The sequence below is a fragment of the Streptomyces sp. NPDC005402 genome (genome assembly GCF_040606575.1).
GTDB lineage: Bacteria > Actinomycetota > Actinomycetes > Streptomycetales > Streptomycetaceae > Streptomyces.
The window spans coordinates 376,489-434,159 of record NZ_JBEXFB010000005.1; the positions used below are offsets into that span (position 1 = coordinate 376,489).

Below are 57,671 nucleotides of genomic sequence, written 5' to 3' on the forward strand. Positions count from 1 at the left end.
GGGTCGTGGGCAGCCAGGGCTTCAAGGACGCGCTCGATTTCGTCCACACCCTCTACAGCCAGGGGCTCGGCCCGGCCAAGGAGCAGGCGCTGGGCGCCAACTTCGGGACCACCGTGGGCACCGAGCTCATCCCCGAGGGCAAGCTGGCGATCGACATCGACGGCTCCTGGATGCCCAACAACTGGAGTTCGGCGGCGGCCAAGCCGTGGACCGAGTGGCAGTCGGTGATGGGCACGGCGGCGATGCCGACGCAGAACGGCCAGGCGCCGGGCCGTACGAGCATGTCGGGCGGCTGGGCCTGGTCGATCCCGGCGAAGGCCAAGAACCCCGACCTGGCCTGGAGGTTCCTGTCGACCACGCTCCAGACCAAGACCAACGCCGCCAAGTGGAACGCGACGAACGCGAACATCGCGGTGCGCACCGACGTCGCCTCGGACCCGACGTACCTGAACTCGGTGCCGACCAACAAGTTCTTCACCGAGCTGGTGGCCGACACCCATTACCGGCCCGGGCTGCCCGCCTACAACCAGGTCTCGACCGCGATCCAGAAGGCGATGGAGTCCGTGACGACCGGTCAGGCCTCCGTCGACAAGGCCGCCTCGACCTTCGATAACGATGTCAAGGCGGCGGTGGGCGACGACAAGACCGTGGAGGGCACTTCGTGACCGCCCTCGCCCCGGCGCCTCACGGGACCGGCGGTCACCACCGCCGGTCCCGCGGGGCGCCCGCTCCCGCCGTCCGCTCGCTCCTGCGCGGCCTGCCGACGGTCCCGGCCGTGGTTCTGCTGGTGGTGTTCCTGGCCGGTCCGATCGCGTACTGCGTGTACTACGCGTTCACCGACATGCAGCTCACCGGGGCCGCCGGCACCCACTTCGTCGGCGTCGACAACTTCACCAGGGCGTTCAAGGACACCGACTTCCTCAACGCGATGTGGCTGACCCTGGTGTTCGTGGTCGGCTCCGCGGTCGTCGGCCAGAACACCCTCGGGCTCGCGCTCGCGGTCCTGATGCAGAAGGCCACCCAGCCGGTACGGGCACTCGTCAACGGCGTGGTCATCGCCGCGTGGGTGCTGCCCGAGGTGGTCGCCGGCTATCTGATGTACGCCTTCTTCTACAACCAGGGCTCGCTCAACTCCCTTCTGGACGCGCTGCGGCTGCCGGACCAGAACTGGCTCTACACGATGCCGATCCTCGCCGTGTGCCTGGCCAACGTGTGGCGCGGCACCGCCTTCTCCCTGATGGTCTTCACCGCCGCCATCAACGACGTGCCCCAGGAACTGGTGGAGGCCGCCGAGATGGACGGAGCCGGACCCTGGCAGCGGCTGTGGCGGGTCGTCCTGCCGGTCATCAGGCCGTCGATCCTGACGAACCTGATGCTGATCACGCTCCAGACGCTCTCCGTCTTCGGTCTCGTCTACACCATGACCCGCGGCGGACCGGGCAACAAGAGCGAGACCCTGCCGATCTTCATGTACCAACAGGCCTTCCAGAACAGCCTGATCGGCTACGGCACCGCCATCGCCCTCGTCCTGCTGGTGGTCGGTGCCCTGTTCTCCGTCGTGTACATCCGGCTGCTCAAACTGGAGGACGACTGATGGCCGCCGTCGCCACGACTCCCCCCGGGACCGTCACCAAGGCCCCTCCGGTATCCGCTCGTCCGCGCGGGCGCCGCATCCGTCCGGCGCGCGTCACCGTCAACCTCGTCCTGCTGGCCGTGTCCGTGCTGTACGTCCTGCCACTGCTGTGGATGGTGCTCGCCTCGGTGAGCGACACCAACTCCTTCCGCCTGAACTGGCCTTCGGCGCTGACGCTCGACAACTTCGACGCCGTCCTCGACGTCGACACCACGTATCGTCCGATGCTCAACAGCCTGCTGCTGTGCGGCTTCGGCACGGCGGTGACCGTGGTGGCGTCGGTCCTCGCCGCCTACCCGCTGTCGCGCTACCGGTCCCGGGTGCGGCGGCCGTTCCTGTACACGATCCTGTTCTCCACCGGGCTGCCCATCACCGCCGTGATGATCCCGGTGTACAGCATGTTCGTGCAGGTCAACCTGATCGACTCGATGCCGGGCACGACCCTGTTCCTGGCCGCGTCCGCGCTGCCGTTCGGGATCTGGCTGATGAAGAACTTCATGGACGGCGTCCCGATCGTCCTGGAGGAGGCCGCCCGGATCGACGGCGCGAACACCATGCAGGTGCTGTGGCGGGTGGTGCTGCCCCTGATGCGGCCGGGTGTCGTCGTGGTCACCATCTTCACGTTCATCGGCATGTGGGGGAACTTCTTCGTCCCCTTCATCCTGCTGCTGTCCCCGGAGAAACTCCCCGCGTCCGTCAGCGTGTTCACCTTCCTCTCCGCCCACGACCAGACGCAGTACGGGCAGTTGTCGGCGTTCTCGCTCCTCTACTCGCTGCCCGTCGTGATGCTCTACCTGCTGCTGGCCCGCAAGCTCGGCGGCGGATTCGCGCTCGGCGGGGCCCTCAAGGGCTGACGCCCCCCACTTGCACGGAGAAAGACACCTGATGCACAACGACCGTGATGTCACCGAACAGCGGCTGGCCCGAGTCCTCGACGAACGGATACGGCCCGCCGTCCACGCCCGCTCCGTCCCGCTCGACGTGGCGGTCTGGAACGTTGCCGGTGAACCGGTGCCGGTCGTGCAGGGCCTCGCAGCCCCCTACCGGCCGACCCGGGTCGGCGAGTGGTGGGGTCCGGCCTGGTCGACGAGCTGGTTCAAGGTGAGCGGGACCATCCCGGCGGACTGGGCCGGTGAGCGGGTCGAGGCCGTGCTGGATCTCGGGTTCGCCACCCACTCCGCCGGCTTCTCCGCCGAGGGACTGGTCTACCGGCCGGACGGAACCGCGGTGAAGGCGCTCAACCCGCGCAACACCTGGCTGCCGGTGTCCGAACAGGCCGAGGGCGGCGAGGAGTTCGTCGCCTTCGTCGAGGCCGCCGCCAACCCGGTCGTGATGCACACCGCGCCCGGCGAGCTCACCTTCGGCCCCACGTCGGTGGGCGGCCGGGCGCCGTGGCTGGGCGACCCGGCCGCGGATCCCGGTGCACCTCTCTACCGGCTACGGCGTCTGGACCTCGCCGTGTTCGATCGGGAGATCCACGAACTCGTCCAGGATCTGGAGGTGCTGGCGCAGCTGATGCCGGAGCTGTCCCCCGACTCCCCGCGCCGCTGGCAGATCCTGCGGGCGGTCGAACGCGCCCTGGACGCGGTCGATCTGCAGGACATCAGCGGCAGCGCGACCACCGCACGGGCCGCTCTCGCACCCGTCCTGGCATCTCCCGCGCACGCGAGCGCACACCGCGTCTCGGCGGTCGGCCACGCGCACATCGACACCGCCTGGCTGTGGCCGCTGCGCGAGACCGTGCGCAAGGTGGCCCGGACGGTCTCCAACGTCACCCACCTCATGGACGAGCATCCGGAGTTCAGGTTCGTCATGTCCCAGGCGCAGCAACTGGCCTGGCTGAAGGAGCACCGGCCCGAGGTGTACGCGCGAGCCCAGGAGAAGGCGAGGACGGGGCAGTTCCTGCCGACCGGCAGCCTCTGGGTGGAGCCGGACACCAACATCAGTGGCGGCGAGGCCCTGGTGCGCCAGTTCGTCCATGGAAAGCGGTTCTTCCTGGAGGAGTTCGGCGTCGAGACCGAGGAGATGTGGCTGCCGGACACCTTCGGCTACAACGCGGCCCTCCCGCAGCTGATGAAGCTGGCCGGGGTGAAGTGGTTCCTGACACAGAAGATGTCCTGGAACACCACCAACAAGTTCCCGCACCACACCTTCTGGTGGGAGGGCATCGACGGCACCCGGATCTTCAGCCACTTCCCGCCGGTCGACAGCTACAACGGCGAGCTCTCCGGCGCCGAAGTCGCCCACAGCGTAAGGAACTTCCAGGACAAGGCGGGCGCCACCCACTCACTGATCCCCTTCGGTTACGGCGACGGCGGTGGCGGCCCCACCCGCGAGATGCTTGCGCGCGCCGACCGGCTCAGGAACCTGGAGGGATCGGCACGCGTCGAGATGGAGGGGCCCGCGGACTTCTTCCGGCGCGCGCACGACGAGTACGAGGCGAACGGCGGCGCGCCGGTGTGGACAGGAGAGCTCTACCTGGAGTTCCACCGCGGCACGCTGACCAGCCAGCTCGCCACCAAGCAGGGCAACCGGCGCAGCGAACACCTGTTGCGCGAGGCAGAGTTGTGGGCGGCGACCGCTGCCGTACGGCACGGGCACCCGTATCCGTACGACGTTCTGGACCGGCTGTGGAAGACGGTGCTGCTGCACCAGTTCCACGACATCCTGCCCGGGACGTCGATCGCCTGGGTGCACCGGGAGGCGGAGGAGACGTACGCGGCGGTGGCCCGGGAGCTGGAGGAGCTGATCGGCGCGGCCCAGGGGGCGCTGGCCGGGGAGCCCGAGGGCCTGGTCGTCTTCAACTCCGCGCCGCACGCCCGGGGCGGTGTCGCGGCGTTCGGGGCGGCCCCGCGCACCGAGACCGTCGACCCGCCGGTCACACCCGTACCGGACGGGGACGGGTTCGTCCTCGACAACGGCCAGGTCCGGGTCGTGGTGGACGCGCGCGGTCTGGTCACCTCCGCCTACGACCACACCGCGGCACGAGAGGCGCTGGCTCCCGGGACGGTCGGCAACCTGCTCCAGCTCCACCAGGACTTCCCCAACCAGTGGGACGCCTGGGACGTCGACGTCTTCTACCGCAACACCGTGCGCGACCTCACCACCGCCGAATCGGTCACGGCGACCGCCGACGGCATCCGGGTGGTCCGGGTGTTCGGCGCGTCCAGGATCGAGCAGACGCTGACACTGCCGGCCGGGTCACGCGCGCTGGTGATCGACACGCTTGTCGACTGGCACGAACGGGAGAAGTTCCTGAAGGCGGCCTTCCCGCTGGACGTGCGGGCCGCCCACTCGACCGCCGAGATCCCCTTCGGGCACGTCGAGCGGCCCACGCACACCAACACCAGCTGGGACGCGGCCAAGTTCGAGACCTGCGCCCACCGCTTCGTGCACGTCGGCGAGCCCGACTGGGGAGCCGCCCTGGTCAACGACTCCTCCTACGGCCACGACGTCACCCGTGACATCCGCCCCGACGGCGGTACGACCACCACGGTCCGCCTCTCCCTGCTGCGCGCCGCCCGCTTCCCCGACCCCGACCAGGACCAGGGCACCCACCGGCTCGGGTACGCACTGGTGATCGGCGCAGATGTCACCGACGCGAGGCGCGAGGGGTACCGCTTCAACCTGCCCGAGCGCGCGGTGCCGGGCACCGCGACGGTCGCCCCTCTGGTGTCGGTGGACCACGAGGGTGTGATCATGGAGGCGGTCAAGCTCGCCGACGACCGCAGCGGGGACGTCGTCGTACGGCTCTACGAGTCCCGGGGCTCGCGGGCCGCGGCCACCCTCACCACCGGCTTCCCACTGGCGTCTGCCCTGGTGACCGACCTGCTGGAGCGCCCCTTGGACGACCCTTCGAGCCACCAACTACGGGACGACGGTGTCTGGTTGGCGCTGCGGCCGTTCCAGATCCTCACCCTGCGCTTGCGGCCGGCATCGGGCGGCTGACCCGACGACGGAGTACGTGACACGGCGTTCATGGAAACCGACTCGCCCCTGACGCTCGTCCTCCCCACGGACCACACCACGCGGGGCCGACACACGCCCCGCGCCAAGCAGTTCAGGGGGAACCGCCATGCCGATCCGCGCTGCCAGAAACACCCGTCCCGGAACACGTACGGCCGCCGTCGTCACCACCGCCGTGCTCGCCGCGGCCGCGCTCTGGTCCACCGCCGCTCCCGCCTCCGCGATCAAGGGCGGCGGCCCGGCCACCACGAAGGCCCGGCCGTATGCCATGTTGATCGAGTTCGAGGGCAGGCAGTTCTGCGGTGGGACGCTCGTCGCGCCCACGAAGGTGCTCACGGCCGGCCACTGCGTGGAGAGCGCCGGTGATGTGTCCTCGCTGACGGTCGTCGGCGGCCGCACCCAGGTGGACGGCACCGACGGCACGGAGCGGGCGGTCACCTCGGCCAGGATGGACTCGCGTTACGGCGCGCCCGGTTACGCCCACGACGCCGCGGTCCTCACCCTGGACCGGCCGATGCCGTACCGGACGATCCGGGTGGCCGGCCCCCGGGACGGCAAGCTGGTGGCCGACGGCCGGAAGGCCACCGTGCTGGGCTGGGGACGCACCGGGCCCGGCATCGACGGAACCAGGCTCAAGCAGACCGAGCTCGTCATCTCGCCCGTCGCCGACTGCCGGCCGTACACCGATCCCGACACCGATCCCACCAAGATGCTGTGCGGCATGCCCCGCCCGGGTACCACCGACAGCATCTGCCCCGGAGACTCCGGCGGGCCACTGATCAGCGGCGGCAAGGTCGTGGGAATCGTGTCGTCCGGCAACAAGTACTGCGACGAGCAGTTCCCGGTGTCCGTCTTCGTGCGCGCGGACTCGGTCGCCGCGGATCTGGGCATCCCCACGCGCTGAGGTCACAGGAGCTCCGGCCGCCTCCACTCCTCACCGAGAACATGGTGGTCGAGGAAGTTCAGGGCCGTGTCGTACACGAGCCGCAGGTGGTTCGGGGCTTCGATGCCGTGACCCTCGTCCGGGAAGTACAGGAACGTGGCGGGTACGCCCTGGCGTTGGAGGTCGTGATGGAGGGCCAGGGACTGGCCCACCGGAACCCGGTAGTCCTTGCCGCCGTGCACGATGAGCATCGGTGTCGTCAGGTTCGCCGCGTCGAAGTGGGGCGAGTCCGCCTCGTACCGTTCGCGCCGGGTGCGCGGGTCGCCGAAGATCTCGCGGAAGTACGTGTGCATGTCGGTGTCACCCTGGAAGGCCTCCAGGTTCCACAACCCGGCGTGTGAGACGAGTGCCTTGAAGCGGTCGGTGACGGTCGCGGCGCGGCCCGCGAGGTAGCCGCCGAAGGACCAGCCGGCGAGGGCCGTCCGGCTCGCGTCGAGGTCGGCGCGGGCCAGTGCGGCGTCGGTCAGGGCGATGACGTCGCTGTAGGGCCGGCCGCCGAACCGGCCGCGGCCGCGTTCCTGCATGCGCTGCCCGTATCCGGAGGACAGGGCCGGGTCGGGCAGGAGTACGGCGTAGCCGCGGGCCGCGAAGGGCCAGGGGTTCCACTGCCCGGGCCAGTCGCTCCAGGATCCCTGCGGTCCACCGTGTGCCTCCACCAGGAGTGGTGACGGGTCGTCGGGGCCCGCCCCCTCGGGCAGGACCAGCCAGGCGCGCAGTGCGAAGCCGTCGTCTGCGGTCGTGTGCACCTCGGTCAGTGTGCCGGGGAGGGGGCCGAGGTCACCCGGGGTCTTCAGGAAGGCGGGGTGCTGGTCGGGCTTGGCCGCGTCCAGGCGAACGGCCCGGGGCGGGCTGTCGAGCGCGCTGCGCAGGGCGTACAGCGTGGCGCCGTCCGGCGTCACGCACAGGGAGGTGTAGGCGCCGGACGCGGTGAGGCGGGTGACCGAGCCGTCCGGGTCGCGGCGGAAGACGGGGCAGTGGCCGCGCTCGTCGCCGGTGAACCACAGTGTGGCGTCCCCGGGAACCGGTGAGGGCAGCGCCCGCCCCGGCCAGGGCCAGTTGTCGAAGTCGGGAAGGAGATCCGTCTCGTCGCCGGACACGGGGTCGAGGGCGACGAGGGTGACCTGCCACTCGGTGTCGTACGTCTCCTCCTGCCGGCGTTCGCAGATCAGACGCGTGCCGTCGGCGGTGAAGACCGGGCCGTAGTACTGGTGGCCCGGGCGGGAGAAGGTGCGGAGCTCCGCACCGGTCGAGGCGTCGGCGATCACCACGACGTTCGTGTCCGGGGCGCTGCTCGTCGGGGCCCGCGTATAGGCGACCACCGACCCGTCCGGTGAGAGGGCCGTCTCCCCGGCTCCCGCGAGGCCTTGGCCGCCCGCGTCGATCGGCGGGCCATCACCACGGAGGACGAAGGTGTGCGGTTCCGCGGGGCCGAGGTCCACGCCGTCGGCGCGGGTGGGGGTCGCTTCGTACAGGACCGCGGTGACGCGTGCCCGATCACGCTCCTGGAGCAGGACGGCGTGGCTGTCGGCATCCTTGGCGCCCGGCAGGAGAGCGGCCGTGCAAGCGAGCGTGTGCGAACGAGAGGCGGCGGTGAACGTGGCCATCCCGCCCGGATGGTGGGCGATCCGCTCGGCGTCACCGGCCGTGGTCAGCGCCCACAGCGCCGCCCCCGGCGGCTCCTGCGGGTCACGGTCGGACAGGAACAGCAGGCTGCCGTCGGCGGCGAAGGCGGGGGCGAAGTCGCCCTGGCGGGATCCGGTCACGAGCCGTGGGTCGCGCTCGCCCGCCGGGTCCACCTCCCAGAGCTCCGACACGTACCGGGTCGCATCGCCGTCGAGGGCCTGCATCCACAGGATCAGACGTGTGCCGTCGGGCGCGAGGGCCAGGCCGGTCGGGCGCGGTTGTCCGACGAGGCGATGGTGGAAGGTACGCGGGTCGTTGACCATGGTGGTCATTCTGCCCACGCGGTGCGTCAGGCCGCGAACCCAATTGCGGTGACGAACGCTTACTCTCCCCGCTGGCTGCCCAGATCCACCACGACGTCGTTGACCCACGCCTGGTTGAGCGCGGCGTCGTCGCCCGCGGCCCACGCCCGTACGATGCGGTCCCGGTGACGGGCGTTCAGGGTGCGGTACCTGACGGCCTGTTGGACACAGGGCCGCGGCTCGGACACCACGTCGAGGTCGTCCAGGCCCGCCTCCGCCTCGGCGTCCACCACCATCCTCGCGGAGGGCGCGCCGATCCTCGACGGGCGGCAACGGAACCTCCTGCCTCGCCTCGGCGAGCGGCGCGTCGATCGAGTCGAAGTCGGTCATCGGGCTCCCTCGTCCGGAGCGGCCGCAGGGCGCCCGACACGGCCCGGGAGGCGGCGCCGCCGGGCGGGCAGTGTCTCGGTCGCCCGGGTGGGGCCGGCCAGGAGGTCCAGCGGGTCGATGCCGTAGTGCGCGGCGACCGCGTCGCAGTCGGCGAGGCTCCAGGCGGCGGTACCGGACTGACGGCGGCTCACCTGCGCCTGGCTCACGCCCAGCGCGCCGGCCAGTTCCGTCTGCGACTCACCGGTCGCGTGGAGGAGGGCGGCCACCGCCGACCGCACCCGCTCGTCGAGCGTCATCCGCATGGCGTGGAACCTACCACTCCGGGCGCACTCCCTATGCGTGTCACGCATAGGGAGTGGATCCTCCTTGCATCCTTCTGTGTACGTACACAATCGAATCACCTCACAGAACATCGCTCTTACCTCACAGAAATGCTGCAGACACACGTATTTACAGCTCTGAAGGCACCTCTTACTGTGAGCGTTCACGGAATCCATCCACATGGTCATGTCAGACAAGGAGGTCGGGATGACCGTCATAGGTCCGCGCCGCCTCGTGAGGGCCGCCATGCTCCTGGCGGCCCTCGCCCTGCCCGCATCCCTGCTCACCACGCCCACGAGCGCCGCTGCCGCCGGAACGCTCACCATGCGCGGTGCCGATGTGTCGACCGCGCAGCGCGCCCTCGACCTCGGTGCCAAGTACTACGACGCGAGCGGCACCGCCAGGGACCCGCTGGACATCCTCAAGGGCCTCGGCGTCAACTACGTCCGCCTGCGGGTCTGGAACAACCCCGCCAGCGGCTACAACAACAAGGCCAAGGTGCTGTCGTACGCGAAGCAGGTGAAGGCCAAGGGGCTGAAGCTGCTGGTCGACTTCCACTACTCGGACACCTGGGCCGACCCGGGCAACCAGAACAAGCCCGCGGCATGGGCCGGTCACACCATCAGCCAGCTGCAGACCGACGTCTACAACTACACGTACGACGTCTGCAACAGCCTCAAGTCGCAGGGCACCACCCCGGACAGCGTCCAGATCGGCAACGAGATCAACGTCGGCATGCTGTGGAACGAGGGCAAGGTCGTCAACAACGACTTCACCAACCTCAGCCTGCTGCTCAAGTCGGGCTACAACGCGACCAAGGCGTGCAACAGCGGTACCCAGGTGATCATCCACACCGCCGACGCCGACAGTGACGCCAACGCCCGCTGGTTCTACGACGGCATCAAGGCCAAGGGCGTCAACTGGGACATCACCGGGCTGTCCTACTACTGCCCGTGGCACGGCACGATCGCCAACATGGGCAGTGTCGTGGCCGACATGAAGTCCCGCTACGGCAAGGACGTCATCATCGCCGAGACGGCCTACCCGTTCACCTCGGCCAACGCGGACAGCACCGCCAACTCCATCACGAGCGGCTGCTCGGGCTACCCGCTCTCGTGGCAGGGCCAGGCCGACAACTTCACCGCCGTGCAGAACGCGGCCCGCAGCAACGGCGCGATCGGGGTCTTCTACTGGGAGCCCACCTGGTACGCGGTGACCGGCAACGGCTGGGACCCGGCCGACATCAACAACAGCGGCAACGGCTGGGACAACATGGCGGTCTTCAACTGGACCGGCAATGTGAACCCGAACATCAAGTGGACCCCGTAGGGGACCACTTCGCACAGGATCGGCACCGTCCTCGGGCGGTGCCGTTCGTCGTTGCCCCGGCTTCCCGTAGCGCCGGGTCGGTAATCACCCCCCGCCATGGAGGCAGTGCAGGGGGTCACATTACTCTGGCGTAGCGCCTGAGCGAAGGAAGGAAGCCATGGGGGTCCAACTGGACAGCGGATCGGCGGCCGGTCACGAGTCGCTGGAGTCGATGAGCCTCGAACCGCTCATGACCCGCGACTACGAACGGGATCCGGCGATCGTGTACGAGCGTCTGCGCCGGGCGCACGGCCCGGTCGCGCCGGTCGACCTGCTGGGGGTGCCCGTCTGGCTCGTGCTGGGGTACGAGGAGGCGTACGAGGTCCTCCGCGACGACCACGCCTGGCCCAAGGGGCTCGAGAACTGGCGGGCGCGGCGGGAAGGGCGGCTGCCCGAGGACTGGCCGCTCGCGCCGTCACTGGACGTCAACCATGTGCTGATCCAGGGCGGTGAGGGCTACCGCGGGCTGAAGGTCGCCTGGGACACCGCGCTACGGCCCTTCCAGGACCCCCGGCACCCGGTGGCCAAGCGGCTGAAGGCCCAGATCACCCGTGACGCCGACGAACTGATCTCGCTGTTCACCCAGGGCGGCCGCACCGGTTGGGCGGATCTGTCCGCGCAGTTCGCACGGCCGCTGCCGCTGATGGTCGCCAGCCACCTGCTCGGCTTCCCGGGCTCGCAGCACGACGACGCACTGATGGACATGTGGCGGGTCCTGGACGCCGGCCCGGACGCGGGGCCCGCGCTGGAACGGCTGCTGGCCACCCTGTCGGAGCTCGGCGCGTGGAAGATGAGGGAGCCCGGTGACGACTTCCCCTCCTACCTGCTCGCCTCCCATCCCGGCCTGAGTGTCGAGGAGTTGTCGCGCGAGCTGATGATGCTGCTCGGGATGACCTCGGACCATGTCGGCATCCTGATCTCCAACACGGTCGTCGAGGTCATCACCGGGAACCTCCCCGCGAGCGCCAGCCTGTCGGCGGGGCTGATCAGGGAGACCATGAACCGGGTGGTGATGCAGAAGCCGCCGCTGATCAACTTCGTGCCGCGGTTCCCGCTGAAAGACATGAAGCTCGGCGACTACATCATCGCGGCGGGCGATCCGGTGTGGGTGTCGGTCGGTGCCGCGCACGCGGATCCGGCGTTCGCGGGGAAGGTCTGCCCCGAGTCGACCATCAGCACGCGGGCCCATCTGTCCTGGGGGGCCGGCCCACGGCAGTGCCCGGCCCGGGAACTGGCCGGGGGCGCGGCGGCGATCGGTGTGAGCAGGCTCTTCGAGCGGCTGTCCGGGCTGGAGTTGTCGCTGCCGGTCGACCAGCTGCCGTGGCGTTCCTCGCCGTTCATGCGGGGTCTGCGGTCGCTCCCGGTGCGTTACACACTGTCGGGCACGCCTGCCCTGCCGGTGCCCCCGCTCCCGCCCCTGCCTGCCACGGCGGACTCCGCCTCGGCCGACGAGGCCGCCGTACGGCCGCGTTCGTCGTTGTGGCGCTATCTGGCCGGGCTGGTGCGCGGGCGCTGACGGCTCCTGGAACACCGGAACGGGCCACGGACTCGGACGAGTTCGTGGCCCGTTCTGTGTGCCGGTTCCGGGTCAGCCGGCCGGAGGCGTGCGGATCGCGGCGATGTCGAACTGCAGGCGCACTTTCTCACTGACCATGGCACCGCCCTCGGCGAGCCTGGTGCTGTAGGTCAGGCCCCACTCGGAGCGGTTGATGGTGGTGGTGCCGTCGAAGCCGGCCCGCTGGTAGCCGAACGGGTCGGTGACATGGCCTATGTAGGTGAGTTCCAGGACCACGGGGCGGGTGGTCGCCTTGATGGTGAGGTCGCCGGTCATCCGGTACACGTCGGGGCCGACGACTTCCACGCCGGTGCTGAGGAACCGCATGCGCGGGTAGGTCGCGGCGTCCAGGAAGTCCCGCCCGACGAGGTGGCCGTCGCGCTGTTCCACGCCGGTGTCGACACTGCCGGTGGAGATGATGATCTCCGCCTTCGAGCGGGACGCGTCTCGGCCGTCGAAGTAGAGGCGGCTCTGGTACTCCAGGAACGCCCCGCGCACGGTGGTCACCATGGCGTGGCGTACGGAGAAGCCGATCCTGCTGTGTGCGGGGTCGATGGCCCATTCCCCGGTCAGGGCCGCCAGTCCGGGGTCGGAAAGGACGGCTGTGGCGGTGGCCGACGACCCGGTGGGGGGCTGGGAGACGTCGGCGGTTTCCGTGCGGTCCGTGCGACGGAACATGGTGCCACGGTTGAACAAGTTCATACATCACCTAATTACTGCACGCGAGTTGTTGCCGCAAGCCGTGCTCCGCTGTCGACGAAATATCCACGTGTTCGCCACACGGTTTACGGAAAAGTGGGAGGAAATCGGCTAGTCGACTCCGACAAGGGCGCGCACTTCGAAGTCCTCGTATGTCTCTTCTGCTTCGGGACGGCTGAGTACCGAACCCAGCCAGCCGAGGAGGAAGCCGGCCGGTATGGAGACGATTCCGGGATTCTGCAAGGGAAACCAGGCGAAATCGGCGTCCGGGTAGAGCGAGGCGGGGGCCGAGGAGACGACCGGGGAGAAGACGACGAGAAGGACCGAGGTGAGCAGCCCTCCGCAGAGGCTGAGGAGCGCGCCCTGCGCAGTGAACCGGCGCCAGAAGAGGCTGTAGACGAGGGTCGGGAGGATGGCGGACGCCGCGATGGCGAAGGCGAGGAAGGCGAGGGTCGCGGAGTTGGCGCCCCAGGAGACCAGGGCGAGCAGCATGCCGAGAACGCCGATGACGGCGGCCGCGAGCCGGGCCACGGCCAATTCTTCCGTCTCCGTCGCGCCGCCCTTGCGGATCACCTCGCCGTAGAGGTCGTGGGCGAGAGAGGAGGCGGCGGCCAGGGTGAGGCCCGCGGCGACGGCGAGGAGGGTGACGAAGGCGAGGCAGGACAGCAGGGCGGTCAGGACGGCGCCGCCCAGTTCGTGCGCCAGCAGCAGGACGGCCGCGTTGCCCGTGCGGTCGTTCTCCGCGATGGTGTCGCTGCCCAGGACGGCGGTGGCGCCGAGACCGAGGATGCCGGCCGCCAGGCAGACGAGGCTGACCAGGCCCATGGCCCACACCACCGAGGTGCGCAGGACGTCGACCGACTTCGGGGCGAGCAGGCGCATCATCACGTGCGGGAGGGCGGCGAGGCCGAGCACGATGGCCAACTGGAGGCTGAAGAAGTCGAGTTTGCTGGTGGCGCTGGCTCCGTACCGCAGTCCGGGTTCCAGGAACCGCGCGCCCTGCCCGCTGTTGTCGGCGGCCGCGGCGAGCAGGTTCTCGAAGTTCCAGTCGAAGCGGTGCAGCACCATCACGCCGGCCACGGTGACGCCGCAGATGAGCATGACCGCCTTGACGACCTGGATGAAGGTGGCGCCGGGCATGCCTCCGATGGCGGCGTAGACGATGACGATGGTGCCGATGACGATGACGCACAGGGTGCGGGTGGCGGTGCTGGGTTCGCCGGTGAACTGGGTCAACAGCGCGACGCTGCCGACGAGTTGGGCCACCAGGTAGAGGACGGTGATGGCCAGCGTGCACAGCGCCAGGGCGAGCCGTACCGGCCGCTGCAGGCGCGTCAGGCGTATCGCCAGGGTGTCGCCGAGGGTGAACCTGCCGGTGTTGCGCAGGGGTTCGGCGATCAGCAGCAGGACCATCATCCAGGCGACCGCGGTGCCGCACAGGTAGAGCAGGCCGTCGTAGCCGGTCAGGGCGACCAGTCCGGTGCTGCCCAGGAGGGTCGCGGCCGACAGGTAGTCGCCGCACATCGCCAGCCCGTTGCGCAGCGGGGACATGACGCGGTTGCCGAGGTAGAACTCTCCGATCTCGTCGCGCTGGGGCGCGGTCAGCAATGCGGTGAACAGGGTCACGACGACCACGGACAGGAAGAGCACCAGCGTCAGCTGGAGGCTGAGGCGGTCCACGACGGAGGCGCCGAGCGTCACCATGGGCGGAGCTCCTCGTCGCGGGGGGCCGTGCGCGCCTCGAAGGCCGCGCGTTCGCGTTCCGCGCTCTCATGGTGGCGGACCAGGCCGCGCAGGCCGCGGACCACCGGGGTGACCTGGGTGCGCATGTGCACGAGGTAGCGCCACACGATCACGCCCATCAGCACGAACTGCCCAAGGCCCAGGGCCAGTCCGATCGTGAGATGGCCTCTCACGGCGGTGTTCATCAGGCCGGGCGCGAAGCCGGACAGCAGGACGTACAGCAGGAACCCGCCAACGGCGACGGCCGTGGCCCGGACACCGAAGCGCCGGTGGCCGCGGCGCAGCGACTGGTACGCGGGCCGGCGGGACACCGACTGCCGGTCCGCCGGTTCGGGCCCCGCTTCGTAGGGGCTCGGCGGCCCGCCGAGCCCCATGGAGTGCCGTGACACATGCACCTTCTTTACTGCCGCGCCGGTCGCCGCAACAAAGGCACGCCGGAGTCATGCTCTGTGCGGACGTGTGGGGGATTGGTGAATCTGGAATTCGCGTGATTCGAATTTCGCGCTGGACGACAAGCCTTGTAAGGCGGTCGGCCGGAAGGTCCGGAGTGGGCGACGAGGCCAGGACCGGGATTGTTGCAGCGCCTCCGTTGAACTATCAACCGGCGGGTCGAACCCCATCGCAGAACTGACTGATTCACGTGCTTCGATTCAGGTCCGGGCATCCCCCAGCCTGCGAAGAGGCCGGACTCCGGCATAGGTCTGCACCATCTCTCCGGCCAGGTTGTCTCAAATGCAGCGCGCAGGGTCCGCGCCCGTCGCGCACAGGCCCTTGTCACGCACGGACTAAGGCCGGCCTCCCGAGACTCACCTCGCGCAAACAGAACGGCGTAGGCCTCGGCCCGCGCCGGAGGCGCTGCCATATTCGAAGGCCACTTCGGAGGTGGCTGTGACACTAGAGGTGACGACGACACGTCTGCCCGACCGCACCGCCGACCGCGTCCTCGCGCTCGAAGCCCGCCGAGCGCAGGCCGTGGCCGGGAACAGGCCGAGGAGACGCGGCAAGTTCGGCGCCCGGGAGCGGATCGACCTGCTGCTGGACTCCGGCTCGTTCACCGAGACCGGTCTGTTCGTACGGGCCCGGCCGGCCGGGGACAACGCCCAACGCCCCTACGGGGACGGCGTGATCACCGGGTACGGCACGATCGACGGGCGTCCCGTCTGCGTCTTCTCCCAGGACTCCACGGTCTTCGGGGGCAGCATGGGCGAGGCCTTCGGCGAGAAGACCGTGGCCCTCATGGACCTCGCCCTGAGAACCGGGTGCCCCGTCATCGGGCTCAACGACGGCGGCGGCGCCCGCATCCAGGAGGGCGTCGTCTCGCTCGCCCTCTACGCCGAGCTGGTGCGCCGCAACGTCCAGGCGTCCGGCGTCATCCCGCAGATCTCCGTCGTCCTCGGCCCGTGTGCCGGCGGGGCCGCCTACTCCCCCGCCATCACCGACTTCACCGTGATGGTGGACGGTGCCTCGCACATGTTCGTCACCGGACCCGACGTCATCGAGGCGGTCACCGGGGAGCGCACCAGCGCCGAGGAGCTGGGCGGTGCCCGCACCAGCAACTCCCTCAACGGCAACGCCCACTTCCTGGCCGCCGACGAGACGGAGGCCCTGGACACCGTACGGGAGCTGCTGTCGTACCTGCCCGTCAACAACCTGGAGCGGCCGCCGAGTTACGCTCCCCTACCGCCGCCCGCCGACGTGCCGCTCGACGAGATCGTGCCGGACCGGCTCGGGCAGGCCTACGACATGCGGGACATCCTGCGGGCGGTCGTCGACGACGGTGAACTCCTGGAGGTCCAGGAGCTGTTCGCGCCGAACATCATCTGCGCGCTGGCCCTCGTCGAGGGCACGTCCGTGGGCGTCGTCGCCAACCAGCCGCTGCACGCGGCCGGGGTGCTGGACATCGACGCCTCCGAGAAGGCCGCGCGGTTCGTACGGTTCTGCGACGCGTTCGGCATTCCCCTGCTGACCTTCGCCGATGTGCCCGGCTATCTCTCCGGGGTCCGCCAGGAGCAGGCCGGGATCATCCGGCGCGGCGCCAAGCTGCTGTACGCGTACGCCGAGGCGACCGTGCCGAAGGTGACAGTCGTGGTGCGCAAGGCGTACGGCGGCGGGTACGCGGTGATGGGCTCCAAGCACCTGGGCGCCGACATCAACCTCGCCTGGCCCACCGCGCGGATCGCGGTGATGGGCGCCGAGGGCGCGGTGGGCGTCCTGCACCGGCGTGAACTCGCCGCCTCCGACGACCCCGAGGCGCTGCGGGCCAAGCTCGTGGACGCGTACGAGAGCACCCACGGCACGCCCTATCTCGCCGCCGAGCGCGGCTACGTCGACGCCGTCATCGCCCCGCGCGACACCCGTGCCCACGTCTGCCGTGCCCTGCGTGCGCTGCGCGGCAAGCGTGCCCCGATGCCGGAACGCCGGCACGGCAACATCCCGCTCTGACCTGCCTCGCGAGGAGACCTGCCCGATGGACATCCGCCGTCCCCCGCTCGCCCCCGCGTTCCGGAGTCTGCCGGAGTACGTACGTCACTGGGCCGGGGCCACCCCGGACCGCCGGGCGTTCACCTTCGTCGACCATCCCGCCCCCCACTCACGCGGTGTCCACCGCACCCTGACCTGGCGCCGGCTGGACGTGCGGGTACGGGCGGTGGCCGCCCGGCTCGCCGAGGAGGCCGAGCCCGGGGCGCGGGTCGCGGTGCTCTGCCCCCAGGGGCTGGAATACGTCACCGGGTTCCTCGGAGCCCTCGCGGCCGGAATGGTCGCCGTACCCATGTATCCGCCCGGTCTGCCCGGACACGGCGACCGGCTGGCGGCCGTCCTGGCCGACGCGCGACCGGCGGTGGTCGTGACGACCAGTCAGACCATCGACCAGGTACGGGACTTGTGCGGCGGCACCTCCGCGCGGATCGTCGCCGTGGACCAGGTTCCCGACGCCGCCGCGAGGGAACTGCCGCCGCCCGACGGCGAGATCGCCTACCTCCAGTACACCTCCGGCTCGACGCGCACCCCGGCCGGTGTGGAGATCGGGCACGCCAACGTCGTCGCCAACGCCCGGCAGGCGCTGGGCGCCTACGGCGCCGACGTCCATCCGGTGACCTGTGTGGGCTGGCTGCCGCTCTACCACGACATGGGGCTCGTCCTCAGTGTCGCCGCCCCAGTCGTGCGCGGGGTGCTGTCGGTGCTCATGGACCCGGTGGCCTTCCTGCACGAACCCGCGCGCTGGCTACGGCTGTTGTCCGCGCATCCGCGGGCGCTGAGCGCGGCGCCCAACTTCGCCTATGACTACTGCGCCGCCACGGTGACCGAGGACCAGAAGGCGGATCTGCGGCTGGACGGGATCGTCGCGCTGATCAACGGCAGCGAGCCGGTCCGTCCCACCACGGCCGACCGGTTCCAGGCCGCCTTCGCCGGTCAGGGACTCGTCGCCGAGACCCACTGCCCGTCGTACGGGCTCGCCGAGGCGACCGTCTTCGTCAGCGCCGCCCGGCCCGGGGAGCCGGTGCGCCGGTTCGCCCTGGACCGGGACGCGCTCGCCGAGGGCAAGGCGCTGCCCGCGCGGCCCGACGACCCCAGGGCCGTGCTGCTGGCGGGCTGCGGGACTCCGGTGGGCCAGGAGGTCCGCATCGTCGACCCGGTCTCCGGCGCCCACCTGTCCGAGGGCGAGGTCGGTGAGATCACGGTGCGGGGCCCCAACGTGGGCCGCGGCTACTGGAACCGGGACGAGCAGACCCGCCGCGTCTTCGGCACGGACGGCCGGCTGCGCACCGGTGACCTGGGGACGGTCCTGGAGGGTCAGTTGATCGTCACCGGCCGGCTCAAGGACCTCATTGTCATCGACGGACGCAACCACTATCCGCAGGACCTGGAGGCCACCGTCCAGGACGCGCATCCGGCGGTGCGGCGCGACCGGCTCGCCGCGTTCGGGGTGGCGGGCGGCTCCGGTGAGCGCGTGGTCGTGGTGGCCGAGCACGCGCGGACCACGAGCCTCGCCGAGATCGACGTACCGGCGCTGGTAGGGGCCGTGCGTGCGGCCGTGTCCGGGCGGCACGGGGTGCGGCTCGCCGATGTGCTGCTCGTCCCGCCGGGCACGGTGCCGCGGACGTCGAGCGGCAAGGTGTCGCGGGCGCTGACGCGTGAGCGGTACCTGGCGGGTGCCTACGCGGCGGGCGGCGCCGCGTGAGGGCCGTCGACGCGAGCGCGGTGCGCCGGCTGGTCGCGGAGCGGGTAGCGGTGTGGACCGGTACGCCCGCTGCGGAGGTTCCGATGGACCGGCCGCTGGCGGACCTCGGCATGGCCTCGCGGGACGCGGTCGTGCTGGCCGGGGACCTCTCGCGGCTGACGGGACGGGAGCTGCCGCCGACGTTGCTGTGGGAGGCGCCCACCGGGGAGGCTCTGATCGCCCACCTGTGCCCTACGCCGTCGCTGACCACGGCGTCTGCGCCGGCCACGGCGGCTTCCCCTTCGGAGCCCGTCGCCGTCATCGGCCTCGGCTGCCGTCTTCCCGGCGGGGTCCACGGCCCTGCGGACTACTGGCGGCTGCTGACGGACGGCGTCGACGCGATCGGACGGGTTCCCGAGGACCGTTGGCGCGACTTCACCCCCTTCCCGCCCGAGGACGCACCGCGGTACGGCGGCTATCTCGACGACATCGCCGGGTTCGACGCGGACTTCTTCCGGATCACTCCGCGCGAGGCCGCCGTGATGGACCCGCAGCAGCGGATCCTCCTTGAGGTCGTCCACGAGGCCCTCGCCCACGCCGCCGTCCCGGCCGCCTCCCTCGCGGGCACCGCCACCGGCGTCTTCGTCGGGGTCTCCGCTCCGGAGTACGGCTCGCTCACCGGCGCCGACCCGGCGGCCGTCGATCCCTGGGCGCCGGCGGGCGGTGCGCTGAGCGTGACCGCGGGCCGGCTGGCGTATGTGCTGGACACCCGTGGGCCGAGCATGGCCGTGGACACCGCCTGCTCCTCCTCGCTGGTCGCCGTGCACCACGCCTGCGTGAGCCTGCGCACCGGCGAGAGCGACACGGCGATCGCCGCGGGCGTCAACCTGCTGCTCTCCCCCACCGTCACCATGGCGTTCCGGCGGGCGGGCGCCCTCGCGCCGGACGGACGCTGCAAACCGTTCTCGCCGGACGCCGACGGCATCGGGCGCGGTGAGGGCTGTGCGGCCGTACTCCTGAAGCGGTTGTCCGACGCCGAGCGGGACGGCGACCGCGTCCTCGCCGTCATCCGCGCCACGGCCGTCAACTCCGACGGCCGTTCCAACGGCCTCCTCGCCCCCAACCCGGTCGCCCAGCAAGCCCTGTTGACCACCGCGTACGCGCGGGCCGGACTCACCCCCGGCCACGTCGACTACGTCGAGGCGCACGGCACCGGCACCCCCCTCGGCGATCCGATCGAGGCGGGCGCGCTCGGCGCGGTGCTCGGCGCGGGCCGCGACCCCGACCAGCCGCTGCTGCTCGGTTCCGTGAAGTCCAACCTGGGGCACCTGGAGTCCGCCGCGGGCATCGCCGGGCTGGTGAAGACCGTGCTCGCCCTGCACCACGACGTCATCCCACCGTCCCTGCACTGCGCCGAAGGCAGCGCCCTGGACGACGGACGACTGCGTGTGGTCACCGAGGGCGAACCCTGGCCGCGCTACGGCGGTACGGCCGTCGCCGGGGTCTCCGGTTTCGGGTTCGGCGGCACCAACGCCCATGCCGTACTGGAGGAATGGCGGCCCGGCGTCCTGCCCGCGCACCCGGCCGAGGAACCCGGCGCCCGGCTCCATCTCCTGTCCGACGTGGACGAGGGGCGGCTGCGGGACACCGCCACCCGGCTGGCCGACTGGCTCCGGACGGCGACCGCGCACCCCGCCGACGTGGCCCGCACCCTGGCCGGACGGACCGGCCGCGGGAATGTGCGGGCGGCGGTGGTCGCACGGGACCGCGCCGCACTCTCGGACGGACTCAACGCGTTGGCGCAGGGGCGCGCGCACGGGCAGGTCGTGACCGGTGAGCGGGATCTCGTGGGGCCCGGCCCGGTGTGGGTCTTCTCCGGCTACGGCAGCCAGTGGGCCGGCATGGGACGCCGGCTGCTGGCCGAGGAGCCCGCCTTCGCCGCCGCCGTGGAGAAGCTCGACGCGGAGTGCGGACTGTCCCTGTACGACCGTCTCGCGTCCGGGAGTGAGTTCGACCGGCTGGACGTGGCACAGCCCGTCCTGTTCGGACTCCAGGTGGCGCTGGCCGAGTTGTGGCGCTCCTACGGCGTCGAACCCGCCGCCGTCATCGGCCACTCCCTGGGCGAGGTGGCCGCCGCGGTGTGCGCGGGCGCCCTGGACGTGTCGGAGGGCGCCCGGATCGTCACCGTACGGGCCCGGCTGCTCAGCCGGCTCCGAGGCGGGGCCATGGCGGTCGTCGACCTCGACGACGCTGAACTCGACGCCCTGGCCCGGGACTTCCCCGGTGTGCATGTCGCCGTCCACTCCTCGCCCGGACAGAAGGTCGTCACCGGCGAGGAACCGGCGGTGGCGCGACTCGTGCGGTGGCTGGAGGGGCAGGGGCGGGCCGCGCGGTCCATGCGGGTGGTCGGAGCCGGGCACTCGCCGCAAGTGGAGCCGTTGCTGGCCGAGTTGGCCGAGTCTCTGGCCGACATCGGGGGCAGAGCGCCTCGCGTGCCCGTCTACTCCACCGTGCTGGACGATCCGCGCGGCGACAGCCTGTTCGACGCCGCTCACTGGGCCGCGAACCTTCGGCGGCCCGTACGGCTGGACCGGGCCGTCGCCGCGGCCGCCGCCGACGGCCACACCGCGTTCGTCGAGATCTCCCCCCACCCGGTCCTGAGCCGGGCCGTCACCGAGAACGCGCCCGGTGTCCTCGCGATCGGCACGCTCCGGCGGGACGCCGACCGGTGCGCCGACTTCCTCACCCAGGTGGGCGCCCTGTACTGCGCGGGCGGGCGGCTGCCGCTGCCGCCTGGACGGGTCGTCGACGTGCCCGCGCCGCGCTGGAGGCATGTCCGGCACTGGTGGACGGACGGACGGGGAGCGGCGCGGACGGAGGTGCCCACGGACGGGCGGAGCGCCGCTTCCCCGGAGGCGCGGGGCAAGGAGGTGCACGCCGGGGAGGACACCTCCGTCGCCGCCCGCCTGTGCCATCACATCGCCGCCGTCACCGGTCATCCCGTCGGCCGTGTCACGCCCGCGACCGCGCTGGCCGACCTCGGGCTGGACTCGCTGATGGCGGTCCGTATCCGCACGGCCCTGGAGCGCGAGTTCGCCGTCGAGCTGCCGCTGCGCGACCTGCTCGGCGCCACCACGGTCCAGGAGGCGGCCGACCGTGTCCGCACCGGCCCGGTACGCCCGCTGCGCGTCACCGGCAGCCGCCCCCCGCTCTTCCTCGTGCACGCCGCCGGGGGAACCACCGACGTCTACCGGGCGCTTGCCGAACGCCTGGGCGACGAGCGGCCGGTGTACGGTCTCGAACGCCTCGAAGACGCCCCGACGGTGACCGAGAAAGCGCGCCGCTACGCCGAGGCCGTCGCCGCGATACACCCCGACGGGCCCTGTCTGCTGGGCGGTTGGTCCTTCGGCGGTTTCGTCGCCCAGGAGACCGCGCGGCAACTCACCGCCGCGGGCCGGGACGTGCAGCTCGTGATCCTCATCGACTCCGTACGGCCGCTCCCCCAGCCGGACCGCACGCCGGCCGACCGGCTCCGCGCCCACTTCGAGGGGTTCGCCCGCCACGTCCGCGATGCCTACGGGGTCCCGCTGGAGCTGCCGTACGACGACCTCCTCGCGATGGACGACGACGGTGAGCGCATCGACACCGTGCTGGGGATCCTGCGCGCGTCCGCCGACGTACCGGCCGCCGCCCTGGAGCACCAGCGCTCCTCCTACCTGGACCTGAGGATCGGCGAGGCCCACGGGCCGGGCCGCTACGACGGGCGGGTGGTCCTGTACCGGGCCACGGAGCCCGCGCCGCACACCGTGCGTGACCCCGCCTACGAACGCGACGACCAGCCGCTGGGCTGGGACGAGGTGTGCCCGCGTCTGACCGTCGTACCGGTCGCGGGACACCACCTGTCGCTGCTCGACCCGCCGCACGTCGACGAGATCGCCGCCCACCTCGGGCACGAGCTCGCCGCAGGGACCCGCTGAACGTGATCCTAGGAGAGCCGCCATGCACCGTCGCACCACCGGAGTGTCCCGACGTACCGTCACCAAGGCCGCGGCCGGTGCCGGTCTGGCCGTCCTGTTCGGCGCCCGGACCGCCTCCGCGCTGGGGTCACGCGTCAAGGACATGTCCGTGTCCTCCGCCGCGCTCGGCCGCAGCGCCCCCGTGCGGCTGATCCTGCCGTCGGGGTTCGACGCGGAGCCCACCCGCACCTACCCCGTCCTGTATCTGCTGCACGGCGCCCACGACGACTACACGTCCTGGACCCGGGAGACGGACATAGAGGCCTTCACCGAGGGCCGGAACCTGATCGTGGCGATGCCCGACGCGGGGCCCACGGGCATTCCCACCGCCTGGCGCGGCGGGCCCGACTACGAGACCTTCCAGCTGAAGGAGGTCCAGGCCCTGCTCGCCCGCGACTACCGGGCCTCCGGTGTACGGGTCGTCGCGGGGGTGTCCACCGGCGGTTACGGTGCCATGGCGCACGCGGCACGCCACCCGGGGATGTTCACGGCCGCGGCCTCCTACAGCGGGATCCTCGACACCATGGCGCCCGGTGTACCCCCTCTCGTGGACGCCATCGTGGCCCGGGAGAACCTGGTGCCCACCTCGCTGTGGGGCAATCCGTTCCTGAACCTGCTCACCTGGCGCGACTTCAACCCGCGGGACCGGGCGACGGGGCTGCGCGGCACCGCCCTGTACGTCTCCAGCGGCAGCGGACTGGCGGGGGGCACGGGCGACTGGCTGCCCGAGGCGCTGGAGAGCACCCTGTGGCCCTCCGCGCACAGCTTCACCGACACGCTCGCGCTGCTGCGGATCCCGGTCACCACGCACTTCTACGCAGGAGGAGGGCACAGCTGGGCCTACTGGAAGCAGGAGTTCACCGCGTCGTGGCCGATGCTCGCCCGAGGGCTGGGGGTGCCGCAGTGATGTCGGTACCGTCGGGGCACGGAACGCAACGCAGGGGTCGTCCGTCCAACACAGGACTCACCCCTCGTCCCACGGGCAACGGCCCGCGGGTGAGCCGCTTCCGGGTGAAAGGAGGGCCCCCCTTGGCCACCCCCGTCCCGCACGGCGGTCCCGAGAACCTCGACACCGCCCCCGTACCGCCCGACCTCGCCGAACTGCTGCGCTCCCAGCTGGAGGAGGTCGCCGACGAGGTCGAGGAGGAGGTCCGCCGACAGGTGCCCGAGTACGCGCGCCCGGCTGACGGCACCTACCGCGAACACCTCAGAGCGGGCGTGGTGCAGGCGCTGACCCTGTTCGTCGACCACATCGCCGACCCGCGTGGCCACGGGGACGCGATCGCGGCGACGTACTACGAACTCGGGCGCGGCGAGGCCCTGGAGGGGCGCAGCCTGGACGCGTTGCAGTCGGCGCTGCGGGTCGGGGGGCTGCACGCCTGGCGGCTGATGGGCCGTACGGCGGAGGAGCTCGGCCTCGACTCCGCGGCGGTCACGGCGCTGGGCGAGCTCGCCTTCCGCACCGTGCACGAGGTGGCCGAGGCGGCGGCGGCCGGATACTCCGAGGCCCGCTCGCACAACACGGACGAACTGGAACGCCGGCGCAGACGCCTGCTGGACCTGCTGCTCGGTGAAGGGCCGGTCGCCCAGGCGGCGGTGCAGGATCTGGCGCACGGTGCCCGGTGGTCGGTGCCGAGGCAGGTCGCGGTCGTCGCGCTCGCGGCCACCCCGGACCAGCGGGAGGAGGACTGGCCGCTGGCCGCCGCGGGCGCACTGGTGGACATGGAGTCGCGACCGCCGCGGATGCTGATCCCGGACCCGGACGGCTCCGGGCGTTTCGGCGGCCGGGCGTTCAGCCTCGCGTTGCGCGGACGGCCCGCCGCGATCGGGCCGACAGTGCCGCTCGCGCAGGCCGCCCAGTCGCTGCGCTGGGCCACCCGGGCGCTGGGGTTGATGGGGCGCGGGATCCTCCCCCGGCAGGGAGTGGTGCGCTGCGCGGACCACCTGTCGACGCTGCTGCTGCACAGCGACGAGCCGATGCTCGACCAGCTGCGGGCGCGGGCCCTCGCACCGCTCGACACGGTGTCGGAGGGGCAGCGGGAACGGCTCGCCGAGACGCTGCTGGCATGGCTGCTCAGCGGCAGCAATGTGCCCGACGTCGCCACCCGTCTCCATGTGCATCCGCAGACCGTGCGTTATCGGCTGCGTCAGCTGGAGAAAGTCTTCGGTGACGCACTGCACGATCCCGGTTCCCGTCTGGACCTCATTCTGGCACTCACCACCGCACAAAAGAACGAGGAATTACTGAATTCCCGTCCATAACACCGGACACGGCCAAGCGAATAAGTTCGGGACATCCTTTCCACAGGCGTTTCACACGCCCCACCCTCAAAGGATCCCCCCATGCGTATTCGCTTGTGCCTCGCCGCGCTCTCGCTGATCGGCGGGGCGTCGGTGGCCACCGTCGCAGCACCTCCGGCATCCGCCGCGGCCTGCTCGGACATCGACGTCGTCGCTGCTCGCGGCACGTTCGAGCCGGGCAATCTCGGCCTGATCGTCGGCGACCCGGTGTACTCCGCCCTGCAGAGGAAACTCACGGGCCGGAGTGTGACCAGCTACAAGGTGAACTACCCCGCGGACCTCTCTCTCACCTCGGCCGCGCAGGGCAACGCGGATCTGGTGAACCACGTGAACAGCCAGGCCTCCTCGTGCCCCAACCAGCGATTCATTCTGGTCGGCTATTCGCAGGGCGCGAACGTCGTCGACAACTCGATCGGCATCAGCAGCGCCGGTGCGGTGGTCGGCAGTCCCATCGTGGCCACCATTCCCGCCGCGCTTCAGTCACGGGTGGCCGCGGTGCTGCTGTTCGGCAACCCGATCCGGGCGATCGGCAAGAGCGTCACCGGCACCTACCAGAGCCGCACCATCGACTTCTGCGCCAAGGGCGACCCCGTCTGCGAGGCGGGCGGCAACGACACGCTGGCCCACCTCGGCTACACGGCGAACGCCGACGCGGCGGCGACCTTCGCCGCGGGCAAGGTCTGAGCGGATCGACGGCATACGGAAGGGCCCGGGAGGAACGCCTCCCGGGCCCTTCTACACGCCGTCGGGGCTATCGAGGTGTGCGGGCGAACTGCGTGAGGGCGGTGGACACCGGCTCGGGCCGGCCGTTGTTCTGTACCGGCGCCGCCGTCAGCACGTCGAGGTGCTGGTAGCCGTCCGCGACCACGGGGTGCAGATCGGCGGGAACCCGCCCGGCGAGCAGTCCGTCGCCCGCGAGGACCGTGAGCGTCGGGTTGGCGGTGAGCCCGTCCGGATGCACGACGAGCCTCTTGATCTGCGGGGAGGTGGCCAGTTCGAGGTCGGTGACGAGTTTGGTCGGGAAGTACTGCTCGGTGAAGTCCAGCGGCTGTGCGGCCATGCTGCGCGCCAGCTCCTGGATGTCGGTGACCTCCTTGCCCGCGGCGGTGAACGGCGTCCCGTCCGACGACCGGTACCCGGGGTCGTCCGCGTCGCCGACCCGGTCGTAGTTGCGCCAGGTGTAGAGCGGACCGTGCGGCACGGCCGGGATGGCCTTGTACTCGGTGCCGAAGAGGCCAGGCTGCGCCGAACTCCCGTTGGCCGCCGGGAAGTTCTTGTCGGTGATCGGACCACCGTCGAAGAAGCCGACGCTGCTCTGCAGGAAGGCGAGCGGTACGGACTGGTCGTCCATCAGCGAGCCGAGCACCGCCTGGTTGGTGAGCCGGAAGTCCTTCACCGCGGGTGAGCCGGTGAGGAAGGTGGCGGTGTCCTTGGAGAACAGGAAGCGGTTGGTGGCCTCGATGTTGGTGTTGGCGGGCAGATAGCTCGGCAGGTCGGCCTCGCCGCCCGGGGCCTGCAGGGCACCGACGCCCGCGATGGCGAGCAGGGTCATGGTCTCGGGGTTGAGCAGGACGGGCGCGGACAGCGAGCGCGGGAGCAGTCCGCTGTCGAGTCCCGCCTGCACGACGCCGTATCCGAGGCCCACGTCCGGCAGGTTGGTGTCGTCCGGGATGCTGCCGCTCAGGTCGCCGAGGGAGGTGGAGACGGTGGTGTCCAGGGCGAAGTAGCCGGCGCACTGGTTCTGGCCGGCGTCGGCGGTGGTGGCGGGGTCGCCGTCGAAGTCGGCGGCGGCGAAGTAGCCGGTGATGACACCGCCGAGCGAATGGCCGCCGCACAGCACCTTGCCCTTGCGGACGTTCTGGTCGGGCAGCTCGGCGGTGAGCAGGTCGTATTCGTCGCGTACGGTCTGCTCGATGCCGAGCTTCGCCATCCACCCGAGCTTGTCGTTGCCGGCGAACCCGGCGAAGGTGCGGCCCTGGACCTGCTTGCCGCGGTAGTAGTAGTCGACGGCGGTGTGCTGGTCGCCGGAGGCGATTCCGGTGCGGTCCTCCAGGCAGTTGGAGCGCCGGTCCAGGGCCCAGAACTCGATGTGCCGGCCCTGCTCGGCGGCGCGGGTCACGGTGTTGCGGGCGACGCTGTCGAAGGCTCCGGCGCCCTCCAGGATGCCCGGCTGGGCGATCAGGACCCGGTCGGCGTCGGCCGAGGACGCGGGTCCTGCCGAGGACCGGTAGCGCAGGTACGACAGCCAGTCGCACGCCGCGGGCCGGGCACCGAAGGACGCCGGCAGGGGTGCTTTCACCCGCACCACGCTCTCGGTGACGCCGGCGCTCGTGCCCACGGCCGTCTCGGTTCTCGCGCTGTCTCCCTGGGCGTTCGGGGACGACACGGTGAACGCCCCGGTGGTCAGCAGCACCGCCAGCGCTGCGGTGCGCCACCTGTTTCCTCTGCTGCGACTCGTGTTCATGCTGGGACCGTAGGGCGGCAGGGGCGCGCCTCTCGGCGGTTGCTCACAAGAACGCAGGGCCTGGCGGGCCCTTTGTCACCAGCCGCAGAGCGGAGGTCAGCCGTTGTGCAGGGTACGGCGGGGCGCGCGCTCGTAGGAGTGCCGGTAGAGGGTGGCGAAGCGGCCGGGATGGTAGAAGCCCCAGCGGGCGGCGATGTCCGTGACCGTGTTTCCCTCCTCGGGGTCGGCCGCCGCCAGCTCGTCGTGGGCGCGGGACAGGCGGACCTGACGGAGGTACGCGAGCGGGGTCATGTCCAGGTGCCGGCGGAAGGCGTACTGCAGCGCGCGGACGCTGACATGGGCCGCCTCCGCGATCTGGGCGACGGTGAGAGGCCGGTCGGCGTTGTCCTCCATGTGCGCGACGGCACGGCGCAGGGCCGCCGGATGGGCGTCCTGGCGGTCGGAGCCGGTGGGGTCGGTGGACGCCGTGTTGGGAAAGGTGGCCAGGACGGTCGCGGCCAGGTGCTGGGCTGCGGTGGAGGCGACGAGCGGCTGGTCGGCGACGGTGGGATCCGACAGGACGTGTTCCTGCACATAGCGGATGGTCTCCCGCAGCCGGTCGGCCGCGGCGGGGGTGTGCGGCCGGTGTCCGGTCAGCCGGACCGGCTCCCTGCGTCGCGGGTCGGCGGTGGCCGCGACCTGGCTGAGCAGCTCCGGGTCCAGCATGGTGATGTTGTAGCGGGCCGCGTGGACACGGCCCGCGTAGGACAGCTCGGGCGGGGCGAGGGACACCACGTCGCCGGGGCCGAAGGAGTCCGAGACGCCCTGCTGGACATGGTCCTGGATCGTGCCCTCGTGGACCACGCACAGGCAGATCCGGCCCAGCGGGGTGACGGCGTAGCTCATGTCGAAGTCCAGGTCGAGTTCGTCGACGCTGACCGAGTCGATGGCGCTGCGGTGGATCCGCGCACGGCTGCTCTCCGGGGTGCCGTTGCCGATCCGCATCTTCGCGTAGGCCTGGCTGAGGAACTCCTCAGTACGGTCCAGGTCGTCGCTGTCGAAGGTCAGCGTCTCCATCGCAGGCAGGTTCTCCCTCTCTCGGCTCGGCTCCTCTTTCGCACATACCCTCGAATGTCACGATGCTGCGGACCGCGTTTCGTTTTCTGTCCTGCCAGGTCACAAGGTGTGCGTCCGGTGACTCGTCAGTGGTGGTCCGCGGCGGGCAGGCTGGACGGGCGGCGACCGTCGGAGTCGCCGGGCGACAGGGGGAGAGGGCGACAGGGCTGTGCATGACGGAACGCGAAGAGCTGGTCGGGAAGATCGAAGAACTCCAGGAGGAGGTCGCCCAGCTCCGGCAGGCCGTTGTCTCACACGCCGTCGTGGATCAGGCGATCGGTGTCGTCATCGCGTTGAGCGGTCTGCGTCCCGAGCAGGGGTGGGAGGTCCTCAAGACCGTGTCCCAGCGCACCAACACCAAGCTGCGGGAAGTCGCCCAGCACATCGTGCGCTGGCCCGAGCGCGGCAGCCTGCCGCCGGAGATCCGCCCGGCCCTGCGCATCGCGCTGACCGAGGCGCGCACGATGCACGGAGGCCGGTCGCTGATACGGCAGGAACAGCGGTCCAAGGGCTACGGCGGCGCCCTCTCCGGGAAATCCGAGTGACGGACCGGGACGCCTGTGCGTACCGTTGACCGTATGGAGATCAGCAGCCGTACCCACACCGCAGCCGCGCGAGCGACCAGCTCGCCGGCTGCCGACGCCTGACCTCCCCCCACTCCCCCGGCGGCCGGAAACGGACCGCCGGTGCAGGACCTCTGGTCGCCGCCTGTTCCCGCGGTCGTTTCCGGTCCCACGAGACCGAAGGAACACCCGCCATGGACACGGAACGCACCGTAGGCGTCTTCACCGACTTCTACCGCGAGCGCGGACACCACCTGATCACCGGCAGCACCCTGCTGCCACCGCCCGGGGACCCGGTGCTGTTCACCACCTCGGGCATGCATCCGCTCACTCCCCATCTTGAGGGCCGCCCACATCCCCGTGGCCGTCGCCTCGTCAATGTGCAGCGCTGCCTGCGGACGACCGATCTCGACGAGGTCGGTGACTCCACGCACCTGACGGTGTTCGCGATGCTCGGCTCGTGGTCGCTCGGCGACTACGGCCACTCGCAGAGCCTGCGCTGGGGCCACGAGCTGCTCCGCGACGGATTCGGCATCCCCCGCGACAGACTCCACGTCACGGTCTTCGGCGGTGACGAGCAGGTGGGCCCCGACCTCGAGTCACTGCGCACCTGGCAGGAGCTCGGGGTACCCGTGGAGCTCACCCGGGAGGACAACTGGTGGTCCAACGGGCCGGTCGGCCCGTGCGGCCCCGACTCGGAGATCTTCGTCTGGACCGGCGGCACCCCGCCTCAGGGCACACCCACCACGGACCCGCGCTGGGTGGAGATCTGGAACCACGTCGTCATGCGCTACCGGCGCCTGGAGGACGGTTCGCTCCAGCCCCTGCAGCGTCCGGGCATCGACACCGGCATGGGGCTGGAGCGCTTGGTCACCGTGTTGCAGGGCCGCGACTCGGTCTACGACACCGATCTGTTCGAGCCCTGGATGCGGCTGCTGCCGCCCCTGTGGGACCTCGACGGGCCGTCGCTGCGTATGGTCTGCGACCATCTGCGCTCCGGTGTCGTCGTGATCGGCGACGGGGTACGACCGTCCAACACCGGGCGCGGTTACGTCCTGCGCCGGGTCGTCCGCCGACTGCTCACCACCCTGCGGCGCGACGATCCGTCCCGCACCCTCTCCGACCTGCCGGTGGAGCTCCTCCAGCACACGCTGGACCACTTCCGCCCGGACTGCGGAACCGGGCTCGTGCGTGACGTGCTGCTGGAGGAGGAACGCCGGTTCGACCGCCTGCTGGAGCGCGGCCGGCGGCTGCTGTCCGGGCCGCGGTACCGGGGGCCGCTCGGCGAGGAGGACTACGAGTACCTCCACGACACCCACGGCCTGCCCCGCGACCTGGTTCTCAGCCTGCGCCGGGAGGAGTGACGGCTACTCCGTCCGCAGGGCCGTCGCCGTCCGGGCCCGGGCCGCCCAGCCCGCCGGGAGCATCGCGCCCAGCAGGGCGATGACGAGACCGGCCAGGCCCAGCAGGAGCAGTTGTGGAGTGTCGTACACGTCGAGGACGGACCTGGGCAGTTCGGTGCCCGCCGTGTGTCCCATCACCGGGAGCACGAAACCGTGCAGCGCGTATCCGGCGGGGACGCCGACGAGACCGCCGAGCACGCCGATGCCGGTCACCGAGGCGAGGACGAGGCTCACGGTCTGCCGGGGCGACATGCCGAGCGCCTTGCACACGCCCAGGTCGTGGACGCGCTCCCGGGTGTCCAGGACGACGGAGTTGAGGACGCCGAGGCCCGCCACGGAGACGAGCATCAGGGTGAGGAGCGCGGCCATCGTGTTCAGGACGAGGATGAAGTTGTCGCCCTCGGAAGGGGAGTTGGCCCGAGTGTCGGCGCCCAGGGGCTCGGTCTTCGCGTCGAGCTCCTGGGCGTAGGCGACCGCGGAGACGCCCTCTTTCACGTCGATCAGGAACATCCGGGGCTTGGCCGTCGGGAAGTCCGCCATGTTCGCGTAGATCTCCAGTTCGTCGTCCGAGGTGCCGAAGGCCTCGCCGACGATCCGCAGGGTGGCCGTCTCCTTCCCCACGGTCACGCGTACGGTGTCGCCGATCTCGGTGCCGGTGCTGTCCAGGAACCGGCCCGGCACCACGACCTGGCCCGCGCCGGTCAGCCAGTGACCGGAGATCATGGCGTAGCCGCCGCGGCTGGAGTCGCCCTGGTAAAGGGTCGCCTGGACGGCTCCGGAGACCCCGGCCACGGTGGCGTCCTCCTGGCCCAGGCCGTAGTACGAGGCGGTGCCCGCCTGCGCCTTGATGGCGGCGCTGACCTGCGCGGAGTCAGCCGGTTCGGGCTCTTGGGTGCCCGGTGCGGGGACGTGCTCGCCGCCCGCGATGCTCGGACCGCCGGCGAAGACGGTGACCGCTGAGCTGTCCTCGGGGTCCTGTATCGCGCTGACCTCGTTCAGTGAGGAGGTCAGGCCGACGGCGAAGGTCGCGGCGATCGTGCCGAAGGCGACGGCGAGCAGCATCGCGAGCGTGCGGACCGGATGGGCGAAGGGGCCGGCCAGGCCGTAGGTCACGGCTCGGGGCAGCGGCAGCCGGCCCGCCGCGCGGTGTGCCCACTGGCCCCGTCCGGTGCGCGGGGCCCGGCCGACGGCAATGGCCTCGACCGTGCGCAGCCTCCCGGCCCGCAGCGCGGGGACGAAGGCCGCGATCCCGACGACCAGCAGCGCGCCGACGGGTACCACGACATCCACCCACCAGGCGACGGACAGGGTGGCGGTGCCGTACGCCTGCTCGGTGTCGTCGAGGAGCGGTACGGCCAGCAGGTTGCCGAGGACGACGCCGAGCGCGATGCCCACCACCGCCGGAATGAGCGCCTGGGCCACGTAGGCGCGGACGACCTCGCGCGGAGTGAAGCCGATGGCCTTGAGGATGCCGATCCTGCGCAGGCTGGTGCCGACCGCGCCGCTGATGACGCTGCCGACGATGATCACCGACATGACGATGCCGAGGACCCCGAAGGCGACCAGGAAGGGGATGGTCGGAGCGGCGCCCGAGTCGGCGGCGCTCTTGGTGTCGAGGTAGGACTGTGTGCCGACCAGTGCTCCGGCCGGAACGGCGGCGAGGAGCTTCTTGCGGTCGGCGGCGATGTCGCCCTTGGAGCCCGCCGAGTCGAAGCGGTAGAGCATCTGGCTGGTGACGTGGTGTTCCCTGGAGGCAAGCGCCCTGGCCTGCGCGGGAGTTGCCCATACGTCGGCGGTCCTGCTGGCCGAGGTGGCGAAGCCGACGACCGTGAGAGTCGTGCCGGAGGCGGTCAGGGTGTCGCCCACCTTGAAGGCGGCTCCCTCGTAGGAGGAGCTGAGCACGATCTCGCCCGGCTTCCGCGCCCACCGGCCGGACGTGAGGTCCAGGTCGTCCACGTCCGCGTGCGGGCCGGTGCGTCCGACCAGCGTCATGGCCGGAGGCTGCCGCCCGGACGAGTCCGTCGCCTCGATGACCGTGGCGGGGTACGGCCCCGCGCTCGCGGTCACTCCGTCCAGTTGCCCGGTGGTCCCGAGCCGCTGCGCGGTGACCTTGGCCGGATCGAACTCCGCGGTGAGGTGGGCGCCTTGCTGCGCGGCGAAGGCGTGGTCGAAGGGCGCGTCCGAGACGACCATGAGGGAACCGGCGACCACGGCCGCCGCCACGGCCATCATCGTGGCGATGGCGATGACGACCGTCTGCACCCGGCGCCGGCCCACCCCGGAGCGTACGACACGGGCGAGCGGGCCGGTCATCGCACGCCCTGCGCGCGGGAGTCGAGGGCGACATGGCCGTCGACGAGGTGGATGGTGCGGCTCGCACAGGCCTCGGCCAGGGCCGGGTCGTGGGTGACGAGCACGATGGTCTGTCCGCCGCGGTGCAGGTCGACGAGGAGTTCCCGGACGTCCTGGCCCGAGGCGCTGTCGAGGGCACCGGTCGGCTCGTCGGCCAGCAGCAGGGCGGGCCGGTTCACCAACGCCCGGGCCACGGCGACGCGTTGGCGTTCGCCGCCGGAGAGCCGGCCGGGGTAGGCGCGGGCGTGCTTCTCGATGCCCAGCACCGCCATGAGCTCGTGTGCCCGCGCCTCCGTCCTGCGCCGTGAGGTCCCGGTGAGCTCGGCGGGAAGCTGGATGTTGTCGAGGACGGTGAGGTCGTCGAGGAGGTTGAAGAACTGGAAGACCATGCCGATCCGTTCGCGGCGGAACCGGGCCAGGGCGTGCTCGCCGAGCCGGTCGACCTGCTGCCCGGCGACGGTCACGGTGCCCTCGGTCGGCTTGTCGAGGCCCGCGACGAGGTTCAGCAGCGTGGACTTGCCGCTGCCGGAGGGGCCGGTCACGGCGAGGGCCTCGCCCTGGGCGACGGAGAGGTCGAGCGGTCCGAGCGCGGGTGCGCCGGCGTCGTCGTAGCGCTTGGCCACGCCCTTCAGTTCGATCACTGCGGTCATGGGAGGTGCCCGTCCTGTCGGTCGTCGGGTCGTGTCCTTGTCGGCTTGGCGAAGGTAGGGAACAACGGGTCGCGGGCGCGTCGGCCGGAGCACCGAGATGCGGCCCTCCGTGCGGAGGACCGGCAGACGGGGTCATCCCTGCGAAGTACGCCCGGCGGAGGGGGCGTTGGTCGCGAGGGCGGACGCGCCACGGGCCCGGGGACCGCGACAATGACCGTATGGAGACGGAGTACCTGCGGGGATGGCGTCGGCAGGTGCGTGCTGCGCTACGGCCGGAGGCCAGGGGCGGTCCGCTGTCGCGGCGGTCGGTGTGGTTCGACGTGCTGCTCGCCGTGCTACTGACCGTGGTCGCGCTGGTCGTGGCGTCGCGCTATCCCGGCGACGGGCCGGTGCAGGTGTCGAGGTTCGAGCACGGCGTGCCGGTGCCGCCCCGGCCTCCCGTTCTTCCGGGCGCGCGGATCGAGGAGCCGGTCTCGTCGGCGTCCTGGGTCCTGGTCGTGCTGTCGGCGCTCCCGCTGGCGGCGCGTCGGCGGTTTCCGCTGACCGTGTTCGCCGTGGTGCTCTGCGCGGGGCTGGCCATCGGCGACGACGCCTCCTGGATCAACGTCCTGACCTGCGTCATCGGCACATACACCGCGGTGATGCACAGCCGTCACCGGGTGGGGGCGATGGCCGGCCTCGTCATCGCCGCCGTCCTCGCCGGTGTGGCCTTCCGGTCGACACAGCCGGTACTGCCCGGCTGGTCGAGTCCCGGGGTGGTGCTGCTGGTGGCCGGGGTGCTCGCCAGCGTGGTCCGGCTCGGGCGGCGGCGGCTCGCGGCCAGCCGGGACCGGTTCGCGGCACTGGAGCGGACGCACGAGGAGGCGACGCGCAGGGCCGTCGCGGAGGAACGGGCCCGGATAGCCGCCGAGTTGCACGATGTCGTGACCCACAATGTGAGCGTGATGGTCATCCAGGCGGGCGCCGCGCGCAAGGTCATGGACGCGGCCCCCGAGCGGTCGAAAGAGGCACTGCTCGCGGTCGAGGCCGGGGGCCGGGCCGCGATGGCCGAACTCCGGCACGTGATGGGCCTGTTGGCCGCGTCGGACACCGGCCGTGCCGACTCCCCCGCCGACGGCCTCGCACCGCAGCCGGGCCTCGGGCAGTTGGACGCGCTGATCGACCGGGTGCGGGCCGCCGGGACACCGGTCGGCGTCGCGGTCTCGCTGCCTCCGGAACCGCTGCCGCCCGGCGTGGACCTCACGGCGTACCGGGTGGTCCAGGAGGCGCTGACCAACACCATCAAACACGCGCCCGGCGCGGAGGCCGTCGTCACCGTCGGCTGGTCCGGCGACCGGCTGGAGATCGAGGTCATGGACAGCGGCGGAGTCCGCGACGGGGTGCCCGCGGACGGGAACGGCCGCGGGCTGATCGGTCTGCGCGAGCGCCTCGCGGTCTACGGCGGCGAGCTGACGGCGGTCCCGACCCTCGCCGGCGGCTTCCGCATCAGGGCGGAGGTGCCGTGGCGGACGGTGTGAGCGGCGACGGGCGGGCGGAGAGACGCCGGCGGCGGACGGCTGGAGGGGCTGCTTCGACGGACGGGGGTACGGGCGGATCGGCCTCGGCGGCGGACCGGTCGAACGATGGAGCGGCCTCGGCGTCGGCTCCGCCCACCAGGGGCGCGGCCTCGTCGGCGAGCCGACGCATCGGTCAAGCCCCTTCGTCGGCGGACGGCACGGGTGGGGAGTGGCCGGGGTGACTGACGGGGTGAACGGCGTGACCGACATGAACGGCGACCGGCTGCGGGCGGTCATCGCCGACGACCAGGCCCTCGTACGGACCGGGTTCGGGATGATCCTGAGCGCGGACGGCATCGAGGTGACCGCGGAGGCGGCGGACGGGGCGGAGGCGGTCGCCGCGGTCCGGCGGACCCGCCCCGACGTGGTCCTCATGGACATCCGGATGCCGGGCATGGACGGCATCGAGGCCACCCGGCGGATCCTCGCCGAAGACACCGCGGGCGAGATCCGCGTGATCATCCTGACCACGTACGACCTCGACCACTACGTCTACGCCGCGCTCACCGCCGGTGCCAGCGGCTTCCTCCTCAAGGACGTCACGCCCGAACATCTGGTGGCGGCCGTACGGCTGGTGCGGTCCGGGGACGCCCTGCTGGCGCCCACGATCACCCGCCGCCTGATCGAGCGCTTCGCCCAGCGGGAGGAAGCGCTGCCCTCATCCGGCCCGCACCGGGACCTGTCCGGGCTGACCCCGCGCGAGCTGGAGGTGCTGCGGCTGCTGGCGACGGGGCTCAGCAACGCCGAGCTCGCGGAGCGGCTGTTCCTCAGTCCGACGACGGTGAAGACGCACATCGGCCGCATCCTGTCGAAGCTGGAGCTGCGCGACCGCGTCCATGCGGTCGTCCTCGCCTACGAGAGCGGGCTGATCACACCGGGCGGTACCGCGGAGGGCGCCTTCCGGGACGCCTAGGACATCAGCCCGGCCGCGACCGTCGCGCCCAGCTCCCAGCACGCCTCGATGTCGGCCTTGCCCGGTTCGCCGGTGACCGTCACCGGTTCGGCCGCACGCCGCCAGCCCAGTCCCGTCGTGATCGTCTCGATGCCGCGCCGGGCGCCGGTGACGTCGTTGCCGCCGTGGAGGTAGCATCCGAAGGGTCGGCCGCGCGTCTCGTCGAGGCACGGGTAGTAGATCTGGTCGAAGAAGTGCTTGAGGGCGCCGGACATGTAGCCGAGGTTGGCCGGGGTGCCGAGCAGGTAGCCGTCCGCCTCCAGCACGTCCGAGGCGGTGGCGGACAGGGCCGCGCGCCGTACGACTCGGACGTCCTCGATCTCCGGCGCCGTCGCCCCGGAGACGACGGCCTCGAACATCGCCTGGCAGTTCGGCGAGGGCGTGTGATGCACGATCAGCAAGGTGGCCACGGTCGAACCCTGCCCTGCCCCGGCTTTCGTCCGCAAGCCGGCCCCGGTCGGACACTGCCGGGCTACGATGCCGGAAACCGCGAGGGGGAGCGAAGTGGCTGACAGGGGACAGCGGGCGGCGGCGGTCTTCGACGCACTGGGGGCGACGTACGAGAAGGCGTTCGCCCACTCCGAGGCGCATCTGGCGTCGCTGGAGTGGCTGCTCGGGGGGCTGGCTCCCGGGAGCCGGGTGCTGGACGTCGGCAGCGGGACCGGCCGCCCCACGGCGGCGACACTGGCCGCCGCCGGTCACGATGTGCTGGGCGTGGACGTCTCCCCCGTCATGGTGGACCTCGCGACCCGGCAGGTGCCGCAGGCCACGTTCCGCCACGCCGACATCCGTGAACTGCCGCTGGAGGAGGGTTCGTTCGACGCGGTCTGCGTGTACTTCTCGCTGCTCCAGATGACCCGCGCCGAGCAGTCGGAGGTGCTGGGGCGGCTGACGCGGGCCCTGCGGCCCGGCGGCCTTCTGGTGCTCGCCACCGTGCCCGCCGATGTGGAGGACCTGGCGATCGAGTTCATGGGTCAGCCCGTCCGGGCGACCAGCTTCGCCGCCGAGGACGTCGTGGCCGTGGTGCGCGACGCGGGTCTGACGGTGGAGTCCGAGCAGGTCGTGGAGTTCACCCCGGACCACCCCCAGGGCGCCGTCGAGCCGCATCTGTTCGTGTACTGCCGACGGGCGTCCTGACGGCGTACGACTGCTGACCGCCACCCGTGAGTGCGGGCGCACCGGCGAACCCCGGTGCGCCCGCACCGCCATCAGCGAACCGGCACCCCCACGTACGGCACCACCCGGACCGGCCCCACCAGACCGTGATCCTGACGGGCGGCACCGCCGAACACCGTGGGCTGCACGACCCGGAGCCGGTTGATGAGCGGGGTCGCCACCTCGATCTCCAGAGTGTTCTCGCCGCGCCTCAGCCAGGGCCCGAGGTCGACGACGGGATGCAGCCGGTCGGCCGCGGGCAGCCGTCGGCCGTTGACGCTCACCCGGAACGTGTCACTGACCTGCCCCAGTTCCAACTCGGCGCCGTGGGACGCCGTCCAGTCGGCCGGCAGGGTCACCGTCGTGCGGTACCGGCCGATGCCGGCCGAGTCGGCCAGCTCGGGGATCTGCGACCAGGGCTTCAGCGTGTCGAGCGTGAGGCTGCGCCGGACGTGCTCGGTCCGGGTCGCGTCAGAGCCCGGGAACCAGTCGTCGACGTCCAGCTCCCAGCGTTCCGGTGTGATCGGCGCGGGCACGGCGGGCGTCCTGGTGGTGACGGTGCGGCCCTGGGACAGGCGTGTGGTCCAGGTACCGGCCGTGCGGGCACGCACGGTCAGCCCGCGCTCGGTGAACAGCACCGCGTCGGCGTCGGTGGCCTCGGCGTGGGGGCTGTTTCCCCGGCGGTCGCCGAACAGGCCCGGCCGTCCCAGGGCGACGATCATGGTCTGGCCCGGCTGGAGCGTGACACGCAGGGTGATGTCGTCCCCGTCCTCGGTGTACCGGGCGAGCCGGGTCGCCTCGCCCGTCCAGGGATCGAGCAGATACGGCACGGTCCTGCCGCCGTGGGTGCGGCGCAGCGTGACGTCGTGGTCGATCGCGGCCACGGGCGGCTTGACCGTCTCGGCGTGCTTGCCGTTGCAGAGGTAGTAGAAGTCCGCGTCGGCGGTGACCCGGTGGGCGTTGAGAAGCGTGGACGCGGTCGCGTGCCGTACGTCGGCGCTCACGCCGAGTGCGGCGAGGGCGTCGCCGACCGCCGCCTTGTCGGTGACCCGGACGACATGGGGCAGGGCGAGCAGCCGGGTGAGGAGGCCGCGCAGCCGGTCCGTCTCGCCCTGGTCCGGGACGCCGGGGGTCAGCGCCTGGTCGAAGGCGCCGAACAGGACCACGGGGAGTCCGGCCTCGGCCAGGGCGAGGATCCTGCGGGCGTCCTCGACGGCGAGTGTGGGGGTCGAGCTGTAGAAGAAGTCGCCCTCGACGAACAGCGCCTTGTAGGCGGGGCCGTCCGGGGCGAGCCGCCCGCCGGAGACGGTGGCGGAGGGCAGGTCGAGGAGGGGACCGCTGAGGAACTGGTGGGTCCAGCCGAGCGGGACTCCGGCCGCGGTGAACCAGGAGGCGCCGATCCCGGTGGCGGTGTAGCCGGTCTGCCGGAACACCGCCACGTCCGCTCTCGCGGTACCGCTCTGGAGCACCTGGTGGACCCGGCCCAGGTATCCGGAGATGTCCTCCACGTGCCGCCAGGTGGGCTGGCGCGGGCCCCATGACTCGCCGTAGCCGGCGGTGCCGTTGTAGGGGCTGAAGGCCGCGAACCCCGGCCAGTTCACCCCGGGCGCGGTGGCGTAGGAGAAGCCGTGCAGGACGGTCTGGTTGACGCCGGCCGCGTAGGCGCCGCCCATGGTGCGCAGGAAGCGGTCCCAGGTCGTGCTGTACGCGGAACCGTTGTAGGCGCCCGCCTCGCACGACAGCACGGTCCGTCCGGCCATGTCCCGGCCGCCTGCCAGGCAGCGGTAGTCGTCCAGGTTCTTGAAGCCGAGCGACTCGCCCTCGGGGATGTCGAGGATCGCGGCCGAGGCGATGGCGTCCGTCTGGAGGCCGTAGGGCTGCGAGCGCAGGGTCATGCCGAGGGAGTGCGCCCAGTCCCGCAGGGCGGTGAGGTGGTTGCGGTTGAAGAGACCCGAGACGGTCTCCCAGAAGTCGTGCCGGATCTGCCGGGTCAACTGGGCTTCGTAGGCGAAGACTTGGTTGCTGTTGTCGAGGACGAGGGCGGGCAGGTACGGCAGCAGGGGGCGTCCGGTGTGCTTCTCGAAGGCCTCGGGCAGCAGAGGGGTCCAGTTCAGGCCGTCGGTCTCCAGCTCCACGGAGTCCTCGAAGAAGGAGCCGCCCGCGGCCCGCAACAGGCGCCGCAGGGACGGGGTCAGCAGGTGGTCCTGCCAGTAGGAGGTGACGGCGGTCGTGCCGGCGGGGCTGAAGTGGTCGACGGCGTAGGCCGCCGGGGCGGAGTGGGGGCCCGACTCGGGCTGCTGGCCCGAGCCGCGCACCCAGTAGGAGATGAGCACCCAGTCCCCGCCTTCGGGCGCCGTCCAGGTCAGCGCGCCGTCGGTGACGGTCGCGGTGAGGTCCTGGACGCTCGCGGGGTCGAGGCCGGTCTCCTTGCGGGTCGAGTTGGCGGGCTCGACCCGGGCGGCCTGTACGGCGAGGAGCTGCCGGCGGGTCACGCCCGCGGCCGGGGCGTGGACGGGCGGCGGGACCGGACCCTGGTAGGTGCTCCCGCCGGTCAACGCGGCCCGGCCGTGCACGAGTTCCTTGGCGGCGGCCTCGTCGTCGGGGGTGAGGCCGGGGACGGCGACGGGCCAGCTGGGGCCGAGGGTGATGTCGACGGTGAGGCCCCGTCTCGCCGCGCGGCGCAGCGCGGACTCGACCCCGTCCCGCCAGGGTCTGCTCCCCCAGCCGTGGTGTGCGGTGTCCAGGACCGACTTGTCCTTGATGCTGTGGTGGACGGCGGCGATCTCCACGCCGCCGAATCCCGCGTCGGCGATCTGGTCGATCTCGCGGGCGATCTCGTCCGCGTCCACGAGACCGTCCGGCCACCACCAGCGGAACCGGGGCCGTACGGACTGCAGGGGGGCCGCGAACCAGTCGGCGGTCACCCCCGAGGTCCCGGCCACGGCCGGAACCCCCACCCCGAGCGCCGCGACGGCGCCGGCGGTCAGTCCGGCGGCCAGGACCGCGCGTCGGGATATTCCGCCGCGCTGCGGGATGGCTTCATGCATGTGGGCGCCCCAAAGTCGATATTGAATCGTTTCAATCACTGCGGACGCCCGAACGCTAAGCCTGCGGCTCGACCAAGGTCAAGATGCGTGCACTGTGAACGCGGCAGCCAGTGCGTCCAGGTGGTCCGCGACCGGACCCGCGGTGAGCAAGCCGCTCGCGGCGCCCGCGAGTTCGCCTCGCGCGGGTTCGAGCGCACTCCGAGCACGCCGCATCAGCGCACGGTCGCCCACCTGGATGGCCGCGCGGGCGAGCAGACTCCACAGCGCCTCGTACAGCAGGTCCCCGGGCGGGGAGGGGATGCCGGCCAACAGGCGTACGGCGTCCTGGTCGCGTCCCTCGGCGAGCAGCAACAGGGGGCGCACCCAGGGTTCGTAGGGGCCCCAGTCGGTGTCGGGGTCGGCGGTAACGGGGAGGCCGTGGTGCAGCCGGAGGCACAGCAGGGCGAGGGGCAGCAGCCCGTGTTCCAGGCCGGGCATGCCCGCGCCTGCAAGGGACTTGGCGGCCTCCCGGTACGCGGACTCGCCGAGGTGCGGGGGCTCTGTCGCCGCGGTGCGCAGTGCGCGGTACCACGTGGTGAAGACGGCGACGAGAGGCAGTTCGTGGCGGTCGGCGAGCGCGTCGGCGGCGGCCGCGTGCCCGTCGGCGGCCGTGAAGTCGGCGGTCGCGCAGTGGGCCTGCAGCCGGATCAGCCGGCCGAGGACCTCGTAGGTGAACAGGCCGTGCTGTGCGGCCACTTCGGTGATCTCCGCGCCGATCCCGCCCCGCCGGGGGGCGAGTCCGGCTCGTTCGAAGGTCTGCATGAACAGCCCGTTGAGGGCGAAGACGAGCAGGTTGGCGTCGTTGAGCCGCCGTGCGCCGGCCACGGCCTGATGGGCCGCCTGGCGGGCGCGTGTCCCGCCGGGGAGGGTGCCGCGCGACTCCACCGCCACGGTGGCCAGGAGCCGTGCCCTTGCCGACTCGTGCGTGCCCGGCGCCAGGCGGCGCAAGGTGCGTTCCGCGGCGCCCACCAGCCGGTCGGCCTGGGCCGAGTCGTCGGAGCGGGTCCAGACGGCGGGCACGTCGTAGACGCCGATGACGCGGGCCGTCAGCTCCGGGTCGCCCAGCTGTTCGGCCGCCGCCACGGCTGCGGCGCGGTGCCGTCGTGCCGCCTCCAGTCCCCCGCCCCCGGTGACGGCGAGGTCGCGCATGAGCACCGCGGTCGATTCCAGACGGGTGCGTGCCCGCAACGGGACCATGCTCGCGTACGACGCGGAGGCCTCGGCCCAGACCTGCGCGGCCGTGTCCGAGGGGCCGGGGTCCAGGTGGTCGGCGTGCCGCAGGATGTCCTGTTCGGTGCGGTTCAACCGCGGGCCCGGCTCCACGCCGAGGTGCTCGCGCAGCAACCGGCGGGCGCGCCGCAGGACGGCCAGGGCGTCGGCCTGGCGCCCGGAGCGGTACAGGGCGAGCGCGAGCAGCTGCCAGGCATCCTCTCGCCAGGGGTGCTCGGCCACGTGGGCGTCGAGGTCCGCCGCCGCGTCGGCGGCGGCACCGAGCGCGAGCTGGGCCTCGGCCCGGCGTTCGACCGTGGCCAGCCGGAGCTCGGTGAGCCGGGAGCGTTCCGCACGGGCCCAGGGTTCTTCGGTGAAGTCGGCGTAGGCGGGGCCGCGCCACAGCTCCAGAGCCTCGGTCAGGCGGGGCACCGCCTGCGCGGGAGGCAGGTTCGACGAGGCGGCGACGGTGTGCTCGAACCGCCAGGCGTCGACGTGAGCGGGGTCCGTGCGCAGGGCGTAGCCGGGGCCTTCGGTGACGAGGAGGCGGGACAGGGTCCGGCGGGGCCGCTCGGGTTCCAGCGCGCGCCGCAGCCCGGCGACGAAGGTCCGGACGGTGCCGACCGCGTCCGCCGGCGGGTTCCCTCCCCACAGATCCTCCACCAGGCGGGGAAGGGGCACGACCTTGCGGCGGGCGACGAGGAGGCGGGCCAGCACGGCGCGGTGCCTCGGGCCCTTGAGGGCGAGCGGTTCCCCGCTCTCGCCCCAGGCGGCCACGGCCCCCAGGACTCCGAACTCGACCACGCGCACGTACCTCAACGTACACGCGTTCATCCGTTGCTCATTCGCTCCCCGGACGCTGGGGTCATCGGCACCACCGGGCCCGGACGCCGATGCCTGCCACCCGCCGTACGACCGAAGAGAGCTCCGCCGTGAAACCCACCATCGCCGGATTCGAGTACCAGCGCGTGTCCGTCGCCGAGGACGTGTCCCTGCATGTGGCCGTAGGAGGGACCGGTTCACCCCTCGTCCTGCTGCACGGCTTCCCGCAGACCCACCTGATGTGGCGCCATGTCGCGGCGGACCTGGCGGCCGACCACACCGTGATCTGCCCCGACCTGCGCGGCTACGGCGACAGCGACAAGCCGCGCGAGGACGGCCCCCACACCTATGCCAAGCGGACCATGGCCGCCGACGTCGTCACCCTGGCGCGTCGGCTGGGACATCCCCGGTTCGCGCTGGCCGGGCACGACCGGGGCGCGCTGGTGGCCTTCCGCGCGGGCCTCGACCATCCGGACGCGGTCTCCCACCTGGCCTGTCTGGACGTCCTGCCGACGCTCGACATGTGGGACGCCCTGCACGGCACGTCGGCGGCGATCGCCTTCCACCTCTACCTCATGGCCCAGCCGCCCGGTCTCGCCGAGCGGATGATCTCCGCGAGCGCGGACGCGTTCTTCGGCCACTTCCTCGACGTGTGGGCGAACCGGCCCGACGCGATCCCCACGGGGGTCCGTGCCGAGTACCTGCGGGCCTGCCGCGAGGCGGTGCCGTCGATCGTCGCCGACTACCGCGCCTCCGCGGGCGTCGACGTCGAGCACGACGAGGCCGACCGGGCCGCGGGAAACCGGCTGGGCATGCCGGTGACCGTGCTCCAGCAGGACTGGGGCGCCGCGCTCGGCTACGAGGCCACCGCCCTGTGGGAGGCCTGGGCCGACGACCTGCGTCATACGACCGTCTCCTGCGGCCACTTCATGGCGGAGGAGACGCCGGCGGAGGTGGCCAAGGCCCTGCGGGAACTCCTCCTTCGGGCAGCGTGACCCGTCTCCCCCATAGCCGGTCTCCGCGCTCGTCGCCTGAGGGCGTGGTCTGCCGGGGGCGCGCCCCCGGGCGGAGAACCTATGAGGTTCCCCGCAGCTGCCGTATGGTCCCGCCGAGCCTGTTCCGGACTTCTTCCAGGTGCTCCGCCTCGGCGCTGATCACCCAGCGCGGGCCCACGAGGTACTCGCCCCCGTAGACACTGGCCGCGTCGAGCCACTCCTCCTTGTACTTCTCCGCCGGGAAGGTGGTGATGCGGTAATCGGCCTGCTGCGAGTGGCACAGTCCCTCGCGCAGTTCGTCCGCCTCGGTACGGATCTCGGCCTTGCAGCCGGCCAGCCCGGCGATCACCTCGATCCTGGCCGGCGCCACGATGCCGCCGGCGGGCGCGGCGGGGCTCTTCGACGGCTGCCGCGTCTTGGCGGTGTCGTCCTCGCCTCCGCCGCAGGCCGTGACCAGTGCGAGGCTCCCGACGAGGGTGCCCAGTCGCAGCACGGTGTTCCGACGATGGTGTCCTCGTCGCGGCACGCGCCTCTCCGTCTCCGTTCGGCATACGACTACGCCCCGGGGTACGGAAGTTCGGTCACGGCTCTTCAGTCGCCGCGCGTACCGAGGGCGCGGAGTCGCCGGCACTTCGAGCGATCCTCTCTCCGGCGCTCACAACTCCCGCACGCACTCACCGGCGCCGAGGACGTCGTCGAGCGGGGCCGGGTCGAGGAGGTGGTGGAAGTACCGCGAGCACCGTGCCGGTCCCGGTGACGAGCCACTCGCCGTCCTCCCGCGGGACGCGGTCCCGGATCTGGGCGAGTCCTCGCCGTGGAGCCGGGACATGAGGACATACCGCCGGGCAACCATGACCGTGTCGTCGGTGACGACCGCTTCTACTCGTCGTCGGTCTCGACCCGGGCAGCTTGACCGGGACGTGGAGCACTCGGAATCCGGACTGCAATACGTTCTCGCGCACGAGGAAAGGGCCGGACACCCGTCTGTCCGGCCCTTCCGCACCTACCGGGTCAACCGCCGTTCAGGCGGGCGCGCAGGAGTTCCTTGCCGATCTCGGCGCCCTTGCGGCTGTCCGCCTGGGCCTTGCGGAACAGGTCGGCGACCTCGGTGTCCTTGCCGCGTTCCGCGTCCTGGATGTAGCTCTCCAGTCGCAGCGCGTTGCTCAGGCACGCCTCCACATACCAGATCAGGTTGTAGTCCTTGTCCGGCGTGCCGGTCGCGCCGCCGGTCTCCGTGCTGCTGGTCATTCCGGCCTCCTCCAGCGGTGGTCGTTCCGGAGCCGGACGAGTACCCGTTGTGCGCGGGTCAGTCACACCGGGCGGGAAATCCGGACACGAGAAGACGAGACGCGCGCCTCGGGCCGTCGACGGAGCGGCTGCGCGGAGAAACGTCACAGGGGGCGCGACCGGTCCCCCGTTCCGGTCGTTCCCCCTGCGGTGCATCGAACCTACGTGACCTGCGCACCCTTGTGAATCGCGTCGATGCCCGCTGTGCGCGGCACAGGACTCACCCGTGCACAGGTGCGTCCGGATGGCCCGGATCGTCCCGGAGCAGGGCGGGGTGTTCGAGTTCGCCGGTCGCCAGATGCGCCAGGACCACCTCGTAGAGGTCGCTGCCGGGGGCGATCAGCCGGCGTTCGAGGACCGGTTCGGCGCTGCGGACGTGTTCGCGGACGGTCTGCGCGTGGACGGCCAGTGCCTGCGCGGCCCGTTCCGCGTTGCCGCCGACGGCGATCCAGCTGCGCAGGGTGCGGCGCAGGTCGCGGGCGTCGCTGTCCAGGCGCCCCAGCAGCTCCCGGGCCCAGGTCTGCAGCGCGGGGCCGGTCAGCAGGTCGCCCAGCCGGGCGCGGCTCCGCCGGGGGCCGCCGTGATCGCCCTGTCCGTCGGCGAGGCTGACCTGGGTGCTCAGGGCCAGGTGGACGGTGGCGCGCACGGTCAGGTCGGTGAAGTCGGTGCGCAGCAGGGACTCGACGCGCTCCATGCGGGCGCGGACGGTGTTGCGGCTGACGCCGAGAACCTTGGCGGCGCTCACGGCGGTGAACTCCAGGCCGAGGCGGGTGGTGACGAGCAGTTCGGCGCGCGTGTGGTGCGGCAGGGTGTCGAGCGGGCGCAGCAGCCGGGCGGTCCACTCCCGCAGCGCGGCCGGGTCCGTGAGGCGTTCGGGGCGGTTGCGTTCGGCGTACAGCGCCGCCTTGTCCGGTCGTACGCGCGCCACGGCGAGGGCGCTGACCGCCTGCCCGTAGGCGGTGGCGGTCCGGGCCAGGCTCTGCCGGGAGCTGCCGCCGAGCAGGGTGCCTGGGTTGCGGTCGACGAGCGAGCGCAGGGCCTGGCCCGCCGCGTCCCCCGTGGTCACGATGATCACGTGCTCGTCCATGGCCGGGCAGCGCACCACCAGGGCCCGGTCGCCGGTCACGCCGAGGCACTCCTCGACGAGCCGGTCGCGTTCCGCGGGGTCGCCTTCGAGGACGTACACGCACGCCGTGTCGGTGTCGAGCAGGCCGGGCCACAGCCCCGCGGCGACGCGGCGCGCCGACACGGTGTCCTCCACCATCAGCAACTGGAGTATCGCCAGGCGCAGATCGGACGTGGCCCGTTTCAGGCGCCGTCCGGCCTCGGTCGTCTCGCGGGCGCGCAGCAGGAGTTCGAGGACCTGGACGGTGTGCGTGAGGATGTCCGAGGTGCGCCGGTCGAAGGGTTCCGGGCGGGCCACCGCGAGCACTCCGGCTCCGGCGGATGCCGGGTTCGGGTGCTCGACCCTGACCAGACGCAGGTGGCCGCCCTCGTCCGCCGTGGCCGCGGAGGCGATGCGTCCGGCGAGGATGTCGGCGACCAGGCTCGCGTCCAGGGGTATGGGGGTTCCGGCGACGAGGGTGCCGCCGGCGTCCTGGAGCGCGGCCGTGCCGTTCACGGTCTCCGCGAGCCAGGCGACGACCCGGCGGACGTCACGTCCCGTCGGTCGCAGTTGGCCGAGGAGTTCCTGCGCCCATGTCGGGGTCGGGGTTCCGGCGCCCGTCGCCGGGCTCCTTCCGAGCCCGCCCTCCTGACCGGCCACGTCGCCCTTCTCCTCGCCGTTCGCGTCCTTTCCGGGATACCGCTCGGGACGTTACCCCACGTACGGCGGCCGGGCGCTGGGCCGGACACGGTCAACTGAGGGAGGGGAAAGGCGGCGCGAGCCTCGGGGGCGCCGCTCGACGTCACCCGGGCCTGCGTCGCCGCCGTACGCCGACCGCATAAGCTCGACGGATGGCGAAGTACTTCGACGTGCACCCCGACAACCCGCAACCCCGCACCATCTCCCAGATCGCTGAGAGCATCCGGTCGGACGCGCTGATCGCGTATCCGACGGACTCCTGTTACGCGCTCGGGTGCCGGCTGGGCAGCCGTGACGGCATCGACCGGATCCGGACCATCCGGCATCTGGACGACCGGCACCACTTCACTCTGGTCTGCCAGGACTTCGCGCAGCTCGGCCAGTTCGTACGGGTCGACAAGGACGTGTTCCGGGCGATCAAGGCGTCCACACCCGGCAGTTACACCTTCATCCTCCCGGCGACGAAGGAGGTGCCGCGCATGCTCCAGCACCCGAAGAAGAAGACGGTGGGCGTCCGCATCCCCGACCACGTCGTCACCCAGGCGCTGCTCGCCGAGCTCGGGGAGCCGCTGCTGTCGAGCACCCTGCTGCTGCCCGACGAGGAGGAGCCGATGACCCAGGGCTGGGAGATCAAGGACCGTCTCGACCATGTGCTGGACGGGGTCGTCGACTCCGGGGACTGCGGCACCGAACCGACGACGGTGATCGACTTCTCGGGCGGCGAGGCGGAGATCGTTCGGCACGGTGCGGGTGACACCAGCCGGTTCGAGTAAAGCGGCTCCCAAGCGGGAGGGGGCTGCGACGGCCAGTTGAATGGTGCGTGCAACCATGTGCCCGGCCCGGTTCCGCCGGGTCGGCGACCTGCTCGCCGTCGCACGCGCAGAGAGGCACCCCCCATGACCTCCGTACAGGGAACCGCCGTCGACATCCCCACCGAGGACGGCATCGCCGACGCCTATCTGGCCCACCCGGGTGACGGCGTGGCCCGGCCGGCCGTTCTGGTCTTCCAGGACGCCTTCGGGCTGCGCCCGCAGTTGCGGTCGATGGCCGACCGGCTCGCCGAGGCCGGCTACACCGTCCTGGTGCCCAACGTGTTCTACCGCCACGGGCGCGCGCCGGTCTTCGAGCTGCCCGAGTTCATCGACCCCGGTGCGCGGCCGGAGATCTTCGAGAAGATCGTGCCGGTCATGCAGGCGCTGACGCCCGAGCTCGCGATGCGGGACGCCGGGGCGTATCTGCGTTGGCTGGCCGAGCGCCCCGAGGTCGCCGACGGCCCGGTCGCTCTCACCGGCTACTGCATGGGCGCACGACTGTCCCTGCTCACCGCCGGCACCTATCCGGAACGGGTGGCCGCGGCGGCCGGTTTCCACGGGGGGCGCCTGGCGACCGACGCTCCGGACAGCCCGCACCTGGTGGCCGGGCGCATCACCGCCGAGCTGTACTTCGGCCACGCCGACGACGACCCGTCGCTGCCTCCGGAGCAGATCGAGCGTCTCTCCGCCGCGCTCACCGAGGCCGGGGTCCGCCACCGGTGCGAGGTCTACGACGGCGCCCCGCACGGTTTCACCCAGGCCGACACCGCCTCGTACCACCCCCAGGGCGACGAGCGGCACTGGGCGGCGCTGCTCGACCTGCTCAAGCGCACGTTCTAGATGTATTGATCACGAGCGCCGTACGGGGTCGGTTGGCCGGGGTCTTCGTCGGCTCGACGCCCAAGTGGCGCCGCAGGAACCGCACTTGCCGGTCCAGCGGCCTGCCCGTGAGCGTCGAGCCCATCGGCTGATGGCCGCACCCGGCAGGAGTGGACGCCGTGGCCGGAAACTCAGCTGCCGGAGGGCGGCCACGAGGCTACAAACGCACGTTCGATTGCAGCCGGGCGGCTGAACCCCACCATCACTTTGTGTTACCGTCTAATCTTTGCGCGCTCATGACTTCCTGCCGGGCCTTCCTCGGTACATCCCCTCTGCGGAAGGCTCTTCATGGACCACACCGACCATCGCGGCACAGCGGCTCCTGCCGTTTCCTTCGCGGACCTGGCGCTCCCGGCCCAGGTGCTGCGCACCCTCACCGAGCGCGACGTGCGCGAACCCTTCCCGATCCAGGCGGCCACGGTGCCCGACGCCCTCGCCGGACGTGACGTCCTGGGTCGCGGGCGCACCGGATCGGGCAAGACCCTCGCATTCGGCCTCCCGCTGCTCGTCCGGACGGCCGGGCAGCGTGCGGAGGCGAAGCAGCCCCTCGCGCTGATCCTGGTGCCCACCAGAGAGCTCGCCCAACAGGTCACCGAGGCCCTGGCACCGTATGCCGACGCCCTGCGGCTGCGGATGGCCGCGGTCGTCGGCGGCATGTCGATCGGCCGGCAGATCGCCGCGCTGCGGGAGGGGGCCGAGGTCGTCGTCGCCACCCCCGGCCGGCTGCACGATCTCGTCGAGCGCAAGGCCTGCCGCCTGGGACAGGTGCGGATCACCGTCCTCGACGAGGCCGACCAGATGTGCGACATGGGCTTCCTGCCGCAGGTCACGGAGGTGCTCGACCAGGTGCGGCCCGACGGCCAGCGGATGCTGTTCTCGGCCACCCTGGACCGCGACGTCGACCAGCTGGTCAGCAGCTACCTCCACGACCCCGTCGTCCACTCGGTCGACCCGTCCGCGGGCGCCGTCACGACGATGGATCACCATGTCCTGGTCGTGCACGGCCCCGACCGGTACGCCGTCACCACGGAGATCGCCGCCCGCGACGGCCGCGTGCTGCTGTTCCTCGACACCAAGCACGGTGTCGACCAGCTCACCCGCCACCTTCGGGCCAGCGGTGTGCACGCCGCGGCCCTGCACAGCGGCAAGTCCCAGCCGCAGCGCACCCGCACCCTCGCCCAGTTCAAGGACGGGCAGGTCACCGTCCTGGTCGCCACCAACGTCGCGGCCCGTGGCCTGCACGTCGACGACCTGGACCTCGTGGTCAACGTGGATCCGCCCACCGACGCCAAGGACTATCTGCACCGCGCGGGCCGAACCGCCCGGGCGGGCGAGTCCGGCAGGGTCGTCACCCTGGTGCTGTCGGGACAGCGCCGCGAGACGAGCCGTCTGATGGCCGAGGCCGGCATCGAGCCGACCGTCACCAAGGTGCGCTCGGGCGACGCCGAACTGAGCCGGATCACCGGGGCCAAGGCTCCTGCAGGCACCCCGCTCGACCGCGGACCCGCCGTGCCCCGGCCCAAGAACACCAACGCCCCCTTCCGCGGGCTGGGCACCAGCAAGGACGCCTCCCGCGGCACCGGCGGCAAGTCCCGCAAGGCCGGTGAGGCCCGCAAGCTCGCCGAGGCCCGCAGGGCGGCCCAGGTGCGTCGCGGCGGCTGAGAGCCGTTGCCCCGCGTCGGCGTGTCCGGGATCCGACGGGGATCCCGGCCGACCGGGATCCCCGAACCGGCAGGCGGGCGACGGGAGTTCGGACATAGGTTGTGGCGTGAACGACCGACGCCTCGGCCGAAGGACGGACCCGCCTCATGACCGACCCGCTGACGACGCCCGAACCAGCGCAGCAGCCGGAGATCGACACGTCGGTGCCGCACTCCGCGCGCATCTGGAACTACTGGCTCGGCGGCACGGACAACTACCCCGTCGACCAGGCGGCCGGCGACGCCTACACCGCCGTCTTCCCCGGCATCGTCACGATCGCCCGCGGCAGCCGCGCCTTCCTGCGCCGCACCATCACCCATCTGGTCTCCGAGGCGGGCATCCGGCAGTTCCTCGACGTCGGCACCGGTCTTCCGACCGCGCAGAACACCCACGAGGTCGCGCAGCGGATCGCCCCCGACGCCCGGATCGTCCACGTCGACAACGACCCGATGGTCCTGGCCCACGCCCGCGCCCTGCTCACCTCCACCCGCGAAGGCGCCACCGCCTACATCCAGGCCGACGCGACGGACCCGGACCTCATCCTCACGGCCGCCGCCGAGACCCTGGACCTCGGCCGACCGGTCGCGCTCATCCTCAGCAACATCCTGGGACACATCGCCGACCACGATCAGGCCCGCTCGATCGTCACCCGGCTGATGGACGCCCTCCCCTCGGGCAGTCACCTCTGCGTCAACGACGGCTCACTCGGCGTCGACCCGGTCTTCGAACAGGCCCAGAACGCCTACAACAGCAGCGGCGCCGTCCCCTACATCCTGCGCACCGTCGACGAGATCACCCGGTTCTTCGACGGCCTGGAACTCCTCGAACCCGGCGTCGTCCCGGTCACACAGTGGCGTCCGGAGCCCGCCTCCCCCACCCCGGAGACCGTCGCCGAACACGGCGGGCTGGCTCGCAAGCCGTGACGGGAACACGCTTCGGACGCCCGCGACCGGCGGCCGGGTGAGCACAGGCGAGCAGCCATCGCGCGTCGGCGTGACTCTTGCCGGGCGACTGGAGCTTGCGAAGTCGGAGCGGCCGATCCGGCGGGTTCGCCACGTCCCGCCACGGCACACCGGTCCGGACCGGGGGGGTCGTGTGCCGCCGGTCAGCGCTGCCTTTGGGCGGAGCCTGAGCGCACGCCCGCCTACCGCAGTGTGGTCTCGCCGTCCGCGGACATGTCCTGGGTGCCGATGACGGAGAGCAGGTCCAGCTGGGCGGCGGCCTCGGTGCCGGGCGGAGCACTGAACCAGAGCAGGCGCTGGCGTCCGTCCTCGCTGAACAGGGTGTGGCAGTCGACTTCGACGACCCCCAGGGTGGGGTGGACGATCCGCTTGTGGTCGGTGCGCCGCAGGGCCACGTCATGGGTGTCCCACAGGGCGGCGAACTCCTCGCTGCGGCGCCGCAGATCGGCCACCATCCCGGCAACTTCCGTGTCGCGGCCCCGCCGGGCGGCGACGGCCCGGAGGTCGGCGACGAAGGCCCTGGAGTGCTGCGGGTGGTCTTCGGCGGGATAGATGGTGCGCGAGCCGGGGTCGGTGAACCAACGGTGGACGAAGCTTCCGGCAGCGCCGCGGCGGGCGGCAGCGCGGCCGATCAGCGCGGCGGCGAGTTCGTTCTGGACAAGGGTCTCGTGCAGGTCGGTGATGATCTGCGCGGGTGTCGTGGTGAGCCGGTCGAGCAGGCCGAGCAGGGCCGGCTGGGCGTGGGCGTTCGAGCCCCGGGCCACCGCGGGGACGGGCCGGTCCGCGAGGTGGAACAGATGGTCGCGCTCGTCGCCACCGAGCCGCAGCGCCCGGGCGAGCGCGGCCAGCACCTGCGCGGAGGGCTGGACGTCGCCTCCGCGTTCGAGTTCGGTGTAGTAGTCCGCCGACAAGCCGGCCAACTGGGCGACCTCCTCGCGTCGCAGGCCGGGAACCCGGCGCCGCGGACCAGTGGGCAGGCCGACGTCGGAGGGCCGTACACGGTCGCGCCGGGACCTCAGGAACGCGGCGAGCTCGGCAAGGTTCATCCCGCCATCATCAGGTGCGACGCGGCGGCGGAGCCAGGGGATGCCGACCCCAGGGTGGACGCAGCCCTGGCTCTGCGTCCCGCACCGGACGACTGTGGAGTACGTAAACCGTTCGCCGACCTACACAGACGGAGCAGCACTCTCATGCCGTTCGCGAACTTCAAGGTCCCTGCCGGCACCCTCACCGAGGAGCAGAAGCAGCAGATCATCACCCGCACCACCGAGCTCTACGTGGACATCTACGGCGAACGCGCCCGCGCCACCACCCTCGTCCTCGTCGAGGAGGTCACCGACGGCGGCTGGGGCATCGGCGGCCACGTACTGACACTCGCCGAGCTCCAGCGGCCTGCGGGGAGTTGACCGCTCGGTCATGAGGGGCACGGTGGTTCGCGGCCACTGGCCGGAAGTTCCCTCTCCGGCAGCCGCACGCGGCGGCCGCGGCGTGGGTCACGTGGGCCGCGTGGGCCGAGGCTGTCGGGGGCGATCAGCCGCTCCAGGCGGGGCACCTCAGACGCCGGAACCCCGGCCTCGATCAGGGCCGCGCGGCCCGACGCCGGCAAGTATGGGAGGAGCTGAAGGCCGCGAGACGCCGCTCGGGCTGCTGATCGGAGGCCGGCGTTGCGACTTCGGGGCGAGTGCGGCTGAGCTGGGGCAGTATGTGCCGGGTGCGCTCTCATTTTCTTGGAATCCAGGAGTTGACGCGGGCTCCCGCCGTCGCTGTCGTCATCGATGTCCTCCGCGCCTTCACGGTGGCCGCATACGCCTTCGCCGGTGGCGCCGAGAAGATCGTCCTGGCCTCCTCGGAGGACGAGGCACTGGAACTGAAGGCACGTCATCCGGACTGGCTGGCCCTCAAGGACGGTCCGCCCGCGCCCGGCTTCGACGCGTTCAACTCCCCGGCGATGCTGGCGACGCACGACCTCTCCGGCCGCACGATCGTGCAGAAGACGACCGCGGGGACGGTGGGAGCCCTGGCGGTGGCCGACGCCCGGCTGCTGCTGTGCGCGAGTTTCGTCGTGGCCGGCGCGACCGCCCGGTGTCTGCGTGAGCGTGGTGCGGAAGAGGTGACGTTCGTCGTCACCGGCGAGGAGGGGCGGGCCGAGGAGGATCGCGCGTGCGCCGAGTACATCGGGCGGCGCGTCGAGTCGGACGAGGTGGAGGCGGAACCGTATCTCCGTCGTGCGCGGGACTCCCGTTGGGCGGCCGGGCTGGCGCAGGGTGCGCGGCGAGGAGATCCGGGGATCCACCCGGACGATGTCCGCCTGTGCCTGGAGGCCGACCGGTTTCCGTTCGCCATGGTCGCGGGTCGTGAGGGCACCCTTATGGTGCTGCGGCCGGTGCCCGTCCCACCCGGGTGACACCGCACCGATGACTTCCGCGTCCGCGCAGGGTCTTCCTCACATACGACTTCCGCAGAACGGATGTGATGACCGTGCCGCACAGTTCCGCCTACGCCAAGGTCAACGGCTTGGAGATGTACTTCGAGACCCACGGCACCGCCCCCGGCGAAGGCCGTCCGCTGGTGCTGCTGCACGGCGGTGGCCTGACCGTCGGTCTGACCTTCTCCGCCGTACTGCCCACGCTGGCCGCCGACCGGCACATCGTGGCTCCCGAACTGCAGGGGCACGGCCACACCGCCGACACCGACCGGGAGATGACCGTGCCGGATCTCGCGTCGGACGTGGTGGCGCTGCTCGACGAACTCGACATCCGGCAGGCCGACTTCCTCGGGTTCAGCCTCGGCGGGCTGACCGCGCTGGAGATCGCCGTGCGGCACCCTGGGCGCGTCGGACGGCTCGCGCTCGCCGCCACCATGTACACGCAGGACGGCGTCCACGACGAGGTCCGCGTCCCGGACTACAGCTCGCCCCGGCTGCCCAGCCAGGACGACTTCCAGGAGATGGCCGACACGTACGCGGCCGTCGCACCCCATCCCGAGCACTTCCAGGACTTCCTCGCCAAGGTCTCGGCGGCCGCGCACGCCCCGCTCCCCTGGACCGCCGACGACCTTCGCGGACTGCGGGCGCCCACACTGCTGCTCGTCGGCGACAGCGACTTCGTACGCGTGGAGCACGCGGCGGAGATGCAAGAGCTGATCCCCGAGGCACAGTTGGCCGTACTGCCGGCCACCACGCACATGGCCCTCATGCAGCGGTCGTCCCTGATGGCGCCGCTCCTGGGCGAGTTCTTCGCGTGACATGCCGCGCCGACGGGGCCGGGGCGCGGACGGACGCGAAGGCCGACTGGAACTCGGGCGCGCGGAACAGCCTTACGCAAAGCCCCCGTTGCTCTGCAACAGCTGTCCGTTGACCCACTGACCCTCGCGTGAGCACAGGAAGTCCACCAGGTGGGCGGTGTCCTGCGGAGTGCCGAGGCGGCCGAGCGGCGTGGCGCCGAGGCAGTGCGCGCGGACCTCCTCGGTCATCCAACCGGTGTCGACGGGCCCGGGGTTGACGGCGTTGGCGGTCACGCCGAGGTGGGCTAGCTCGTGGGCGGCGGCCAGGGTGATGCGGTCCATGGCCCCCTTGCTCGCGCCGTAGGGCAGGTTCCCGACGGTGTGGTCACTGGTGAGGCTGATGATCCGCCCGGTGCCCCGTTCCCCCGTGAAGCGGCGGCCGAACTCACGGATGAGCAGCCACGTCGCGCGCGTGTTGACGGCGAAGTGCCGGTCGAAGCTCTCGACGGTGGTGTCGAGCAGGCCGGAGTCCACCGACTCGCAGTGGCTCATCACCAGCGCCGTGACGGGACCGAGCCGTCGCTCCGTCTCGTCGAAGACCCGGGCCGGGGTCCCGGGGTCGGCGAGGTCCGCCTCGATGGCGGCGGTTGCCGCGCCCCGCTCGGACAGGGTCCTGCCGATCGCCTCGGTCGCGCCGGGCTCGGCGCCCCAGGCCATGCGGGCGTCGTAGGGATTCCAGAAGGTGAACGCGATGTCCCACCCCGAGGCCGCCAGCCGTCGCGCGATACCGGCGCCGATACCGGCGGTGCGGCCCACGCCGGTGATCAGGGCGATGCGGCGGGCGGCGGCGGGCGGCTCTTCGCCAGGAGTGGTCACGGGGCAGGATCGTTCACGAACGACGGCGAACCGACAACCGCTTTTCCTCATCGAACGGGATCACGCGTACCGCGGGAATGCTGAAAAATGCTCAACTCTGGCACATCCGCGAGGCCCTGACGTCCGCTTGGCCGAAACTCGCCTGCATGTGACTAAAGTTCAACAGCACGCTCGGTGAGTTCATCGCTTACCCCCGGTAATGCCTTGCTTTACCCGATCCCCAGCCGTAACCCTTCCTCCACAACCAGCCATGGCTCTGGGGGGAGTTGGCTTATGGAAGGCACGGTCGACGGGTTCCGCTACGGCGCGGTGACCCCGGTCGCCGCCTATCTCATGGCGTGCCTGGGAGGGGCTCTGGGGCTGCGCTGCATCGTGCGCACCCTGCTCAGCACGCAGTCGTGGAAGGCGGGCTGGCTGGCGCTCGGCGCCGCCTCGATCGGCTGCGGCATCTGGACGATGCACTTCATCGCCATGATCGGCTTCCAGGTCGTGGAGACCCGGGTCCGCTACGACGCCGGACTCACGGTCCTCAGCCTCGCAGTGGCGATCGTCGTCGTGGGCATCGGCGTGTTCATCGTCGGCTATCGCGGGGCCAGCACCCTGAACCTGTCCTTCGCGGGCGTGATCACCGGGCTCGGCGTGGCGGCCATGCACTACCTGGGGATGGCGGCGCTGCACCTCAACGGGACGATCCGGTACGACGCCGTCGCCGTCGCGCTCTCCGTCGTCATCGCGATCGTCGCGGCGACCGCGGCCCTGTGGGCCGCCGTCACGATCCGGGGCTTCGTCACGAGCCTCGGGGCCAGTCTGATCATGGGCGTCGCCGTGACGGGGATGCACTACACGGGCATGTCCGCGGTCAGCGTCCATGTGCACGACAGGACCGGTGGCTCGTGGGCGGGTGACTCGCCCACCTCGCTGCTGCTGCCCATGCTCCTGGGACCGGCGATCTTCCTGCTACTGGCCGGAGTGGTGGTCATGTTCGACCCGCTCCTGGTGCTCGGCGAGGGCGACTGGAACCGCCCCTCCGCCTCGACCGCGCGCACCGCACCGCCGTCCGGCTCCCTCTTCGAGGGCCAAGAGGATCAGGAGGGCCAGAAGGGCGGGAAGGGCCGGAAGGACCAGGAGGCCAGAGTGATCCACGCCCGCGCACCGCAGGATCCGCAATGGGCGGCACCGCACGGCCCGCGCAGGTGAGAACCGCCCCCTGGAGTCCACCCGGATCCGGTGAGGTCCGGTCGGGTCGCTGCCGTACAGCACTCCCCCTTTCCGGCCGACTCTAGATCGTTGTTACGGTGCACCGGTGTCTGACTCCTCACGCGATACCGCCGAAGGCGCCGGCTGGGGCTCCAGCCAACTCGGCGAGTACAAACGGCTGATGCCGTCCAAGGTCGAGAAGATCTCGTGGCTGAACCCGAAGACGCTGTGGGCCGCCCGCAACGGCGTGGTGGCCTCCTGGTTCGGGGATCCCACGGGCCGTACCCGAAGCCGCTGGGTGGCCCAGCGCGCGGCGGCCGGCGCACCCGCCGACAAGGTGATCCGGCGGGCGGATCCGGAGCGCTTCTCGTTCATGGTCATCGGCGACACCGGCGAGGGCGACGATCCCCAGTACGCCGTCGTACCAGGGTTTCTGAAGATCAGTCAGGACACCCGGTTCGCGGTCGTCGCCAGTGATGTGATCTACCCGGTGGGCAGCGCGGACGACTACGGCTCGAAGTTCTTCCGGCCCTACCGGGACTATCCGGCGCCGATCTACGCCATACCCGGCAACCACGACTGGTACGAGGATCTCGGCGCCTTCATGCGCGTCTTCTGCGACGACGCCCCGCCCCTGGATCCCGAGCCCGCGCCCCGCCCCCTGACCCGCGCCTGGCTGCGCTCCCTGCTGTGGCACCGACCGCGGGCCGCGGACGGCCAACACCTCGACGAGGCACGTCGGTTGCGTGCGGAGCCGACCCAACAGGCGGTCCAGCCGGGCCCGTACTGGGCCGTCGACGCCGGCCCGTTGCGGATCATCGGCATAGACACCGGGCTGCTCGGGACCATCGACGCCGAACAGGGGGACTGGCTGCGCGAGGTCTCCCGGGGCCCGCGCCCCAAGATCCTCATCACGGGTTCGCCCCTGTACGTGGACGGCGAGCACCACCCCTGCGCCATCGAGGGCGGCGGCACGGTCGACGACATCGTGCGCGATCCGGGGCACCACTTCGTCGCCGCGATAGGCGGCGACATCCACAACTACCAGCGCTATCCGGTCGACGTGGACGGCCGCACCATCCAGTACGTCGTCTCGGGCGGCGGCGGCGCGTTCATGCACGCCACGCACACCATCCCGCAGGTCTCGATCGCGAACGTCACCGAGAAGGACTTCCGCTGCTATCCCCTGCGCGGCGACTCCCTGGCCTTCTACAGCAGGCTCTACGGCCGCAGACTGCGCCTGCGCCGCTTCTTCACCCTCACCGAGGTCGAGGCCACCGCGGTGATCGCCGAGCGCCTCGGCATCCCACCCACGCGCCTGCCGGGCGAGCCGGCCCGCGTCACCTTCCGCACCCGCCTGGTCGCAAGCCTCCTCGGCGCAGGCGGTCGCCCCGACCGCACCTCGCGGTTCCGCCTCCCGGTGCGCAAGATCTACACGCAGCTGTTCTCGCCGAGCTCGGCGACGTACAGCCCGCCGTTCTTCAAGTGCTTCCTGCGGCTGGACGTCACTCCGGAGGCGGTGCGTCTGCGCTGCTTCGCGGCCACCGGCAACCTCGCCCAGGAGATCGACCCGCCGGTCGAGGACGAGGTGATCATTCCCCTGACCCGAA

General features: G+C 71.5%; 46 protein-coding genes (2 of these 46 only partly in view). 28 read left to right on the forward strand and 18 right to left on the reverse strand.

All coding sequences use genetic code 11. The features are described 5' to 3' along the window. The 5 genes from ABZT02_RS12440 to ABZT02_RS12460 all read left to right on the forward strand — a co-directional run. On the forward strand, nt 1-665 hold the 3' end of the coding sequence (locus ABZT02_RS12440; protein WP_356016909.1) for an extracellular solute-binding protein. It extends 715 nt beyond the left edge of the window; the window shows 665 of its 1,380 coding nt (coding positions 716-1,380); the start codon falls outside the window, past its left edge; the stop codon is at nt 663-665. A gap of 83 nt (nt 666-748) precedes the next feature. Next, entirely contained in the window at nt 749-1,594 is an 846-nt protein-coding gene (locus ABZT02_RS12445; protein ID WP_356017137.1) for a sugar ABC transporter permease, read from the forward strand. Next, a complete protein-coding gene (locus ABZT02_RS12450; RefSeq protein WP_356016910.1) occupies nt 1,594-2,487 on the forward strand; it encodes a carbohydrate ABC transporter permease in 894 nt (297 codons plus the stop codon). Before ABZT02_RS12445 ends, ABZT02_RS12450 begins: the two co-directional genes overlap by 1 nt. A gap of 31 nt (nt 2,488-2,518) precedes the next feature. Further along, entirely contained in the window at nt 2,519-5,581 is a 3,063-nt protein-coding gene (locus tag ABZT02_RS12455; protein WP_356016912.1) for a glycoside hydrolase family 38 C-terminal domain-containing protein, read from the forward strand. Between the two features lie 127 nt (nt 5,582-5,708). After that, nucleotides 5,709-6,503: a serine protease gene (locus ABZT02_RS12460; RefSeq protein ID WP_356016914.1), complete on the forward strand. Its 795-nt coding sequence runs from the start codon at nt 5,709-5,711 to the stop codon at nt 6,501-6,503. Nucleotides 6,504-6,505: 2 nt separating this feature from the next. Here the strand turns inward: ABZT02_RS12460 and ABZT02_RS12465 are convergent, their stop codons facing one another. The 3 genes from ABZT02_RS12465 to ABZT02_RS12475 form a co-directional block, all read right to left on the reverse strand. Beyond that, nucleotides 6,506-8,488 (reverse strand): prolyl oligopeptidase family serine peptidase, encoded by a 1,983-nt coding sequence (locus tag ABZT02_RS12465; protein WP_356016916.1) that lies wholly within the window; start codon nt 8,486-8,488, stop codon nt 6,506-6,508. A 59-nt stretch (nt 8,489-8,547) separates the two neighbouring features. Continuing rightward, on the reverse strand, nt 8,548-8,757 hold the full coding sequence (locus tag ABZT02_RS12470; RefSeq protein ID WP_356016918.1) for a hypothetical protein: 210 nt from the start codon (nt 8,755-8,757) through the stop codon (nt 8,548-8,550). Nucleotides 8,758-8,853: 96 nt separating this feature from the next. Then, nucleotides 8,854-9,159, reverse strand: coding sequence for a helix-turn-helix transcriptional regulator (locus ABZT02_RS12475; RefSeq protein ID WP_356016920.1), 306 nt, complete (start codon nt 9,157-9,159; stop codon nt 8,854-8,856). Between the two features lie 226 nt (nt 9,160-9,385). Between ABZT02_RS12475 and ABZT02_RS12480 the strand changes: the two genes are divergently transcribed. Continuing rightward, nucleotides 9,386-10,507, forward strand: a complete 1,122-nt coding sequence (locus ABZT02_RS12480) for a glycosyl hydrolase 53 family protein (protein ID WP_356016922.1) — start codon at nt 9,386-9,388, stop codon at nt 10,505-10,507. Nucleotides 10,508-10,664: 157 nt separating this feature from the next. Then, a complete protein-coding gene (locus ABZT02_RS12485; protein ID WP_356016924.1) occupies nt 10,665-12,062 on the forward strand; it encodes a cytochrome in 1,398 nt (465 codons plus the stop codon). A 72-nt stretch (nt 12,063-12,134) separates the two neighbouring features. On the opposite strand, the gene ABZT02_RS12490 is transcribed toward ABZT02_RS12485, so the two are convergent. The 3 genes from ABZT02_RS12490 to ABZT02_RS12500 form a co-directional block, all read right to left on the reverse strand. After that, nucleotides 12,135-12,803, reverse strand: a complete 669-nt coding sequence (locus tag ABZT02_RS12490; RefSeq protein WP_356016926.1) for a YceI family protein — start codon at nt 12,801-12,803, stop codon at nt 12,135-12,137. Nucleotides 12,804-12,911: 108 nt separating this feature from the next. Next, entirely contained in the window at nt 12,912-14,504 is a 1,593-nt protein-coding gene (locus tag ABZT02_RS12495; RefSeq protein ID WP_356016928.1) for a cation acetate symporter, read from the reverse strand. After that, on the reverse strand, nt 14,498-14,932 hold the full coding sequence (locus ABZT02_RS12500) for a DUF485 domain-containing protein (RefSeq protein ID WP_356016930.1): 435 nt from the start codon (nt 14,930-14,932) through the stop codon (nt 14,498-14,500). The genes ABZT02_RS12495 and ABZT02_RS12500 overlap by 7 nt, the downstream gene beginning before the upstream one ends. Nucleotides 14,933-15,443: 511 nt before the next feature. Here ABZT02_RS12500 and ABZT02_RS12505 point away from each other — a divergent pair. From ABZT02_RS12505 to ABZT02_RS12530, 6 genes are all read left to right on the forward strand, one after another. After that, nucleotides 15,444-16,985 (forward strand): acyl-CoA carboxylase subunit beta, encoded by a 1,542-nt coding sequence (locus ABZT02_RS12505; RefSeq protein WP_356016932.1) that lies wholly within the window; start codon nt 15,444-15,446, stop codon nt 16,983-16,985. A gap of 25 nt (nt 16,986-17,010) precedes the next feature. Then, nucleotides 17,011-18,723 carry a fatty acyl-AMP ligase gene (locus ABZT02_RS12510; protein WP_356016934.1) on the forward strand — a complete coding sequence of 571 codons (1,713 nt, stop codon included), beginning with the start codon at nt 17,011-17,013 and terminating at the stop codon, nt 18,721-18,723. Then, nucleotides 18,720-22,679: a beta-ketoacyl synthase N-terminal-like domain-containing protein gene (locus ABZT02_RS12515; RefSeq protein ID WP_356016936.1), complete on the forward strand. Its 3,960-nt coding sequence runs from the start codon at nt 18,720-18,722 to the stop codon at nt 22,677-22,679. The genes ABZT02_RS12510 and ABZT02_RS12515 overlap by 4 nt, the downstream gene beginning before the upstream one ends. A gap of 22 nt (nt 22,680-22,701) precedes the next feature. Then, nucleotides 22,702-23,625 (forward strand): alpha/beta hydrolase family protein, encoded by a 924-nt coding sequence (locus ABZT02_RS12520; protein WP_356016938.1) that lies wholly within the window; start codon nt 22,702-22,704, stop codon nt 23,623-23,625. A 122-nt stretch (nt 23,626-23,747) separates the two neighbouring features. Continuing rightward, nucleotides 23,748-24,980 carry a helix-turn-helix domain-containing protein gene (locus ABZT02_RS12525; RefSeq protein ID WP_356016940.1) on the forward strand — a complete coding sequence of 411 codons (1,233 nt, stop codon included), beginning with the start codon at nt 23,748-23,750 and terminating at the stop codon, nt 24,978-24,980. A gap of 81 nt (nt 24,981-25,061) precedes the next feature. Next, complete coding sequence (locus ABZT02_RS12530; protein ID WP_356016942.1) at nt 25,062-25,703, forward strand: cutinase family protein; 642 nt, start codon at nt 25,062-25,064, stop codon at nt 25,701-25,703. A gap of 67 nt (nt 25,704-25,770) precedes the next feature. Here the strand turns inward: ABZT02_RS12530 and ABZT02_RS12535 are convergent, their stop codons facing one another. After that, the gene (locus tag ABZT02_RS12535) at nt 25,771-27,483 is read right to left on the reverse strand and encodes a hypothetical protein (RefSeq protein WP_356016944.1); all 1,713 of its coding nucleotides are present in this window, start codon (nt 27,481-27,483) and stop codon (nt 25,771-25,773) included. Nucleotides 27,484-27,579: 96 nt separating this feature from the next. Further along, entirely contained in the window at nt 27,580-28,539 is a 960-nt protein-coding gene (locus ABZT02_RS12540) for a helix-turn-helix transcriptional regulator (protein ID WP_356016946.1), read from the reverse strand. A 212-nt stretch (nt 28,540-28,751) separates the two neighbouring features. Here ABZT02_RS12540 and ABZT02_RS12545 point away from each other — a divergent pair, with 212 nt between their 5' ends. Further along, nucleotides 28,752-29,123 (forward strand): ANTAR domain-containing protein, encoded by a 372-nt coding sequence (locus ABZT02_RS12545; RefSeq protein ID WP_356016948.1) that lies wholly within the window; start codon nt 28,752-28,754, stop codon nt 29,121-29,123. Between the two features lie 212 nt (nt 29,124-29,335). Then, nucleotides 29,336-30,505 (forward strand): alanine--tRNA ligase-related protein, encoded by a 1,170-nt coding sequence (locus tag ABZT02_RS12550; protein WP_356016950.1) that lies wholly within the window; start codon nt 29,336-29,338, stop codon nt 30,503-30,505. Between the two features lie 3 nt (nt 30,506-30,508). Here the strand turns inward: ABZT02_RS12550 and ABZT02_RS12555 are convergent, their stop codons facing one another. Beyond that, nucleotides 30,509-32,857, reverse strand: a complete 2,349-nt coding sequence (locus ABZT02_RS12555; protein ID WP_356016952.1) for an FtsX-like permease family protein — start codon at nt 32,855-32,857, stop codon at nt 30,509-30,511. Then, nucleotides 32,854-33,546 (reverse strand): ABC transporter ATP-binding protein, encoded by a 693-nt coding sequence (locus tag ABZT02_RS12560; protein ID WP_356016954.1) that lies wholly within the window; start codon nt 33,544-33,546, stop codon nt 32,854-32,856. The genes ABZT02_RS12555 and ABZT02_RS12560 overlap by 4 nt, the downstream gene beginning before the upstream one ends. A gap of 218 nt (nt 33,547-33,764) precedes the next feature. Here ABZT02_RS12560 and ABZT02_RS12565 point away from each other — a divergent pair, with 218 nt between their 5' ends. Both ABZT02_RS12565 and ABZT02_RS12570 read left to right on the forward strand, forming a co-directional pair. Next, nucleotides 33,765-35,063: a histidine kinase gene (locus tag ABZT02_RS12565; RefSeq protein ID WP_356016956.1), complete on the forward strand. Its 1,299-nt coding sequence runs from the start codon at nt 33,765-33,767 to the stop codon at nt 35,061-35,063. 247 nt (nt 35,064-35,310) lie between these two features. Then, nucleotides 35,311-36,015, forward strand: coding sequence for a response regulator transcription factor (locus ABZT02_RS12570; RefSeq protein WP_356017139.1), 705 nt, complete (start codon nt 35,311-35,313; stop codon nt 36,013-36,015). Here the strand turns inward: ABZT02_RS12570 and ABZT02_RS12575 are convergent. Then, nucleotides 36,012-36,464: a flavodoxin family protein gene (locus tag ABZT02_RS12575; RefSeq protein WP_356016958.1), complete on the reverse strand. Its 453-nt coding sequence runs from the start codon at nt 36,462-36,464 to the stop codon at nt 36,012-36,014. The two genes, ABZT02_RS12570 and ABZT02_RS12575, sit on opposite strands and share 4 nt — an antisense overlap. 94 nt (nt 36,465-36,558) lie before the next feature. Here ABZT02_RS12575 and ABZT02_RS12580 point away from each other — a divergent pair, with 94 nt between their 5' ends. Further along, the gene (locus ABZT02_RS12580) at nt 36,559-37,191 is read left to right on the forward strand and encodes a class I SAM-dependent methyltransferase (protein WP_356016960.1); all 633 of its coding nucleotides are present in this window, start codon (nt 36,559-36,561) and stop codon (nt 37,189-37,191) included. Nucleotides 37,192-37,262: 71 nt separating this feature from the next. Here ABZT02_RS12580 and ABZT02_RS12585 read toward each other — a convergent pair whose 3' ends face one another. Both ABZT02_RS12585 and ABZT02_RS12590 read right to left on the reverse strand, forming a co-directional pair. Next, complete coding sequence (locus tag ABZT02_RS12585; protein WP_356016962.1) at nt 37,263-40,256, reverse strand: glycosyl hydrolase; 2,994 nt, start codon at nt 40,254-40,256, stop codon at nt 37,263-37,265. Nucleotides 40,257-40,334: 78 nt separating this feature from the next. Beyond that, nucleotides 40,335-42,314: a BTAD domain-containing putative transcriptional regulator gene (locus tag ABZT02_RS12590; RefSeq protein ID WP_356016964.1), complete on the reverse strand. Its 1,980-nt coding sequence runs from the start codon at nt 42,312-42,314 to the stop codon at nt 40,335-40,337. A 122-nt stretch (nt 42,315-42,436) separates the two neighbouring features. Between ABZT02_RS12590 and ABZT02_RS12595 the strand changes: the two genes are divergently transcribed. Beyond that, entirely contained in the window at nt 42,437-43,321 is an 885-nt protein-coding gene (locus tag ABZT02_RS12595) for an alpha/beta hydrolase (protein WP_356016966.1), read from the forward strand. A 79-nt stretch (nt 43,322-43,400) separates the two neighbouring features. On the opposite strand, the gene ABZT02_RS12600 is transcribed toward ABZT02_RS12595, so the two are convergent. From ABZT02_RS12600 to ABZT02_RS12610, 3 genes are all read right to left on the reverse strand, one after another. Next, nucleotides 43,401-43,811, reverse strand: coding sequence for a hypothetical protein (locus tag ABZT02_RS12600; RefSeq protein WP_356017141.1), 411 nt, complete (start codon nt 43,809-43,811; stop codon nt 43,401-43,403). A gap of 521 nt (nt 43,812-44,332) precedes the next feature. Next, nucleotides 44,333-44,569, reverse strand: coding sequence for a hypothetical protein (locus ABZT02_RS12605; RefSeq protein ID WP_123758600.1), 237 nt, complete (start codon nt 44,567-44,569; stop codon nt 44,333-44,335). Nucleotides 44,570-44,828: 259 nt separating this feature from the next. Further along, nucleotides 44,829-46,373: a helix-turn-helix domain-containing protein gene (locus tag ABZT02_RS12610; RefSeq protein WP_356016968.1), complete on the reverse strand. Its 1,545-nt coding sequence runs from the start codon at nt 46,371-46,373 to the stop codon at nt 44,829-44,831. 191 nt (nt 46,374-46,564) lie between these two features. Here ABZT02_RS12610 and ABZT02_RS12615 point away from each other — a divergent pair, with 191 nt between their 5' ends. The 4 genes from ABZT02_RS12615 (at nt 46,565) to ABZT02_RS12630 (ending at nt 50,727) form a co-directional block, all read left to right on the forward strand. After that, nucleotides 46,565-47,185, forward strand: coding sequence for an L-threonylcarbamoyladenylate synthase (locus tag ABZT02_RS12615; RefSeq protein WP_020120131.1), 621 nt, complete (start codon nt 46,565-46,567; stop codon nt 47,183-47,185). A gap of 123 nt (nt 47,186-47,308) precedes the next feature. Beyond that, nucleotides 47,309-48,064, forward strand: coding sequence for a dienelactone hydrolase family protein (locus ABZT02_RS12620; RefSeq protein WP_356016971.1), 756 nt, complete (start codon nt 47,309-47,311; stop codon nt 48,062-48,064). Between the two features lie 327 nt (nt 48,065-48,391). After that, a complete protein-coding gene (locus tag ABZT02_RS12625; protein WP_356016973.1) occupies nt 48,392-49,765 on the forward strand; it encodes a DEAD/DEAH box helicase in 1,374 nt (457 codons plus the stop codon). 146 nt (nt 49,766-49,911) lie between these two features. Then, nucleotides 49,912-50,727, forward strand: coding sequence for an SAM-dependent methyltransferase (locus tag ABZT02_RS12630; protein ID WP_356016975.1), 816 nt, complete (start codon nt 49,912-49,914; stop codon nt 50,725-50,727). Between the two features lie 221 nt (nt 50,728-50,948). Here the strand turns inward: ABZT02_RS12630 and ABZT02_RS12635 are convergent, their stop codons facing one another. Next, entirely contained in the window at nt 50,949-51,812 is an 864-nt protein-coding gene (locus ABZT02_RS12635; RefSeq protein WP_356016977.1) for a helix-turn-helix transcriptional regulator, read from the reverse strand. 144 nt (nt 51,813-51,956) lie between these two features. Here ABZT02_RS12635 and ABZT02_RS12640 point away from each other — a divergent pair, with 144 nt between their 5' ends. The 3 genes from ABZT02_RS12640 to ABZT02_RS12650 all read left to right on the forward strand — a co-directional run bounded on the left by ABZT02_RS12640 (nt 51,957) and on the right by ABZT02_RS12650 (nt 54,009). Beyond that, complete coding sequence (locus ABZT02_RS12640) at nt 51,957-52,172, forward strand: 4-oxalocrotonate tautomerase family protein (RefSeq protein WP_356016979.1); 216 nt, start codon at nt 51,957-51,959, stop codon at nt 52,170-52,172. Between the two features lie 305 nt (nt 52,173-52,477). After that, nucleotides 52,478-53,170 carry a 2-phosphosulfolactate phosphatase gene (locus tag ABZT02_RS12645; protein WP_356016981.1) on the forward strand — a complete coding sequence of 231 codons (693 nt, stop codon included), beginning with the start codon at nt 52,478-52,480 and terminating at the stop codon, nt 53,168-53,170. A 68-nt stretch (nt 53,171-53,238) separates the two neighbouring features. Next, nucleotides 53,239-54,009, forward strand: coding sequence for an alpha/beta fold hydrolase (locus tag ABZT02_RS12650; RefSeq protein WP_356016983.1), 771 nt, complete (start codon nt 53,239-53,241; stop codon nt 54,007-54,009). A gap of 72 nt (nt 54,010-54,081) precedes the next feature. Here ABZT02_RS12650 and ABZT02_RS12655 read toward each other — a convergent pair whose 3' ends face one another. Then, entirely contained in the window at nt 54,082-54,864 is a 783-nt protein-coding gene (locus tag ABZT02_RS12655) for an SDR family oxidoreductase (protein WP_356016985.1), read from the reverse strand. Nucleotides 54,865-55,137: 273 nt separating this feature from the next. On the opposite strand from ABZT02_RS12655, the gene ABZT02_RS12660 reads away from it, so the two are divergent. Both ABZT02_RS12660 and ABZT02_RS12665 read left to right on the forward strand, forming a co-directional pair. Further along, complete coding sequence (locus ABZT02_RS12660) at nt 55,138-56,061, forward strand: MHYT domain-containing protein (RefSeq protein ID WP_356016987.1); 924 nt, start codon at nt 55,138-55,140, stop codon at nt 56,059-56,061. 106 nt (nt 56,062-56,167) lie between these two features. After that, nucleotides 56,168-57,671 carry the 5' portion of a metallophosphoesterase gene (locus ABZT02_RS12665; protein ID WP_356016989.1) on the forward strand. 5 nt of this gene lie beyond the right edge of the window, so 1,504 of the gene's 1,509 nt are visible here — the first part of the coding sequence; the start codon lies at nt 56,168-56,170; its stop codon lies beyond the right edge, outside the window.

Coding starts and splice junctions, on each gene's coding strand:
- ABZT02_RS12450 (WP_356016910.1), top strand. CDS start 1,594: ATGGCCGCCGTCGCCACGACTCCCCCCGGGACCGTCACCAAGGCCCCT.
- ABZT02_RS12455 (WP_356016912.1), top strand. CDS start 2,519: ATGCACAACGACCGTGATGTCACCGAACAGCGGCTGGCCCGAGTCCTC.
- ABZT02_RS12460 (WP_356016914.1), top strand. CDS start 5,709: ATGCCGATCCGCGCTGCCAGAAACACCCGTCCCGGAACACGTACGGCC.
- ABZT02_RS12465 (WP_356016916.1), bottom strand. CDS start 8,488: ATGGTCAACGACCCGCGTACCTTCCACCATCGCCTCGTCGGACAACCG.
- ABZT02_RS12475 (WP_356016920.1), bottom strand. CDS start 9,159: ATGCGGATGACGCTCGACGAGCGGGTGCGGTCGGCGGTGGCCGCCCTC.
- ABZT02_RS12480 (WP_356016922.1), top strand. CDS start 9,386: ATGACCGTCATAGGTCCGCGCCGCCTCGTGAGGGCCGCCATGCTCCTG.
- ABZT02_RS12485 (WP_356016924.1), top strand. CDS start 10,665: ATGGGGGTCCAACTGGACAGCGGATCGGCGGCCGGTCACGAGTCGCTG.
- ABZT02_RS12490 (WP_356016926.1), bottom strand. CDS start 12,803: ATGAACTTGTTCAACCGTGGCACCATGTTCCGTCGCACGGACCGCACG.
- ABZT02_RS12495 (WP_356016928.1), bottom strand. CDS start 14,504: ATGGTGACGCTCGGCGCCTCCGTCGTGGACCGCCTCAGCCTCCAGCTG.
- ABZT02_RS12510 (WP_356016934.1), top strand. CDS start 17,011: ATGGACATCCGCCGTCCCCCGCTCGCCCCCGCGTTCCGGAGTCTGCCG.
- ABZT02_RS12520 (WP_356016938.1), top strand. CDS start 22,702: ATGCACCGTCGCACCACCGGAGTGTCCCGACGTACCGTCACCAAGGCC.
- ABZT02_RS12530 (WP_356016942.1), top strand. CDS start 25,062: ATGCGTATTCGCTTGTGCCTCGCCGCGCTCTCGCTGATCGGCGGGGCG.
- ABZT02_RS12535 (WP_356016944.1), bottom strand. CDS start 27,483: ATGAACACGAGTCGCAGCAGAGGAAACAGGTGGCGCACCGCAGCGCTG.
- ABZT02_RS12540 (WP_356016946.1), bottom strand. CDS start 28,539: ATGGAGACGCTGACCTTCGACAGCGACGACCTGGACCGTACTGAGGAG.
- ABZT02_RS12545 (WP_356016948.1), top strand. CDS start 28,752: ATGACGGAACGCGAAGAGCTGGTCGGGAAGATCGAAGAACTCCAGGAG.
- ABZT02_RS12550 (WP_356016950.1), top strand. CDS start 29,336: ATGGACACGGAACGCACCGTAGGCGTCTTCACCGACTTCTACCGCGAG.
- ABZT02_RS12555 (WP_356016952.1), bottom strand. CDS start 32,857: ATGACCGGCCCGCTCGCCCGTGTCGTACGCTCCGGGGTGGGCCGGCGC.
- ABZT02_RS12560 (WP_356016954.1), bottom strand. CDS start 33,546: ATGACCGCAGTGATCGAACTGAAGGGCGTGGCCAAGCGCTACGACGAC.
- ABZT02_RS12565 (WP_356016956.1), top strand. CDS start 33,765: ATGGAGACGGAGTACCTGCGGGGATGGCGTCGGCAGGTGCGTGCTGCG.
- ABZT02_RS12570 (WP_356017139.1), top strand. CDS start 35,311: ATGAACGGCGACCGGCTGCGGGCGGTCATCGCCGACGACCAGGCCCTC.
- ABZT02_RS12585 (WP_356016962.1), bottom strand. CDS start 40,256: ATGCATGAAGCCATCCCGCAGCGCGGCGGAATATCCCGACGCGCGGTC.
- ABZT02_RS12605 (WP_123758600.1), bottom strand. CDS start 44,569: ATGACCAGCAGCACGGAGACCGGCGGCGCGACCGGCACGCCGGACAAG.
- ABZT02_RS12615 (WP_020120131.1), top strand. CDS start 46,565: ATGGCGAAGTACTTCGACGTGCACCCCGACAACCCGCAACCCCGCACC.
- ABZT02_RS12620 (WP_356016971.1), top strand. CDS start 47,309: ATGACCTCCGTACAGGGAACCGCCGTCGACATCCCCACCGAGGACGGC.
- ABZT02_RS12625 (WP_356016973.1), top strand. CDS start 48,392: ATGGACCACACCGACCATCGCGGCACAGCGGCTCCTGCCGTTTCCTTC.
- ABZT02_RS12630 (WP_356016975.1), top strand. CDS start 49,912: ATGACCGACCCGCTGACGACGCCCGAACCAGCGCAGCAGCCGGAGATC.
- ABZT02_RS12635 (WP_356016977.1), bottom strand. CDS start 51,812: ATGAACCTTGCCGAGCTCGCCGCGTTCCTGAGGTCCCGGCGCGACCGT.
- ABZT02_RS12640 (WP_356016979.1), top strand. CDS start 51,957: ATGCCGTTCGCGAACTTCAAGGTCCCTGCCGGCACCCTCACCGAGGAG.
- ABZT02_RS12650 (WP_356016983.1), top strand. CDS start 53,239: ATGACCGTGCCGCACAGTTCCGCCTACGCCAAGGTCAACGGCTTGGAG.
- ABZT02_RS12660 (WP_356016987.1), top strand. CDS start 55,138: ATGGAAGGCACGGTCGACGGGTTCCGCTACGGCGCGGTGACCCCGGTC.